Here is a 42,327-nt window from a genome sequence, read left to right on the forward strand (position 1 = left end):
AAATTATCTATTTACAGCAATGCCTTAGCAGTGATAGCTTGTTAAAAAATTAACGAGTTGCTAAGAACGTTATCGAGCGACTAATGAATAAGCTGTTATAAGTCACGAAGGAATCGTTGTGAAATCTGAGATTGAAGCATGGATTAAGCAAATAAAAGAACGGCCTGATGTAATCGCCATAAATATCGGTTTATTCCAATCTGAAAATGGCTTTCAAGCTTACCTTATTGGCTCAAATGAATATGATCCTGAAGATGACGATTGGGCTTGTAATGAGGACTTCGTTCCAACTACAAAGTACATCGATTTACCATGCTCTCAGGGGGTTAACTGGGAAAGTTTACAATCCGATGTTGTGAATATAATAAAAGGTTTACTTTCGTCTAATTCGTCAACCATTTTAAATCATGTTCCTAATGTTACAGTTGGGTTTGATGATGCTGAACTGGTTAGTGTAAAGTGACTTATAACAAGGCATTAAAGCAGGAAAATTTACAGTTGGCTGTTTTCACTGCGTTCAACATTTTAGCCAACTATAAATTTCCTCTTAATGAGGCGTTAGCAATTTAATTTAGCATGTGGTAAGTCTTTTAACCCCTTTTGGTGTGGTTGAGCGTTATAGGAAGCAACAATTAAAATTTCAGGAAGAATATGAAGAATAAAGTTTTTAAATCCCTCATCGTTAGCTCACTCGTTCTATGCAATTATGTCAGCGCCGCAGATTGTCGTGATGTGTCACAAATTATTGCCAAACAACTTGAAGATAACTACGTCATTGAAAATACAGCAACAACGTTAGCTCAGTTAATACGTTCGCAAGCATTTTTATCTGGTTGTGAACGTCAAAAGTCATCTGAAGATATTGCTGAATTTATGACTTTGGAATTAAACAAGATTGCAAATGATAAACACCTCTCTGTGGTCTATGACCCACAATGGGTTAGTGAATTGAAAGTATATCGTTCTTCAGAACAATCGGTGGCGTTTGCAGATAGTCGTGTCATGGAGACTCCGACAGATAACTATGGTTTTAAAAAAGTTGAAATGCTCGATGGAAACATTGGTTACCTCGATATAAGAGTGTTCTCTGACAGTCATTTAGGTGGTGAAACTCTTGAAAATACTATGAAGTTTTTACAATACTCTGATGGAATTATTATTGATTTAAGGAAAAACTTTGGTGGTAGCCCTTTTATGGTAACTTCGTTGGCAAGTTACTTTTTTGACTTAGATACAGTCCATTTATTAACTTTTGAAAGCCGTGAGAATGGTGTGTTAACGCAAACACAAGAATGGACGTCACCTTATGTTCCGGGTCCTAGGTTTAAAGATACCCCTCTTTATATTCTTACCAGCAATAACTCTGCGTCAGCAGCAGAAAGCTTTAGCTATGCTATGCAAAGTTTAACTAGAGCAACTATTGTTGGTGAGGTTACTGCTGGTGCAGCTCACGCTAGAAGTGCAGAAATAGTAAATAACGATTATATTCTAACTTTACCAACTACACGACCTGTTGACCCTAGAACAAAAGATAATTGGGAAAGAAAAGGTGTAAAACCAAATATAGAAACGAGCAGCGATAATGCACTTAACGTGGCTTATGCTGAGGTGCTAAATACCCTAATCAAAAGTAAGAGTAGTAACTTACACTTGCACGAATGGGCCTATCCTTTGGTTAAAGCAAAATCTAACCAATACCAACCAAACCAGAGTGACATTAATCAAATTATAGGCACATACGGTGAGCGCAAAGTTTTTCAAAAAAATGGCAAACTTTTTTATCAATATTTAGATGACCCCGCTTTTGAAATAGAGCTACTTGATAAAGAAACTATTATTTTTAAAGCGTTTACTGAAGCACGGTTGCAAGTAATATATAAAGATAAACAAACTACAGCATTGAAAATGCTCTCTTTTGGCGAGGATGCAAGAGAGTTTCAGAGAACCATGTAAAAATTGCTAACAAGTTGCTTAAATGGATAAAAAACAGCTGGCTTTTGCTCGTTCCTCGCTAATTTTAGCCAGCTATTTTATTGCCGCTTAGCAAAGCGTTAGGTGCTCAATGAATCCAGTCGTCACGTTAGGTAGAAAAACTGTAGATTTAAAATTCAAAGCACTTGGCTTGAAAATCATTCAGGATATTCCAACAGACGACTTCAATCGTATATTGGAGTTCCATCTTCATAATGGCTGGGTGAAAACATACGAATATGATGGTTTTGACGCTTGGATAGATTACAGTAAAGTTAAGCTGTCGAAAGAAGGCCTAAAATTAAAGTTTGAATGGGACAATTGGAGCGAAGGTGAAATAACTGGTAAAGCTCAAGTTATTGATTTTCTAGCAGGCAAATTTGGCCTTACAGCAAGAGAAACGCCTAATTGGTGGCCTAAAAGCACCTAACAAGGCGCTCAAGAACGGACAAAAAACAGTTGGCTTTTGTTCACTTCGTTCACTATTTTAGCCAACAATTTTTTGCCGCTTAGCGTGGCGTTACAAAAAGGATTTTGGTAGTGTTTGAAAGTATAGCGATCTATTCAGGGTTAATTGCAACAATCTGGATCTTCATTGGTGTTTATGTAGCAAGTAGATTTTATGCTGGTTACAGCCATTCTAAACAGTTTTGTAGTGAGTTAGGTGCAACAGGTAGCCCAACAGAAAAATTGTCACCCTTAATTAATAATTACCCTTTAGGCTTTCTCTTTTGCTTTTTCGGTTGGTATTTGGCGCAGCTTTCAAGCGTTTCAATCTTAGTGAATATTGCGGGTTGGTTGGTCATAGCTCATGGCATTGGTACATGGGTAGCTGGGTACTTCCCTATGGACGCTGATCCATTTACTAAGAACCCAACTTTTAATTGTAAGGTACATTCTTGGGCTGGTTTTATCATGTTACTTTCGCTAGTTGTAGCACCAATATTAGTAGCTATCAGTCCAACAACAGAAATTATCCCTCTATATTTCCGTATTTTTTCAGTTGTTTCTGTTATCGCTGCTGTTTATTATCTATTCGCTATGGCTAAAGCCGTAAAAACTCAAAGTAATCCGGGTATTCATCAACGTATCTCATATGGCTTTCAGCTAATTTGGCTAAGTGTCTTTTCATTAGTGTTGGTGTAATTGTAAACTAACAAGGCAATCAAACGGAAAATTTACAGTTGGCTGTTTTTCGTTCCTCAAACATTTTAGCCAACTATAATTTCCCGCTTATTTGGGCGTTACCGCATACACGTTTGCCATATTTCCCCTAATGAAACTCATCTCTCTAAGAGCTTTAACTCTAACAAGTTTTTGTCCAAAAACGAGTTAAGGACTACATGCTAGCGATTCATCTGCGTTGAGCTGTGCAAGCTTCTAAATCATGGATGATTTAGTAGAGCCTATAGGGATATATTTACGGCGGCTTGCAAAAGCTCAAGACAGGTGAATGGCATATGACTGCAATACGTTCTCTTGACTGACCTTTAAACTCTTGGTGGTGACTCGTTCATGTCGGTTAAGGAGTCGGACTCTTGGAACCAGCTGCTATTCATCTAAATTGGGCCGTGCAAGCTTCTAAATCGTGGATGATTTAGCAGAGCCTATAGGGATATATTCACGGCGGCTTGCAAAGCTCAATGCAGGTGAGTTGCACCCCATTTTCATATATTCCCTTAACCTTTGCTAGCTTTTAAATTCTTGGTGTGAATTCCATCCCTTTGCAAAACATACTAATTGCAAGTGGATACATCACTATTGGTCTACGAATAAATAAACGGCTTATTGCTATCGCTGAGCGATGACATACTTGGAATGATAAATACTCTAGGGCTGAGAATGGTTTTGCTTATAGAAAGGAAAAACCCACTCCGAAGAGTGGGCTTTAAAGCTTGCTTTAACTTTTGCAGGGAAAAAGCGAACACTTTAATTATATCGCAATTGCAGTAATTTGTATCCAGTATTACTACCAGAAACAGCCTGTTTATGGGCTTTAGACTGATATTTTTGAAGGTTTATCACACAAATGTATCAATTTGTTCATGCTCTAAAGCGCTTCGGAGTAAATATCTCGGTAAAGCTGCCGCTATTCAAGCCTTATAATGGCGCCAAATAGCCCTTTGCAATGAAAGATAGCAAGCAACATCAAGGGAGCGATGATACGCTTGCTATCCGTTCACCTTTTACTAAACAGGTCTTGTTAGTGTCTGATTACAAAGCGTTAGTAAAGATTTGGCAGATCTCTTCATGAGTTGCTTGCTTAGGGTTAGTAAATCCACAAGCATCTTTAAGTGCATTATCTGCAAGTGTTGGAATATCTTCCGCTTTAACACCCAGTTTAGTGAGGTTCTCTGGGATCTTCACTGCAACAGAAAGCGCCTTAATCGCTTCTAGTGCTGAACTTGCACCTTCAGCATCAGTCATAGCGCTCACATCCACACCCATTGCTTTAGCAACGTCTTTTAAGCGCTCAGGCACAACTTGTGCGTTGTAAGCTTGTACATGTGGTAGTAGCAATGCATTACATACACCGTGTGGAAGGTCGTAGAATCCACCTAGCTGATGCGCCATAGCATGTACATAACCTAAGCTCGCATTGTTAAATGCCATACCTGCTAGGAACTGTGCATAAGCCATTTGGTCACGTGCTTCGATGCTTTGGCCGTTTTCTACAGCCTCAACTAGGTTACCCTTGATAAGCTCAATCGCTTTGATTGCACAGGCATCGGTAATTGGGTTTGCTGCGATTGAAACATAAGCTTCAATGGCGTGAGTCAGTGCATCCATACCGGTTGCAGCAGTTAGACCAGCTGGCTTAAGTAGCATTAGCTCTGGGTCATTCACTGAGAGTAGCGGGGTAGTGTTTTTGTCAACGATGGCCATTTTTATGTGGCGTGCTTCATCGGTGATAATACAAAAACGAGTCATTTCACTTGCAGTACCCGCTGTGGTGTTGATAGCAACAAGTGGTAGTTGTGGCTTAGTAGACACATCTAGACCTTCGTAATCTTTAATGCTGCCGCCATTGGTTGCAACTAATGCAATACCTTTAGCACAGTCATGAGGAGAGCCACCACCAAGAGAGATAACAAAGTCACAGTTGTTTGCTTTAAGCAATTCAAGACCTGCAACAACGTTACCAGTAGTTGGGTTTGGTTGAACACCGTCGAACACAACTGAAGCAATATCGTTGCTGGCAAGCTTGTCAGTCACTTGAGCAACTAACCCAATTTCAACTAACGGCTTGTCTGTAACAATTAAGGCATTTTTAAAGCCCAGAGTTTTGATATCACCAATCGCTTCAGTAACCGCATCTTTACCTAAGACATTGACAGAAGGGATGAAAAATTTAGCAGCCATAAAATCCACCTATAAGCTTAATGTTAAAGTTTGTTATCTTTTCTGGTAATTAAAGTACCAATACTTGTAGGTTAAAGGTGTGATCTGGCTCTAAATTAGCCTCAAATGTAGTGTGAATGACTTCAAAACTAGATCCAGGTAGCTAATTCTGTAATTTTACGACATCTGCGGCCGTCGTTAACGGATACAAGCACTATTTGGGCTAAGTTTATGTGCTTTATTGAAGCAAGCTTTGCGCGTTTATTGTGCAGCGCCATCATTACTGAAGGCTATTTTTCAGCTCCTGACCGTAACAGGGGGCTCAGTATTTTTATTTAAGCTGCTGATTTTCATCGAAAGCGAATTGTCACCCCAGTGAAATAAAACTGTCTTCAAGCTGTTACTTGTTATTGGCATGGTTACTGCTCCATCTAGAGAGTGTATTGCTAAGTTCAAGGATGAGAAGCATGGGGTTAAAAAAGTTACTGTATTTGCAAGGCGTTGGTGCTGAGTTTGTCAGTTGTAGTGGCGAAAACATCGTTACCCCAGAGCAAGATCGTATTGGTATTTTACGCTGCATGCTCACTGGTGCTGCACAAGATGGATGCGAGCCAGTGATGTCGGCGGAGCAGATAGCTGAAAAAATCTACCAACTCGATGCTTTGCCATGGACTCAACAGTTGCCTGCGTTTCAACATTGCGCCATCGATGCCCCAGAGCTTAGCCTGTTTCTTCCAAGCAATCGTCTTGAGCTGCTTAGTATTGAGCTGCAGTTAGAGAGCGGTGAACAGTTTAAGTGGTGTATCAATACTGCCAAGTTTGCTGCTAATCCTCATATTGCCAAGGTTACCGGTCATTACCATGTTGATGGCTGCGACTATTGGCATTATCGACTTTCGATGACTCAAGCAATGTTAGCTTCTGACATCTGCTGCAGTTCATTACAAATGCCTTGCATCGGTCTGGGCTATCACCAGGTGCGCATCTGTGATGAAGCTGAGTTTGGCTCAGCTAACTGTCACGTTGTTGAAGGTCAGTGGTTAGTCGCTCCCGCTTCGACTTACCAAAGCGGCAATACTAGCTCGGCAAGCGTTGAGCGGTTGTGGGGGATTAGTATTCAGCTGTTTAGCCTGCGCAGTGATACGCAATGGGGTATTGGTGATTTTGCCGATCTAGCAACACTTATTGAGCTGGTAGCTAAGGAGGGCGGCAGCTTTATTCAACTCAATCCGTTACATGCTCTGGATATTGCCAACCCGCAAGCGTGCAGTCCTTATAGCCCGTCAGATAGGCGCAGGCTTAACCCGTTATATATAAATTTTGAAATGGTGCCTGAGTATTCACAGCTATTTTGTGAAGCGGAGCTTAACGCTACAGATGGAACGGCATCTGAGGTGGACACTGAATTAAATGCAATCAAACAGCAGGTCAATAGTGCCGATTGGCTCGATTATCAGCTGGTAAGCCTACATAAATACCGCGTTTTCAAGCTGCTTTATCAGCAGTTTATAGTGACTCATGTTGAGTCCAATAGCGCAAGAGGGCAGCGATTTAACCAGTTTATAACTGATAATGGCGATAGCTTACGGCAGTTTTGTGAGCAGCAGCTCAGTGATACTGCCGGGCTGAGTGAGTTTTCTGGGTTAGATTGTCGCTTTTTTGCTTATCTGCAGTTTGTCGCTGAGCAGCAATTAAACCAATGCCAAACCCAAGCAAAGCAATTGGGAATGGTGATTGGGTTGGTACGCGATATGGCGGTTGGGGTAGCTGCCAATAGTGTTGAGGTTCAAGCAGATAACAGCCCTTTCTGCCAACATGCCAGTATTGGTGCACCGCCAGATCCCTTCGCTCCCCAAGGGCAAAATTGGGGCTTAACTCCCTTTGATCCTATAGCGCTAAAACAAAATGGTTATCAGCATTTTATCCAGTTATTGCGCAGCAATATGCAATCTTGTGGTGCACTACGAATCGACCATGTGATGTCGTTACTGCGTTTGTGGTGGTGGCCAAGATCAGAAGATTTAGGTAACGGCGCCTATGTTTATTATCCGCTTGATGCATTGTTGGCTATTTTGTGCATTGAAAGTCAGCGCGCTCAATGTTTAATCATTGGTGAAGACTTAGGTTTAATTCCGCCAGAAATCGTTAGCAAACTCTCGGCAGCAGGCGTGTTATCTAACGATCTGTTCTACTTTAGCAAAGTCGGTGATGGTTTCACTTTGCCTGCAAACTATCCAGCACACAGCTTAATGATGTTGGCTAACCACGATGTTCCACCGTTATTAGCCTGGTGGCAAGCAGACGACCTGCAGCTCCGGCGCAGTATTGGCCTCATCGATAATGATGAACAACTGCAGTCGCTGATGTCACAGCGTGAGTGCGATAAACAGCAGTTATTGAAATTACTGCAAGAGCAAGGTCAGTTTGACGGCCGCGATGTGCACTGCATCCATTACCCAGAGTTACTTAAGGCATGGTTAGCAGTCACTGCAGCGGGTAACGCGCATCTTTTTAGCGTGCAGCTTTGCGATTTAGTCTCCGAGAATCAAGCTGTGAATATTCCCGGCACTTGGCTGCAATATCCTAATTGGTGCCGCCGGTTAGCCGTGTCTTTAGCTGAATTGGCAGTCGATAAACAAGTTCTAGAATTGCTTCAGCAGTTACAGACCTCGCGCCAGCAAGCTGTGGTGACCGAGCGGAAAACTGACCCTGATGCAACAACACTAGCCAATAACATGGCTTCAACACCGGCTTCGGAAAACTCGCCACTTCAACCTAATGGATTAAACCGCTATGACTAACAACGCGCCCGAATTTCAACATGGTATCGATGTCGCCCTGCTTAACGGTAAATATGTCGATGTGTTTGCACTTCTTGGAATGCATGGTAGTGATGACGGTAAGTCGCTTATCGTGCGTTGCTTTTTACGTGGAGCCTTGGGCGTCGATGTTATTTGTATGAAAACATCGCGTAAAGTTGCCAGTTTAGACCGGTGTAATGACCATGGGCTTTTTAGCGGGAAAATGGGCCGCAGGGTCAAACCATTTCTCTACAAGTTGCGAGTTAGGTATCCGTTAGATATACAAGAGATCATCGATCCGTATCAATTTCCGAGCCTGCTTGATGCCGACGATCTTTATCTTTTTGGTGAAGGCCAACAACAGCAAAGTTATCAATTTCTAGGGGCTAACTGGCAGATCAATCAAGGTGTTGCTGGGGTGCAGTTTTGTGTCTGGGCGCCCAATGCTCAGCGAGTATCACTGATTGGTGACTTTAACCATTGGGACGGCGCTGTGAATGTGATGCGTCAACATCTTGCCAATGGATTGTGGGAGATCTTTATTCCCCAGGTGAGTGCTGGTGCGCTTTACAAGTTTGAGGTCATCGATGTGAATGGACAATGCATCGAGCGAGCCGACCCCTACGCCAAAGCGATGCAGTGTGCTCCTGGAAATGCTTCGGTAGTGCCCGAGCAAACTGAGTATGTTTGGCATGATAAGCTGTGGCTCAATCAGCGATGTGACACCGTGTGGCATCAGGCGGCGATGTCGACCTATGAAGTACACTTGGGCTCTTGGCGCCGTCAAGGTGAAAATGGCGCTGACTATTTAGATTATTCCGAGCTAATCAAGCAGCTTGTTCCCTACGTGCTAGAAATGGGCTTTACCCATATACAGCTTATGCCGTTAAGCGAATATCCATTTGATGGTTCTTGGGGTTATCAGCCTGTAGGGCTTTATGCTCCTACCTACCGTTTTGGTGATGCTAACGGATTGAAAGCCTTTATTGATGCCTGCCATCAAGCTGGAATTGCGGTATTACTTGATTGGGTGCCAGCACACTTTCCTAAAGACCCTCACGGTTTAAAGCAGTTCGACGGTACGAGTCTTTATGAACATGATGATCCTCGCCAGGGCGAGCACCCAGATTGGGACACTCTCATTTATAACTATGAACGCGGTGAGGTGCAAAGTTACCTGCTGAGTAACGCGTGTTATTGGTTAAAGGAGTTCCATTTTGATGGTTTAAGGCTTGATGCTGTGTCGTCGATGCTTTATTTAGATTACAGCCGTGAGTCCGGGCAGTGGTTACCCAATGCTTATGGTGGCCGCGAAAACTTAGCCGCGATTCGCTTCTTACAAAACCTTAACCAACGTTTGTATCAAAGCTTCCCAGGGATCTGCATGATTGCAGAGGAGTCAACGGCTTGGCCGGGGGTGACTCATATTATTGATAAGCCTTTACAGACACAAGAGAGCGGACAAACACAGCAAAACCTTGGTTTCGGTTTTAAGTGGAACATGGGCTGGATGAATGACAGTTTAGGCTACTTAAGCCGCGACCCAATTCATCGTCGCCATCATCACCATGAATTTAGCTTTAGCCTTGTTTATCAATACACCGAGCAGTTTATCTTGGCATTAAGTCATGACGAAGTGGTACATGGTAAAGGTTCTCTGTTGCATAAAATACCTGGCGACGACTGGCAAAAATTTGCGACTTTACGGGCATATTACGGCTTTATGTGGGGGCACCCTGGCAAGAAGTTACTCTTTATGGGCGGTGAGTTTGCCCAGCGTGATGAATGGGATCACGATGCAAGCTTAGACTGGCATCTATTGCAATACCCACCACATATCGGCATGCAAGCGTGGGTAAAAGATTTAAATAAGTTATATAAAGCATCCTCTGCGATGTGGTTAAAGGACAATGAGCCGAGCGGCTTTAGTTGGTTAGATTGTGATAATGCCGCCGCGAGTATTTTTAGTTTCATGCGCCACGGTGATGATCCGCTAGCAGAAAATAATGAGCCGTTGCTTTTCATCATTAACATGACTCCTGAGGTGCATAGCGGCTTTAGGATTGGCCTGCCTCACGCCGGTGAATACCGTGAAAAACTTAACAGTGATAGTGCATTCTATGGTGGTAGCGATGTGGGTAATCAAGGGGTTATCAACGCTGAGGCGAGTGCATATCAAGGTTTACCTTATAGCGCGCTGATCACTGTGCCGCCGCTAGCCTGTCTTGTTATAGGCAAGGGCTAATCGATGCGTAATACCGCTGGCAGACCTTATCCCCTTGGGGCGAGTGTCGATGAACTTGGGGTTAACTTTGCGCTGTTTTCCGCCCATGCCACCTCTGTCACTTTGTGCCTCTTTGATGCAAGTGGCGAGTATGAAATTGCTCGCTATCCTATGCAGCATAAGAGTCAGCAGGTTTGGCATCTGCATTTGGCAACCGCTGATAAAGCATTGGTGTATGGCTATCGGGTTGATGGGCCGTTTGCGCCCCATTCTGGGCATCGCTTTAATGCTAATAAGTTGCTACTCGACCCCTATGCTAAACGCTGGGTTGGTCAGTTTATTGAGCATCAAAGCCATTATGGTTATAGCGTCGATCACGCCCTAGAAGATCTCTCCTTTGATGACACTGATAACGCAGCCTATATGCCTAAATGTCAGGTGGTTGATACCTCTGTTCTAGCGCCTATAGCGCCAATTGTTAAGACGGTAGATTCTCAACCTATTGCAGCGAATGATCTTAATGGTCATGTCATCTATGAGATGCACGTTAAGGGGTTCACTCAGCAATGTGCTGATATTGATAGCGCCAAGCGTGGGACATACTTGGGCTTGGCAGAGCCAAAGGTACTGGATTATTTAGTCGCTCTTGGAGTGACTTGCGTCGAGCTCTTGCCAGTGCATGGCTTTATTAGCGAAGCATTTTTACAAGATAAAGCGCTGAGTAATTATTGGGGCTATAACAGCCTGAGTTTTTTTGTACCTCACGGGCAATATGCAAGTCATGCGCTATCGGCGGCAGATGAGATTACTCAGTTCAGAACCATGGTGAACTCCTTGCACCAAGCTGGTATCGAAGTGCTGTTAGATGTGGTCTATAACCATACCGCAGAGGGGAACCGTCTCGGGCCAACGCTTTGCTTTAAGGGCATCGATAACCTCAGTTATTACCGTTTACACCCAAGCGACAAGCGTTTTTATATCAATGATACCGGCTGTGGCAATACCCTTAATATCAATCATCCCAGAGTATTGCAGTTAGTGATGGATTCATTGCGCTACTGGGTTGAAGTGATGGGAGTGGATGGCTTTAGGTTCGACTTAGCCAGCTGCTTAGGGCGTGAAGCGAACGGCTTTGATAAGGGGGCTGGTTTCTTCGATGCGCTACAGCAAGATCCAGTGCTTAGTCAGGTCAAGTTGATTGCCGAACCTTGGGATATCGGCCCAGGAGGTTATCAGCTAGGAGGTTACCCCCAAGGTTGGAGCGAGTGGAACGATCGTTTTCGCGATACTGCACGGCGCTTTTGGCGCGGTGACTTTGGCATGTTACCTGAACTTGCCCGTCGGCTTCATGGCTCCAGCGACCTGTTTGAACATGCAGACCGAGATGCCGACTCTACGGTTAACTTTATCACCAGCCATGACGGATTTAGCTTGCATGACATCGTCAGATATAGCCAAAGACACAATGATTTAAATGGTGAGCAAAGCCGCGATGGTCATCAAGAAAACTACAGTCACAATTACGGTGAGGAGGGCGAAAGTGACAATGCCGCGCTTAACGCATTGCGGCAACGGCAAGTGCGTAACATGCTCACTACGTTACTGCTGTCGCAAGGTGTTCCTATGCTACTTGCTGGCGATGAGGTCGGGCATAGTTTAAAGGGCAATAATAACGCCTATTGCCAAGATAATTCCATTAACTGGCGAGACTGGAACGATACCGCAGAGCAGCAAAGCCTGCTGCAGTTTGTACAGCGACTTATTGCCATCCGTAAGCGATTCGCCGCGCTGTACACTCGGCAATATATTCATCAACAAGCCTCAAGTCATGGAGCAGGTCTCAGTTGGTTTTGCCGAGATGGCGAACCCATGAGTAAAGTGCTTTGGAGTGATGCTCATACCCGTAGCTTAAGTTTAGTACTTACTGGCGGCAATCAATCAGATCCTACGCAGCAACAAGCGCTGCTGTTGATGCTTAATGCGGATGAACAAACGCTTGTTTTTACCGCTCCAGTTCTCGAAGGTTTTGAGTCTTGGCAATGTCTGCTGCATACCCAATCCATGGACGTTGAAGGCTTTCAACCGACGGACGCTAAAAGCTGGCAGGTTGAGCCCATAGTACAAAGTGAGTTGCCACTAGCTATCGCGGTTTCAGCTCCTGCGCCTGCAGCAAAAGAGTCTTCCAGCCAAAGCTACCAGTTAAAAGATCGCAGTTTAATGTTGTTTTCCGCCCAGCTAAAAGGATCAACCCCATGACGACACCGGTAAAGCCGACTCAGCCTAAAGTTAAACCTAAGCAAGCGACATCGGCCAAAAAAGTGCCGAAGAAGGATGCCGTGAGCAATAACGGATCTGCAGCTAAGCACCAGTGTGAGCCTTGTGATGCGTTCCATCTGGTGATGGCGCGGCATGTAAGCAATGGCTTGACTCGAGATGAACGAGATAAACAAGATCTGTTTCAAGCGTTGGCCACTACAGTCAAGGAGCAGATGCTCACGGATTGGCGTCAAACACGTGTTGATGATGTCTCGCAAGGGCGAAAGCAGGTTGCTTACTTATCACTTGAGTTCTTAATGGGACGCTCGCTCGGCAATGCGTTACTCAATCTTGATATTGAGCAAACCACCCGCGATGCATTGCAAGAATATGCGGTCACCATAGAGGATATTGAACAGCAAGAGCACGATGCTGGGCTGGGCAATGGTGGCTTAGGGCGTTTAGCCGCTTGTTTCTTAGATAGCTGCGCCAGTATGGATTTGGCGGTGACTGGTTACGGTATTCGTTATGAGTACGGCATGTTTGCTCAAAAGCTGGTGGATGGTTTTCAAGTCGAGCGCCCTGACCGTTGGCTCAGAGAGGGCAATCCATGGGAAGTGAGAGCCGCCAACCACAACGTTAAAGTGCCATTCTTTGGTCGTACTAGCAGTTATATCGACCGCGACGGACGTAATAATGTCACTTGGACTGATACCCAGGATGTACTGGCCGTGGCTTACGACATGCCAGTGCCGGGCTATAAAAATGGTCGTATCAACACCTTAAGGCTATGGAAGGCGGAAGCAACCGATGATTTTGATTTAACAGAGTTTAATCAAGGGGATTATAGCGAAGCCGTTGCACGTAAAAATATGGCTGAGCAGATCACTATGGTGCTCTACCCCAATGATGCTAGCGAGAACGGCAAAGAGCTGCGGCTACGGCAGCAGTATTTCCTCTCTTCTGCCAGCCTACAAGACTTGCTCAATACTTGGGTTGATCAGCATGGCAACGACTTTAGTGATTTTGCCAAGTTAAATGTGATGCAGCTAAATGATACCCACCCAGCTATCGCCATTCCTGAGCTGATGCGCTTGCTGGTGGATCAGTACTTTCTTGAGTGGGATGAGGCGTGGCAGATAGTGAATCAAACCATGGCTTACACCAATCATACCTTGCTGCCTGAGGCATTAGAGCGCTGGCCGGTAAGAATGATGCAACATATGCTGCCGCGGATCATGGAGATAATCTTTGAGATTAATGCCCGTTATCTTGAACATGTTGCGCATCAGTGGCCGGGAGACGCTAGCAAACTTGCCGATATGTCGATTATTGAAGAGGGCGCTGAGCCTCATGTGCGTATGGCATATCTGGCGATTGTTGCCAGCTTCTCAATTAACGGCGTGGCAGGGTTACATACCCAACTGTTGACTTCAGGACTGTTTAGTCATTTCTATCAACTGTGGCCACATAAGTTTAATAACCGCACCAATGGTGTGACGCCTAGGCGCTGGCTGGCTCAATGTAACCCAAGGTTAAGTACATTGCTGAGTAAGCGCTTAGGTGATGAGTGGATAACGGATCTTAGCCATCTAAATGCGCTAAATGCCTTTACTGATGATATTGGGTTCATCAAAGAGTGGGCCGCAGTCAAGCAGGCTAACAAAGCCGAGTTACAGCAGTTGATAAGCCACGAGTGTGGCGTCGAGTTCGATGCTGAAATGATGTTTGATGTGCAGGTTAAGCGCATTCATGAGTATAAGCGGCAGCTACTCAATATCTTACATGTTATCCATCTATATCAGCAGATCCGCCTTGGCAAGACCGATGATTTAGTACCTCGTTGTGTGTTAATCGGCGGCAAAGCAGCCCCCGGTTATGCCATGGCAAAGCTACTGATAAAACTGGCGAATAATGTTGCTCACATGGTCAACTCTGACGCCGTGGTCAGTCAATATCTCCGGTTTGCTTTCTTGCCTAATTATAACGTCAGTGCGATGGAGAAAATCTGTCCTGCAACAGACCTGTCTGAGCAGATCTCGACCGCAGGCAAAGAGGCATCTGGCACAGGTAACATGAAGTTCATGATGAATGGCGCGCTGACAATAGGCACCTTAGATGGCGCCAACGTTGAGATGTTAGCTGAGGTCGGCCAAGAAAACTTTTTCCTGTTTGGCCTTAATGCCAATGAGGTGGCAGCCCTTAGATTGAACTATCAACCTGACTCGTTTATGCCGCCGTCAAGCGCGCTCGCAGAGGTGATGGCGCTATTAGAGAGCGGTCATTTTAATTTGCAAGAACCTGATATTTTCGACTCAATTATCGCCAGCATAAAAAGTCCTAATGATCCCTGGATGACTGCTGCCGATTTTGAATCCTATCGTCAAGCCCAAGTCGATGCTGCAAATGCTTATAAAGATCAAATGAGTTGGACACAAATGAGCATCAGAAATACCGCCGCTAGTGGTCGTTTTTCAAGTGATATGACGATTGCCGGTTACCGTGACGAAATTTGGAGAGCATGATGCGCATTCAATTGAAAAAGCATGTTGTTAACGCACGTTCAAGGAGAGAGCTTATATGAGCAATAACCCACGCTATATTAGTAATTTAACTCGCGATACCTACGCGATCATTTTGGCTGGCGGACGCGGCTCTAGGTTGCATGAACTCACGGATTGGCGTGCAAAGCCTTCACTCTACTTTGGCGGCAAATTTAGGATTATCGACTTCCCTCTGTCGAACTGCATTAACTCTGGGATCCGTCGTATTGGGGTCGTGACACAATATAAATCTCACTCGCTTATACGTCATGTTATGCGCGGATGGGGCCACTTTAAAAAGGAGCTTGGTGAGTCGGTCGAGATCTTACCTGCTTCGCAACGTTATTCAGAGAACTGGTATCAAGGTACTGCCGATGCAGTGTTTCAGAATATCGATATCATACGCCACGAGTTGCCTAAATATGTGATGATCTTATCGGGCGATCATGTCTATCGCATGGACTATGCTGGTCTGCTCGCCACCCATGCGGAATCTGGCGCTGATATGACAGTCTCTTGCTTAGAGGTGCCAACGCCTGAAGCTGCGGGGGCATTTGGGGTGGTTGAAGTTGATGATACAGGCAAGATTTTAGGCTTTGAAGAGAAACCTGAATTGCCTAAACATCTGCCAGAAGACCCAGAAAAGTGCCTCGCCTCAATGGGGAATTATGTGTTTAACACTGAGTTTTTGTTTGAGCAACTTAAGCGTGATGCGCAAAATGAAGACTCAGACAGAGATTTTGGCAAAGATATCATTCCCTCGATAATCGAAGATCATAATGTCTACGCGCACCGCTTTAGAAGTGTCTTTCCTAACGAGGAGGCATACTGGCGTGATGTGGGCACTTTAGACTCTTTTTGGCAATCTAATATGGAGCTGTTGTCGCCGACACCCGCACTCAATCTCTATGATGCAAAATGGCCTATATGGACTTATCAAGAGCAACTTCCGCCCGCAAAATTCGTGTTCGATGATGAGGATAGGCGCGGCATGGCTCTTGATTCTATTATCTCTGGAGGCTGCATCATTTCAGGTGCGACAGTGCGCCGTAGCGTGCTATTTAACGAGGTGAGAGTTTGCTCTTACTCATCGGTTGAAGATTCGGTGATTTTGCCCGATGTGGTGGTGCTACGAAATTGTAAGATTAAAAATGCCATTATCGACCGCGGCTGCATTATCCCCGAGGGCAGTGTCATTGGCTATAACCATGATCACGACCGCGCTAAGGGATTTAGAGTGTCAGATAAAGGGGTGGTATTGGTGACTCGTGACATGTTAGGTCTGCCTGTGGGGTATGAATAGACCATGGCGAACCAATACCATACGCCGATGAGCGTCAAGCAAAATAGGCCACGAGTATTAATGTTAGCGGCAGAAAATGGTGCCATTGCTGGTGCAAAAGTCGGCGGTATGGCTGATGTTGTGCGCGACTTACCTTTAGCATTGGCAAAGCACAATGTGGCGGTGGATGTAGCCATGCCCAGCTATGGGTTTTTGCAACAGGCTGTCGATGCAAAGCTGATCGGTAAGCTTAGGGTTAACTTTGCAGGACGAGCGGAGCAAGTCAGCGTGTATAAGGCAGCTCATCCAAGTCTTGATGATTGCTATTGCTACCTATTTTCACACCCTCTGTTTAATGCTGGCGGTGAGATCTACTCTCAAGGCGACGCCTGTCGTCCTTTTGCTACCGATGCGAGCAAGTTTGCTTTGTTTAGTCTGGCGGTTGCGACAGCCTTAACTGATGAGTCACAGGCGATTGAAGCGAGTGAATGCAGCAGTGTAATAATGCCACCGCCAGATATCATCCATCTACATGATTGGCATTGTGGTTTTTTCGCCATATTGCGGGCGTTTGAACCCTGCTTTGAGCCGTTACGTGCAATACCTTGCGTGTTTAGTATTCATAACTTAGCACTGCAAGGGATAAGACCGCTAACAGATGAGGCGTCATCGTTAGCGGCATGGTTTCCTCAATTGACCGCCAAGCTTGATGAGCAGCAATTAGCCGCGATAGTTGACCCACGCTACCGCCATTGCGTTAACCCGCTAAGAGCGGCCATCGTGCTATCTGACCGAGTGCATTTAGTCTCACCAAGTTATGCCACAGAAGTGTTAAAACCCTCTATGCCAGAGCAAGGTTTTTTTGGGGGAGAAGGGCTAGAGGCCGATCTGCAGGCCAAGCTTGAGCAGGGCAGGGTTATCGGGATCTTAAATGGCTGTATGTATGACGCTGATATTGATGAGCAGCAAGCTTGCCAGCCTTCAGCACGAGTTAATTTCTCTGTAAGCGATTGGCAAGCATTGCTTGTGCAAGCTGAGTCAGCGCTGTTACGCTGGCAAGTGGGTAAAGATCAGGTTAGCAGTCAACACTTTGTGGCGCAGTCTCGATTACAACAGTGGCAAAACAGCGCACAGGTGGCGAAGCAGCAATCAGCTTTAGCGGATCAAACGCCATTTTTAATGACCTCTGTTGGTAGGCTGACCGATCAAAAAGTGATGATTTTACGTTATCGCTTTTCAGGTTCAGCGGCGAATGAAAGCTTTTGCGCTAAGACGGTACTGCAAGTGATGCTTGAACGGTTAGCGTTGTTAAAACCAAATGGGCAATTTATTTTACTCGGCAGTGGCGATAAGCAAATCGCGCGGGAATTTTCAGATCTAGCCGCTCAGCATAATAACTTTGTGTTTCTTGATGGCTATGATGAGCAACTGTCCTCCTCCCTTTATCAATCTGGTTCGTTGTTTCTGATGCCAAGCTCATTTGAACCATGCGGTATTAGTCAAATGTTAGCGATGCGAGAGGGCCAGCTGTGCTTGGTCAATCATGTCGGTGGGCTTAAAGATACGGTACAGCATATGGAAACGGGCTTTGTGTTTGAGGGCAGCGATATACATGAGCAGGGCGTTGCGCTAATTTCAAGCTTTGAAGCAGCGTTAGCGCTTCACGGCAGCGAAAAATGGCGTGTAATGGAGCAATTAGCACAGCAGCAACGCTTTGATTGGCATAGCCAAGCGTTGCAATATGTAGATAAATTGTACTGCTTTTAGTGTATGACTTTATTGCACTAATACCAGTATGCTGCTGTTAAGTTATAGCGATTAGAGCAGTAAACTGTCATCAATTTCATGGTATTGACTGGCTGAATCAATTAAAGATTTAGCCGTTAATCCCGGCACACCATAGACCTGGGTTTCAACACCATACTTCTGATAGATTTTTAGCATTAACAGATCAAAGTCACCGTCACCTGAGAGCAAAATGATACTGTCGACTTCGCCGGCGGCTTCCATGATGTCGATGGTGATCCCCACATCCCAGTCGCCTTTTGCTGAGCCATCGCTACGCTGGATAAAGGGCTTAAGTTTGACGTCAAATCCGATGTGTTTTAGCGCATCTTGGAATTTGAGTTGGCCATCATCACCACGATGAATCGCATAGGCTGTTGCGTTTGTTATTTCGCCTTCATAGCCAAGATGTTGCCACAGTTTTCGGTAGTTAAATTGGCGACCATAGGCTTGGCGGCAGGTGTAGTAAATGTTTTGAACATCAACAAACAGAGCGATTTTTTTCACAGAGTGTCCATAATTGGCAAGTAGCCTCAAGACAATACATGAGCTAGCGAGTGGAGTGAAGCGTTATACAGCCATTTGGTAGTTGGAAGGCGCTGAGCGTTAATTTAAGTTGGCTGGTGTTAAACCCAAATGTCGATACTTGTTTCTAGATTAGCGAGATTTTCTTGGCGACGCTCATATGCTTCAAGCTGCTGTTTTTCTAAGGTATCTTCTGGCTCGGCTCTGCGTCTGTCAGCTAAAAACTGGCCATTGACATTGATTGTCTCGATCACTCTTGAGGGCATTGAGGGCTTAATCATTTGCATATCCTTTGCGGGTAAGGTGAAAGACAACTTAGTTTCAACCTGTTATCAATGCAGTTAATTATAGTCCGTAGTAAAGATTCTGCCTAGATTGGTGGTTTTTGTAGCTTTGTGGAGGGTGCTTTTTAGCCTTAAATGCTGAGTAGCTGGGATTTAATTGTTTATGTTGTTTGCACGTCGAAATTTTTAATCGGTGTTAATAAAAGATAAAAAGGACGCTAAATAGCGTCCTTTGTTATTGGGTGCGGGGCCTAACTACAGCGATAGGTTAGTTTTTACTGTTTGCCACCATAGTGCTGTTTGTCCCAAGGATAGCCTGATGGACAGCGGTCTTTTCAGCTAAGGTCAAAATGGATCCGTTTGTGTCTGTGAAGTCTGGCACTATCGGTGAGTCTTTAGCTGCCGTTTGTATGTTTATTGATTCAGCCATCATATAGCTAAGTGCTTGTGGTAGGTTATCTGACTTTGTTAGACCAACTTCTACACGGTTGTTCTCACTCGGATCCATGATGGCCACACTGCTGTTCATTAACACTTGCTGAGCACTCGGCACGGCATAGATAGATTGGTAGAAATTACGGCCGCCAACGGTTGCAGTCGACCGCACTTGGGTACGCTGCAGATCAAAGTCAATGGTGCTGAAGCTAGATGTATCTATGCATAAGTCAGCAGATGTCTCTGAACTGCAGCTGCTGGTAATTCCCATGTCACTAAAGTCGTACATTGCTGGCAACGCATTAACAACCACACTGTTGGCGCCGTCCAGTGCAATATAAGAGTGATATTGCCATTCATAGTCTGCATCGACACCAGTAAAGTAGGCTGACCAATGTTGCATATCGCTGTTGCCGTTCACTAAGGCGAACTCATGGTTTGAGTTGAAAATTGACTGCCAAAGGTAACTGTTATCGCCATAAACCATATAGATCGCGCTGTCTCTATCAACGCTGAGATTATCTTGTGAACTCCAAGGTTGGTAGATTAGATTTTCATTAGTGAGTGGTCTGGCAATAATAGAGCCTGGGTTATTGCTGTCGTATATGTAGCCAGGCTGGATAAGGCCATAATGGCTCATGATACTTGCTTTACTATCGGTATCATCTTGGTAAGCGGTTACCAGTACCTGTTTCTGAGCTGGCAACTCTGATTTTACGGGAATGTGTGCAGAGATACTGTGACCATCGACATCCATGCCGTAACTTGACTGGTAGTGGCTGATACTTTTCTCTTGTAGTACAGAAACCGCCGCACTTTTTACTATTTCGACGGGTAGCGCTTGGCTACCTTTAAAGCAGCTGGCGCCAATTTGAGGTTGGCGAACATTGAGTACTAGATCTGACAATAACTCTTTTTGTACTGTGAACATATAGACGTCGGCGTTACCACCTATACCACCATCAACCTCTTCCAGTGACACGTAGCCGCCGTCAGGCACATTTGCACTATCAATGCTAACAATGCCAGTACTTGGCACATCAGTCGCTTTAATTGTATGTTTGGCGATTACACTACCATCGCGGTTATGAAATAGAATGTTATAGCCATAAAGTGCAATTGATGCAGTAATGACTTTCTGCGGTTCAGCAACCGCATTGTCGTAAATGACACAACCTTTAGCGACATCGCTTTGGTTTGCTGCATAGAGGTTAATGATTTGCCAATCATATTTTGGCGCCGGTTCTGGTGAAGATGAGCTATCACTGCTACCACATGCTGCTAAACCTAATGCAATTACTACCGCTAAAGAGAGTTGTTTTTTCACCAGTTACACCTTAATAATATTACGTATGTTTTATATTGTGCAGTTACTAGCAAATACTTGGCCAATATTACTAAGTTAGTTGCTAAACACATTAAAAGCATTTCATTGTTAACTTGTTGTTTGCTATAGGTTGGATTGGTTGACGTTAAGGTTGGTTGAATGTTTTGTTATTGAGTTCAGGCTATTCTGGTTATTTACTGATTCATGTTTGTTGTAGCGGGTGTATCACTTTGTATAACTGTTTATTTTGACGGGCTCGTCGTTAATAAGGGGAGAAGGCAAAAAAATGACGCCTATAATGCATTGTGATAGTGGATTTACCTATAGGGCTAGGCCTTTATTTAGGTCGCAGCTCGTTAGCTGAACCCTTGCACTGATTGATGTGGATTGGCTCTCAAGCTGACAGAATAAAGGGCTGACTCATGGTCAACCCTTATACGGAATTTGTACGCGAGTAGCCGCTAATTCTAGCGGCTTTAAATGCTAGCGCTTATGCCACTTACTCGTAATCAGATGCGTAAGTTTCAGCATAAGTGTGCGAGTACAGTTCAAATAGATTGCCAAATGGGTCTTCTAAGTAAACCATTTTAGCTTGCTTGCTATCATCTTCTGGGTGGTAGCGCATAATGTCCATGCGTACCTTGCCGCCTAGTTGCTGAGTACGCTCGATAACACCCTGGAAGTCGTCTGTTTGCAGGCAGAAGTGGAAAATGCCAATGCGAGAAAAATCAACTTCATGGCGCTGTTGGCGCTCCTTCATTTCAAACAGTTCAACGCCAATACCGTCGGTCGTCAGTAAGTGGGCAATGTTAAAGCCTTTAAAGCCTTCGCCAAATACAGCAACACACATTCTACCGATTGCGGTTTCGCGCTCTTCTTTAACTTGGGTGTTTCCCATGACGACTTTAAGACCCAGCGCTTTAGTGTAAAACTCAACGGCTTGGTCCATGTCACCAACCATAATACCTATGTGATTCATTTTCATAACTTACCCCTAATTCTGCTGTGTAATTGCTTGTTTGTTTCGATGGAAGAATTATAGGTGGGAGTTACTGTTTATAAAAATTATCAAATTTTATAAAAACAATAATTTTATGTTATTAATTGCGTTCGATGGAATTGAGATATAAAAAGGGCTTATCAGTAATGATAAGCCCTTTATGGTTAAAGCTGCTGTTAGTGTACTGGCTATTGCTGTTGTTTTAGTGCTTGCTCGGCAATTGCTTTATCAAGCTGGGCTTCGACGTACCCCGGTGATTTGGTAGCGCCAGAGATTAATCGGTACATAGCAGGGATGATCAGTAGGGTGACAAATGTCGCAAATGCCATACCGAAGAACACCACGGTACCCACTGCGATACGGCTCTCAGAGCCCGCGCCAGTTGACATAATGAGCGGTATCGCACCAATTAGGGTAGTGAATGCAGTCATAAGAATAGGACGTAGACGTCTTGCTGAAGCGTCAATAATCGCCTGCTCTATCGCTAAACCTTTATCCCTTAGTTGGTTAGCAAACTCGACGATTAGAATACCGTTTTTGGTCACCATACCAATCAGCATTATCATGCCAATTTGGCTATAGATGTTTAGTCCTTGCCCAGTTAAGTAGAGTCCTAAGAAGCCACCAAAGACACCCATTGGTACCGTAAACATCACCACTAATGGGTTGATGAAACTTTCAAATTGCGCGGCTAACACTAGATAAGCAACCAGTAGGGCTAAACCAAATACCATGAAAATACTGCTTTGATTTTCTTTAAAGTCTTTAGACTCGCCGGTGTAAGCAACGGAGATATCACTTGGCAGCATCTCAATGGCTTTTTGATCTAAAAAGTCTAACGCTTCACCTAAGGTATAGCCTTCACCTAAGTTTGCTTTTAGGGTTATCGACTTTTGTTTGTTGTTGTGGCTAAGTTTTTGCGCTGAGGCAACCTCTTCGATATGGGTGATGGTATCTAGGGTGATAAGCTCTCCCTTAGCTGAGCGCATATAGATCTGGCTTAGATCCGCTACGCTATTAAAGCTATTTTCATCACCACGAAGATACACGTCATACTCTTCACCACGCTCGACAAACGTGGTTTCACTGCGGCCACCTAACATCACCTCAAGTGTTTCAGACACCTCGGCAACGCTAACGCCCAGCTCCGCTGCACGTTCACGGTCAACGGTGACCACTAACTCTGGTGTAGTCTCTTTATAATCGATTTCAGGGCCTTCTAGGATTGGGCTATAGAGTGCCTCTTCCTCTAATGCCGTTGCCCATTTGAATAGCTCTTGATAGTCAGAACCACCTAAAACAAACTGCACTGGTTCACTGGAGCCGCCCCTAAAGCCTGGCAGCATAGGCCGCACCATCACGTCGGGGATCCCTTTTAACGCTTGGGCGATAACGCCCAGTGCTTGTTGGGCATTAACGGTTCGTTCATTCCAATCTTCTAGCTGAATAATAACAAAGCCGGTTTGGTCGCCAGCACGGCCACCAAATGCCGGTGCTTGAATGCTAAAAGACTTGACTACCCCTTGGCCTAAAAGTGGCATGAGCTTTTTCTCTGCTATCTCCATATTAGCGGCCATACGGTTGTAACTGGTGCCTTCTGCGCCTTTGATAAAGGCAAATATTACGCCTCTATCTTCTTGCGGTGCTAGCTGAGCCGGTACTTGTTTCATCAACAAGCCACTACCGACAATACAGGCGATGATGACTAAAGGCGCTGCCAGTCTGAATGACACGGCTTTGCTGACCACTCGTCGATAGAGTTGCTCTAGTCGGGCGAATTTAGCTTCAACCCACAGGTTAAAACGACTTGGCTTTACATTGGCTTTGAGTAATTTACTGCCCAGTACCGGAGTCAGGGTGAGTGCCACAATCGAAGAGAAGATGACAGAAACCGCTAGCATAACCGAGAATTCAGTAAACAGTAGGCCAACCATCCCCTCCATAAAGGAGATAGGTAGGAATACCATTACCAATACCGCAGTGGTTGCCACAACCGCAAAGCCAACTTCACGGGTACCTTTGTAAGCCGCGAGGATCGGCGGCTCACCCTTTTCTATATGGTGGAAGATGTTTTCGACCACCACAATGGCATCATCGACCACTAGCCCAATCGATAGGATAAGTGCCATTAAGGTCAGCAAGTTGATTGAGAAGCCAAAACTATTGGCGGCAATGAAAGCTGAGATTAATGACACTGGCACAGTGACAGCCGGAATAAGCGTTGCCCGTGCCTGCCCAATGAAAATGTACAACACTAATATCACTAACAGTGCGGTGACGGCTAAGGTGTTAAATACTTCATCAATTGAGCGGTCGATAAATACGGTAGAGTCATAATCAACAATCAGCTTGGTGCCTTCTGGCAGGAATTGTTGAATGCGGTCGACCTCTTTATGCACATCTTGGGCAACTTCTAACGGGTTAGCGTCTGATTGCGGCACCACACCTAAACTGATGTTAACCACGCCGTCGCTTTTAAAAGTAGAGTTTTCATTTTCTGCGCCAATAAATACATCGGCGACATCCTTTAAATAGACTGGTGTACCGTCGCTTGCGCGGCGTAGTACTAGATAGTCAAAGTCTTCAGGACTTTGATATAACCTAGCGGTTCTTACAGCCATTACCGTGGTGTCGTTTCTGACTTCACCGCCGGGTGTTTCGACGTTCTCTTGGTTGAGTACGTTAATAATGTCGCTAGCGGTAACTTGTCGGCCTGCCATTAGCTCAGGTTTGAGCTGGACGTACATCACCTTATATAGACCACCTGAAATATCGACGCTGCTCACGCCGCTAATTAAGCTAAAGCGATCTTCGAGTACGCGCTGGGCATAATCGGTAAGTTGGGTTCTATCCATGATGGATGAGCTGAGGTTTACGTACACCGATGGTTCACCAGTGCCGTTATCTTTCGACACGATTGGATCGTTAGCTTCATCGGGGAGTCTACGCTGCGCACGGGCAACGGCATCACGCACGTCACTGACGCCTTCGGTGAGATCCCAGCCCAAAAAGAAGGTGACTGTAATGCGGCTCATGCCATTACGGGTGACAGATTCGATTTGATCTACGCCACTAATGCCGGTGAGCTCATCTTCCAATGCGGTGGTTATTTGGCTTTCCATGATGGTCGCCGAAGCACCGTCATAGGTTGTCATTACTGTTACAACAGGGCTTTCAACATCTGGCATTTCACGAACAGCGAGTTTACTGAACGACACTGCGCCAAAGACACACAGCAGTAAGCTTAAAACAATGGCGACAACAGGGCGTTTGACGGATACATCAGATAACCACATTTAGATGCTACCTCGCGCTTGCTCTGTCTGTTGTTTAGCGTCTTGGGCAATTGCTGAGTTACTGAGGTCTTCAACCATTAAACCATCACGCATATTAACCAGTCCTTGTACCACCACTTTATCGCCAATGGTTAGGCCATCGGTGATTAACACTTCGTTGTCGATACGCGCCCCTAAGATGACTTTGGTGCGTTTGGCGATTCCGTCCTCACCAACAACATATACAAAGCGATTGGTACCAGAGTACTCAAGTGCTTGTACTGGAATGACTGGCTCCGAGACACTCGGAAATGCCAAGATTGCAGACATCATCATGCCAGGCTTTAGATGATGTTGCGGATTGTCAAACTGCACTCTTACTCGAAGGTTTAGGGTGTCTTGGTTTACACGAGAGTCAATAGCAGTCACTTTGCCTACGAAGTGGGTATTGGGCCAGGCTCTGCTGGTCGCTTTTACACTCATACCTTGACTCAGCATCGCAAGGTAATGCTCTGGGACTTGTAGATCTAAGCGCATGCTTGAAAGATCGTCGAGTGTAAGCAGTTCGGTGCCAGCGGTGACCATTTTCCCTTGGCTGAAATCGATTAAGCCAGCAGTGCCTGAAAAGGGCGCACTTAGGTAGTGATAATCAAGGTCGGCTTGGGCTGCAGCAAGCCTAGCAGTGGCCATATCAACACTGGCTTTCTGAGCATCTATTTCTGTTTGAGTGATAGCGTTGCGACTAATAAGCTTCGAAAACTCTGTCAGCTTGCGCTTCTCATCCGCCAGATAACTTGCAGCCTCAGCAAGCGCAGCTTGAGCTTTAGCATCATCAAGTTGGACTAACAGTTGACCCGCAGTGATATTTTGATCTGAGCTGACGTTAATTGAACGGATTTTGCCTGCAATCTGCGGCGCAATGAACACCGACTCTTCAGCATCTAGCTTACCGACAAGAGAGAGAGTTTGAGCGAGTTCATGCTGGTCGACAATACCAGTGATAACCGGAACAGTGCGTACAGCACGATCTTTTGCAGCAGGCCTTTTCGCTTCAGATAAACTGCTATAAGTTAGCGTGCCCGCGACTATAAGAAAGATAGGAATAACAAAAGATGATACTTTCATGAGTGATTACTTAACGCTGCTAAAGTTGAGCCTATTTTAGAAAAAAAATAGCTCGAGTAGGGTAAAGCAATGTAAAGTATAGAAAATTAGCATTTAGTTATTTACAAATGGCTAACTTAAGCATTCATCTTTTAACATTTATAGTGGTGGAATGATCTTTCTGTTTTCATCTGTTGGATTTATTTAAAGTGCAAAGCGCTTTAATTCGCTGTTAACGATAAGATTTGTATTTTTTGAGGTTATGCTTAGTTGAATTTTACACCAGCGGGTTGCTCAGTTGTAATTTGGCCACTGGTGTTGTGTCGTTAGCGGTATTGGTTATAGAACCTCACGGCTGCCGTTATACAAGCCGCGCGTAAGCTGCTTGTTTTCTATAAGAAGCAGTTCACCTGATTGGCCTTTCTTGATGCTGGTATCAACAGCAAGCACCTTATTATTAAACAGCCCTAATACTCTATCTTGAGATGTGTGACCAACTACAATTCGCTTTACATCAAAGTGGTTGAGGATGGTGTCGAGTTCTGCTTCGGTAAACTCTTCTGAAAAGTAACCTCTGTACCATGTAGGACCATTGCCAAAGAATAGAAAGTTGAGTTCATCATCGTCTTTACGTGATTGCTTTGAAGCATCCACATATTGTCTATAAAGCTTGTTCGCTCTCGCTAATGTAAGGTTTCGGCTTATCCATTCGCTGCTGATCCCACCGTGCATATAGAGCACATCATTTATCTTGATGATGGTGTTCTTACTTCTGAGCCATTGACCTATTTCTGTATCGGCACCGTAAAGTTTGTCGTAGGGACGTTTAAGCAGTTCAGCGGCAACATCATAGCGTTGGTGTACATAACGTAAGTCACCGCCGAGCACCATCTGCTCATGGTTGCCCATTAACAGGTGCACCATGCCGCCGGCATCTCTTGCTTGTTGGTCGAGTTGATACATAAACCACAATACTTCATTGACCTGGTGGCCACGATCAAAGATATCGCCTGTCATTACCATATGACCATCACCAAAAGCCCAATTCCCTTCAACATCGATAATTTTTTGGTTGGTCAACAATGTAATAAGTACATCAAATTGACCATGTACATCGCTTAGGGCGACGACTTTTTTAATGCCTGAGTATGTATCAGGCATTACCTGTTTTATCTTGGGGGAGATGGTAGTTTGGGGCAACTGACCACAGGATTCGGGACGCTTCACCTGTTGCTGTATAACAGAGGTGCTCTTAAGTTTGCTGTTACACACCCAGTAAGCGGTACTTTGGCTTGATGATGCAGGTGTTATTACATAAGGACCGTCAAACTCCCCCTTGTCACTTGAAATCACTACAGTGCTAATTAATGCAAGCCCAAGTATTACAGCGCGAAAAATGTTATTCATCATTTCTATATTACTTCTTTTATTATTGTCGGAATTTAGAGAGGACAATTACCAACCAATTAGGTAACGGCTGCGCTTACTCATCAATTTTTTAATTAATAATGCAATCATATAGGAGATAGCAACGACTAAGAGGGTGACGATTAACGTGGTAAATATATTGCCCTTACCTGCAAGTCCAAACAGATCTGGGCTGTCATATATCATCCACCATGGCGTGGTGAGCCAGGGATGGATGAAGTAAATGGCAAAACTGACTTCAGCCAGTTTTTGTAACGGCGCAATCGAGATATGTTCAAACTTATTGAGTAGTGCCAATATGACTAGAGTCAGTAGCAACTTTTGTGGCAACATTAAATCGGGAACTGTCATTTCGAATGGGGCTTTGTTGAGCACCCCAGCGCCAAAAAATTGTGCCTGAACCAGTGCGAGTGCAATCGCTGCAACCAGCATTAACAACCAATATTTATCGATGAATGGAAACAGTTTATCGCGATGAGCTGACCCCCAAACCCCTAATAAGTAACAGGGTAAGAAATAGACGAGTGATTGAATAGCGTTGAGGTTTGAAATCGGTCGATGAACGAGAATAGCGATGACTAATAGTGCCAAAGCCCAGTACATTACCTGCTGTTTTTTGATCAAATACATGACCCAAGGAGATAGCGCAAATAGCATCATTCCCATAGGAATATACCAGTATGCGGTTAAAGTGCGTCCGGTGATGACATACCAGCTAGCAGCTTGAGCAGGTGCTGTGATATCAGCATAAAGCACATGAAATGCCGGTTCAGTGCCAACGGTTAAGTGCCAAACAATCCATGGTAGTGATAGTAATAAATAGGGCAGAAAAACAAACTTTGTTTTGCTTTTCATATACTTTTTGTAGTCCCAGCGATGATAAAACACATGATGAAACAGAAACCCTGAAATGAAAACAAAAAAGACAGTGCCGTTCATCATCAAGTTAAACCAAGCTTTATCGGCAAAGGTTTCTATTTGCCATCCCGCAGGCCTATAGCAGTGTGCCATCACAATGAAAATAATAGCGATGCCACGGAAGTGGTTAATGCTATTTAAGAACTTTTTGGGCTTCTTTTCAGTAACAACAGGATCAGTAGTTGGGGAGGAGGGACTGTCTTGAGCTTGAGTGAGTTTTTCATCCATGGCATTGGCTCTTATTATTGTTAATTCACTGGTTTAATGCTTAGCATCTCATAATTAGAGTTATTTTGTTGTGAAAATGCAGCGGTGAAGTGAATAGCGTTTAATCTAACTGACTTTATGTCTAGGATCCGTTTACCTTTTTAGCTTGTTTTTTGTTCGATTGTTTACCGTAAGGAATAATGCTTTTAGTACAAGCATCTCGCTAAGCGAAAAGCTAATAACACTGTAATAAAAGCATTGAAACGACCCCTAAAGGCCGTGATTCTTGGCTATTTTTACTGCGTTGAAGCCAATTGGGGTGAATGACTAAACCGCATAGTCTTCGCCTTGCCAAAGTAGCGATTAATCGGCGGCAAAAACATCCATCAAAGATCAACAGACCCTAGTAAGCTAGGCTATTGCACGAAGTTATTTATTAGTCGGCTCATTAGTAAATTCGATATTCTGTTGCTTTGATGACGGTGCAACCCCCATAAAATACTCATAGCCTTTTTCAGGCTCAGTGTCTGCCTGTTTTTGTTTTTCAGGTGTTGGGATTGTGGTGTTATCGGCGAGCAGAGTGAATTTGGCTTTTTTCTTAGGTTTAATACTGCCTTTTGCGACTTCAACGCTAGGTAAGCGTTCAACACTATTACTTACTTTGAGTATTTTTTTCTGCTTGTTATCTTTGAAGTTATAGCTAAACACACCGTTGCCTTCAATCTTCTCAACGCTGGATTTATCGTTATTTTGATATGACGCCAAGATGCCATGTTTTCCTAGTGGTATTTCATGGAATAACTCTTTTCCTGAGCCGATTTTTTTACCATTGATAAACCAATCTGCCGGCACGTTACTGACAAGTGTCACCATTGCCGATCGTAATCCTAGCTTTTCATTTAAAACGGTATCTATTTTGCTGTTATAAGAGGGCTTGAAATCCATTGCAACGTTATAGCGCAGATCGCCTGCCATATTCATATTCGCATCAACAACTTGATAAGAAAGTAAAACGCTTTTGTCGTTCAGAAATGGTGACTTATTGCGGGTACTCGACAGAATTTGGCTCTTAGATTCTTTCAAACAATCAGAGATAGATTGAAACTTAGAACATTTTGTTGAGCCATTAATATTAATAGGCATGTTACTCGTCGATTTTGATAGGTCGCTGATTAGCCTATTAATTATGTCTGTTTTTAGCTCAAACAGTTGCTGACTCTTTTGTAATCTACGCTTATTAACCGTCTCGAACTCTTCTTGAATAGTGAGGCTATGGCGTTCTAATGCAGCAGTATCTATTTCTGTTTTTAGGGTTAAGTTAGCCGTTGAATTGATATTGTCTTCTATTTGAGCGTAGAAATTACTCATATTACTTTTAGCTAAAATTTTGTTGGGTAGCTGAGCAATAAGCTTTTGGTATTGTGCTTGATTAAGCGCAATCTTCTCTTTTAACTCTTGAATATCGTAGGAGCGCTTATTTAATTGTGAAAATTTATCATTAACAGAGATCAGTTCAGAGTCTATATCATATTGGCTTTCAATTTGCTCAAACAGACCCTCTTCGGCAGGGGTAATCACTTTTAATTTTGCAAATGAGTTGCTTGAGAATAAACAAATAACCGCAAGGGGAATTAAACCGTATCTCACTGAAAACTCCGTTTAAAATTATTCACTGAATGACCAACGTAGGTGGTCTCGATGTACTAAAAACTCATCGAAAATCACTGGCGCAGGTATAATGTATAAAGTATATTACTGCAGTTAAATTAACTATACAATTAGATTGTGCATTGTTGTGCTAATAATTTGACGGCTGGCGGAAAACTGGCGTGGCAAATAGGCTGGCAGAAACAAAAACAGAGACCGAAGCCTCTGTTTTATATGAACTGAGCTTATGACTATTTAGTCATTCGCTTGTACTTTAAACGGTGTGGCTCAACAACATCAGTGCCTAAGGTATCTTTTAACCACGTCGAGTATTCGGTGTAGTTACCTTCGTAGAAGTTAACCTTTCCTTCGTCGCGGTAATCAAGAATGTGCGTCGCAATTCTATCTAAGAACCAACGGTCATGGGAAATAACCATGGCACAACCTGGGAACTCTAATAACGCTTCCTCAAGTGCACGCAAGGTTTCAACATCTAAATCGTTGGTTGGTTCATCGAGTAGTAATACGTTGCCACCAGCTTGTAATAACTTAGCCAAATGCACTCGATTGCGTTCACCGCCCGATAGAGTACCGATAATTTTTTGCTGATCGCCACCACGGAAATTAAAACGGCCAACATAGGCACGACTTGGAATCTCAGTGTTGTTGATCCGCATGATATCTTGGCCGTCGGAGATCTCTTGCCATACCGTATTTTTATCGTTCATTGAGTCGCGGAACTGCTCAACTGAAGCTATTTGCACTGACTCGCCGAGCTCTACACTGCCGCTATCAGGTTGCTCAGTACCTGAAATCATCTTGAATAAAGTGGACTTACCCGCACCGTTGGCACCGATAATACCGACAATTGCACCTTTAGGGACTGAAAAGCTTAAATCATCAATCAGTACTCGGTCGCCGTATGATTTAGTCAGGTTATTGATCTCAATAACTTTGTCACCTAAACGTGGCCCTGGTGGAATAAATAGCTCGTTGGTTTCGTTACGCTTTTGGTAATCGTTGGTATTAAGCTCTTCAAAGCGAGCCATACGTGCCTTACCTTTAGATTGACGCCCTTTCGACCCTTGGCGTACCCACTCTAGCTCTTTGGCAATGGTTTTTTGACGAGCGCTTTGGGTAGCAGACTCTTGTTGCAAACGAGCATCTTTTTGCTCTAACCAAGACGAGTAGTTACCTTCCCACGGGATCCCTTCGCCGCGGTCGAGTTCTAAAATCCAACCTGCGGCATTATCGAGGAAATATCTATCGTGGGTAATTGCCACAACGGTGCCAGTATACTCTTGTAAAAAGCGTTCTAACCAAGCGACAGATTCTGCATCTAAGTGGTTGGTCGGTTCATCGAGTAGTAACATGTCTGGCTTTTCAAGTAATAAGCGACAAATTGCGACTCGACGTCTTTCACCACCAGATAGAACTTCAATTTTTTCATCCCAATCAGGGAGTCGAAGTGCATTGGCTGCACGTTCTAATACCACATCAAGGTTATGTGCATCTTGCGACTGGATAATCGCTTCAAGTTGGCCTTGCTCTTTAGCTAGGGCATCGAAATCAGCATCTGGTTCAGCGTAAAGTGCATAAACCTCATCTAAGCGTACCAGTGCGTTTTTAGCATCAGAAACCGCTTCTTCAATCGCTTCGCGTACTGTTTGGGTCGGATCGAGTTTAGGTTCTTGTGGTAAGTAACCAATTTTAAGATCTTGCATCGGTCTAGCTTCACCTTCGATTTCAGTATCGAGGCCGGCCATAATGCGAAGCAGAGTTGATTTACCTGAACCGTTTAAGCCCAAGACACCAATTTTGGCACCTGGGAAAAAGCTTAAGGAGATATCTTTTAGAATTTGCTTTTTAGGCGGAACAATCTTGCCCACTCTAAGCATGCTGTATACAAACTGAGCCATTTCATTTCTCTTTGACTGGGAATGGCGGTAATTCTACTCGAATAGTCACCGAACTTACAGCCGTTATCTACCAAGAAAAATGAAATAAACGAGAGTCTAATCGCTGTTGATTGAGAGTGTAGAGTGGATTAAACACGGGCTCGCGAATAGAGGCTAAATCAAGGCATTTAGATTTAGGCTGGCGACTTTAATTACAATGCTATATCAGTTTTGTAATGCACAGCACTGTTGAATACCTCTTTGAGTGGAATAAGAGCAATAGTGATAAAGCTAGGAAGCTGGCAGGAAGAGCGTTAACTGTTAGCTAGTTTAATGGTTGATGAATTAAATGAGGTTTGAATTAAGCGCAAGAGCTGTTATTTAGTTAAAGCCAATGTAACATAATAGTTACATTCGCCGTGGTGTGATGAGACCTACTATACCGTAGTGATTTTAAAATTAGAAAGTTTGCGCTACATATCGCATGTGAACGATATGAGTTGGTTATTTAAGGGATTAAATTGAACATAGATAAATCCGTAGTATTGTGTATTGCAGTATTTGTTTTCAATGCGCCGCTATATGCGGCTGCGTCAGATAGCTCATTTGAGCATGCTTTGCCTAGTGTATTATTGCCACTAGAAGCCAGCAGCGTGGTATTTTCCTCGGCTACATCTCCTAGCTTGCCGGCTGACAGTTTGGCTAGTTCAGATACTCCACCTGCCGACGCCGCATCAACACCTCCTCAGTTAGTTGAAAAGGATTGGTGGGGCGCACTTGCGGAAATAACCACGGTATTGGTTATTGGGGAGGTGCTCTATCAATCTGGTGAAGAGAGCATGAAGGAAGATTTTGACTATGAGATTGAGGGAAATACTGGACGGTATTTTGTTGACCGTATCATCACTACCGAAACTTGGAAGTTAGATGATAACGAAATTGGTATGAATTGGGGCCATGCTTATGCTGGCGCGCTATACCACCAAGCTTTTCGTAACTATAACTTCAACTATTACGAGTCTATGCTTGGTAATTTTATAGCATCTGGAATATGGGAAGTATTTGCTGAGTACAAAGAGGTTGTCAGCATTAATGACCAGATTGTGACTACATTTGGCGGTTCAGTATTGGGAGAAAGTTTTTTTCAATTGGGCGAGATGCTTGATACCAAAGAAGGCTGGATGCCAGCAACCTTTGCTGCAGTGTTTAACCCTTCGCGTGCAATACGCGGTTGGTTTGGTTATAACAGCCCCAATCGTTTTGATAGGCAAAAAGCGCAAGATAGATTCGATATATACACTGGCGTGCTTCATTCAACAAAAGAGGCTGAAGAGATTTCAACGACGACGGTGTTACTCGGAGTCGATGCCAGTATTGATAGCATACAGGGGCAATATGATGCGCTTTCAGGAACCCCAAGTCAGGTTGAACTCAATATGGAGATGGGGATCTCTCAAGAAGGGATAGAAGATTGGCAGTTGTCCTCCTCACTTTTTCTAGGCGGTTATACGCAAGAGGTTGCCCCCGTCGCTGGTTCGCGTGAGTCATGGGGACATAGCTGGTTTGTTGGCCCTTCGATGGGGATAGAGTATTCAAGTTTAGGCCAGGAAGATGAAGAGGACTTTTTTGCCGCGATAAATGTGATTGGTTTGTCGATTGGAAGCGAGTGGGAAAATGCTGATTTTGCTATCAGTATCCGCGGCGATATATTTGGTGATTTTAGTATGGTTAAGCCGTTTGCGGATGCTAGCTATCGTGCCGCAGGGGGACAGTTTTGGGGGACGAAGTCAGTACTATGGGAAGGGGGATATGCTTATGGCTTGGGGCATACCGCAAAAGTCAAATTTGAAGCCAGTTACAGAGAGTTACTCTTAGGGTTAAAAGTGACCTCGCAACGTTGGGACTCGATTGATGATAAAGAGTTTAACCGTAGCAGTGATTGGAACCCAAATAAGAGCGATTTAGATTTCAAGGATGCACGGGATCGTTATGAGGTTTACTTAGATGTTCCTATTACGAAAAACTTTGATCTCAGTGTGCATTACGAACGGATTGACCGCACTGGTAAGCTGGTCGGTATTGATAATTCGTCTATTTCGTTTCGAAATGATGATAGTGAAAATCGCACGAGTTTGAAGCTTGCTTATAAATACTAAATATAGCCGTGCTACTTGGATATTAACTGGAGAGTAACGGGTTCTTTGCAAGCATACTGAAATGACTTAACAGGTATTAATCGGCTAATTTTTAGAACAGAGTTTTCTGTGATTACACTGCAAGGTAATGAATAGATAGGGTAAAGGTATTTTTGCTATGTAATACAGTTGCTGACGCTGTTCATGTTTACTATTTTAGCCCCCTTAAACGCCTCTCAGCTTTAAATGCAAGTAATTTCATGTTTCTAATGCTGGGATTGTGATCAATTGCGCTGTATCATACCGCGCAACCCTACTATAAGAATTTACAGCTGGAGTGAATAATGCTGAAAAAAGACATGAATATCGCGGATTACGATCCACAACTGTTTGCAGCGATTGAAGATGAAACTCGTCGTCAAGAAGAGCACATCGAACTCATTGCTTCAGAAAACTATACAAGTCCTCGCGTTATTGAAGCACAAGGCACTCAGCTTACTAACAAGTACGCCGAAGGCTACCCAGGCAAGCGTTATTATGGCGGTTGTGAGCATGTTGATATCGTTGAAGAGTTAGCGATTTCACGCGCAAAAGAGTTGTTTGGTGCAACGTACGCAAACGTACAACCACACTCAGGCTCACAAGCTAACGCAGCTGTATTCATGGCACTTCTACAAGGTGGTGATACGGTTCTAGGTATGAGCCTCGCTCATGGTGGCCATTTGACTCATGGTTCTCACGTTAGCTTTTCTGGCAAGTTATATAACGCTGTTCAGTACGGTATTGACGAATCAACCGGCAAAATAGATTACGCTGAAGTTGAGCGCTTAGCTGTTGAACATAAGCCTAAAATGATTATTGCAGGTTTCAGTGCATACTCAGGTATCGTTGATTGGGGCAAGTTCCGTGAAATCGCAGATAAAGTAGGTGCTTACTTATTTGTCGATATGGCTCACGTTGCAGGTCTTGTTGCTGCAGGTATCTATCCAAACCCATTGCCGCATGCGCATGTTGTGACAACCACAACGCATAAGACATTGGCGGGCCCACGTGGCGGTTTGATCTTATCAGCCATTAATGACGAAGCGATATACAAGAAGCTTAACTCTGCAGTATTCCCTGGTGGCCAAGGTGGTCCTTTAATGCATGTTATCGCTGCTAAAGCGGTTGCATTTAAAGAAGCACTTGACCCTGAATTCACCACTTATCAAGAGCAAGTTGTTGTTAATGCTAAAGCAATGGCACGCACTTTCATTGAGCGTGGCTATGATGTAGTTTCTGGCGGTACAGACAACCATTTGTTCTTGCTCGATTTAATCAGCAAAGATATTACTGGTAAAGATGCTGACGCTGCACTGGGTAACGCAAATATCACCGTTAACAAAAACTCAGTACCGAATGACCCACGCTCACCGTTTGTAACATCTGGTTTGCGTATTGGTTCTCCAGCAATTACTCGTCGTGGTTTTGGTGAGCAAGAATCAGTATTACTGACTAATTGGATGTGTGATGTCCTCGATGACATTACCGATCTTGCAGTTAGCGAACGAGTGAAAGCGCAGGTTCTTGAATTATGCGCTAAGTTCCCTGTTTACGGTTAACCTTAAGCGTTAAATCAGGTAAACTTTAATGGCCGCATTTATGCGGCCATTTTTGTTGGTATTTCAGCCAAATTTGATACAGGTATTTTGTTCCACTTATTAACTGACCGGAGGCCAGATGCATTGTCCATTTTGCAGCGCAACAGACACTAAAGTGATTGACTCGCGACTTGTCGCTGATGGTCATCAAGTACGTCGTCGTAGAGAGTGTGTACAGTGCCATGAGCGTTATACCACGTTTGAAGGCGCAGAACTTGTTATGCCGCGAGTGGTGAAGCAAGACGGAAGTCGACAGCCTTTCGATGAAGAAAAACTCCGTGGTGGCATGCTTAGAGCGGTAGAGAAAAGACCAGTGTCGATGGATCAGATTGAGCAGTCTTTAACTAAGATTAAATCGACGCTACGAGCGACTGGCGAACGTGAAGTCAAATCAGAGATGATTGGTAACCTAATGATGGACCAATTGGTTAATCTCGATAAAGTAGCTTATATCCGTTTTGCATCGGTTTATCGTGCGTTTGAAGATGTGTCGGAGTTTGGTGAAGCAATCGCCAACTTACAGAAATAATCATATCTATTTATTCCCTAATTGATTAATCGGAACTCGCTACATTATGTGGTCAACTGAAGACAATCAAATGATGAGCCTAGCTATTGAATTAGCTCAAAAAGGACTCTATACCACCAGACCCAACCCATGTGTTGGCAGCGTCATTGTTAAAGATAGTGTGATTATCGGCGAGGGGTATCATATTCGCGCTGGTGGGCCACATGCTGAAGTATACGCGCTTAATATGGCGGGTGATGACGCCAAAGGTGCTACCGCCTACGTGACTCTTGAACCTTGCAGTCATTACGGACGAACCCCACCCTGTGCTAAAGCATTAATTGATGCTGGAGTGAGCCGAGTTGTCGTAGCGGTTACAGATCCTAATCCGCAAGTTTCAGGTCGTGGTATCACCATGTTGCAAGAGGCTGGAATTGAGGTTGATGTTGGTTTACTAACCGATGCTGCCAAGCAGGTTAATCTTGGTTTTTTAAAGCGTATGGAGCAAGGCTTACCTTGGGTAACCGTTAAGTTAGCCGCTAGCCTTGATGGTAAAACGGCGTTATCTAACGGCGAATCAAAATGGATTACAGGTGCTGAAGCGAGAAGGGATGTGCAGCGAATTCGTGCCAGACATTGCGCTTTGATCACTGGCGTAGAAACTGTCCTCGCAGATAACCCTAGTTTAAATGTCCGCCACAGTGAGTTGGGTTCTTTAGCAAATGAGATCGCACCAGCAGAAGTGCATCAGCCTTTACGTGTAATATTAGATAGCCAGGCTAGACTGGGTGCTACGTTGAATATGTTTAGTATTACTAGCCCAATATTGCTTGTTAGTACCTGTGACTATCCCGAATCGGTGAAGTCTGCATGGCCTGCTCATGTGAGCCACCAAGTGTTGCCTGCTACAGATAATCGAGTGGATCTTAAAGCTCTACTCTCTCTGTTAGGTAAAAGCTGTAATTCAGTGCTCGTAGAGGCTGGAGCGACGCTTGCTGGTGCGTTTGTAGCGAACCATGCTGCCGATGAGATAATTTTGTATCAAGCGATGAAAATACTCGGCGCTGGCGGTAGAGATCTACTCACGCTCCCCGATTTCGAGAAAATGTCCGAAATCCCAACTATTGATGTAATAGATGAACGAAAAGTGGGTAAAGATACCCGCTTAACATTAAGAATGAGTAACTAACTTTATGTTTACTGGAATTATTGAATCAGTAGGCCATCTGCGCAAAGTAGAACGCCGTGGTGATGACATTAGATTAACCGTCGCAAGTGGCAAGCTTGATCTGTTAGATGTAAAGCTAGGCGATAGTATTGCCACCAATGGTGTGTGTTTAACCGTTGTTGAGCGTCTAGCTGATGGTTATGTTGCCGATATTTCTGCCGAAACGGTTAGCTTAACAGGCTTTGCTCATTACGCCGTTGGTACTGCTGTAAACCTAGAGAAAGCGGTTACTCCGACAACCCGCCTTGGTGGGCATATGGTTAGCGGCCATGTTGATGGCATCGCTCATGTTGATGATAGACAAGTACGAGGCCAAGCCATAGAGTTTTGGCTGACGCCTCCTGCTGAACTCGGGCGCTATATAGCCCATAAAGGTTCGATTACAATCGATGGTGTCAGCTTGACAGTTAATGAAGTGCAAGGGCATCGTTTTAGATTGACCATAGTGCCTCATACCGCAGGCGAAACAACGTTAATAAATTTGAAAGCGGGGGATAGCGTCAATATTGAAGTTGATCTTATTGCCCGCCACTTAGAAAGGTTGATGAGCTATTCATCAGAGCAGCAAGCAGAGCAACCGAAGTCAGAAGTTACTATGGATCTGTTAGCTCGCTCAGGGTTTTTAAGATAAAAACTGGCTTAAGACTATTTTAACGATAGAATTTGTCATTAGAAAATCCTACAAAATAAACATTACATTTATTTACTGCTGTGCCGCAAGCGGCTTATTGATTAGCGACCTCAGCTAACGCAGTAATACAAAAAATAAAGGTATAAACATGGCGTTACATAGTATAGAAGAGATCATTGAAGATATTCGTCTGGGCAAGATGGTTATCTTAATGGATGATGAAGACAGAGAAAATGAAGGCGACCTTATTATGGCTGCTGACATGGTGACGCCTGAGGCCGTTAATTTTATGGCCACCTTTGGTCGAGGTCTTATTTGCCAGACGTTAACCAAAGAACGCTGCCAGCAGTTAAATCTTCCGTTGATGGTGACAAACAATAATGCACAGTTTTCAACTAACTTTACCGTGTCAATTGAAGCGGCAGAGGGCGTAACAACCGGTATATCAGCGCAAGATCGAGCTGTGACGGTTAAAGCTGCTGTCGGTAAAGATGCCAAACCAGCTGATATTGTTCAGCCAGGTCATATTTTTCCATTGATGGCGCAAGAGGGCGGCGTGCTTATTCGCGCTGGTCACACTGAAGCTGGCTGTGATTTGGCAAGGCTTGCAGGTTTTGAAGCATCATCAGTGATTGTTGAAATTCTAAACGACGACGGCACAATGGCGCGTCGCCCCGATCTTGAAATCTTTGCTGAAAAGCACGGTTTAAAGATGGGCACCATTGCTGACTTAATTGAGTACCGCAATACTAAAGAGACCAGTGTTGTGCGTGAAGCACAGTGTAAACTTCCTACTCGTTTTGGCGAATTTGATATGCTCACTTTTCGTGACACTATCGATAACCAATTACATTACGTGTTAGTTAAAGGTCCTGTTACCGAGAATGCTCTGGTTCGTGTTCACCTTCAAAATACCTTTAACGACTTATTGCACTCTGAGCGTGATCAGCAACGTAGCTGGCCGTTAGAGAAGGCAATGCAGCGTATTGGTGATGAAGGTGGTGTACTTGTGTTGCTTGGTCACCAAGAGCATAGCAGTGATATTTTGGCTAAAGTTAAAGCATTCGAAGCTGAAGATAACGGCAGTGCTCCTGTTGCCGCTAAGTGGCAAGGGACATCTCGCCAAGTCGGTGTTGGTTCACAAATTCTTGCTAACGTTGGTGTAACGTCTATGCGTCTGCTTAGTTCACCAAAGCGTTATCATTCACTCTCAGGCTTTGGTTTGGAAGTTACTGAATATATAGCAGAATAAATTTTACTGGTGGCGATTATTATCGTCCTAGGTGTAATTTCACTCTTTTCTTATAAATTGCATAGGGATCAGCGTAAGTGGCTGTGGTATCATACCGCCTCTTCCGCCCCCATGCTGGGTCATTAAGCTAATTTAGGTAAGACAAATGAACGTAGTTCAAGGTAATATCGAATCGAAAAACGCAAAAATTGCGATTGTAGTTTCACGTTTCAACAGCTTTGTTGTTGAGAGTTTGCTTGATGGTGCGGTAGACACTCTAAAGCGTTTTGGTCAGGTTGCAGATGACAATATCACTGTAATTAAAGTCCCAGGCGCTGTTGAACTGCCACTTGCTGCCCGTCGTGTTGCGGCAAGCGGAAAATTTGACGGCATAATCTCACTTGGTGCGGTTATCCGTGGTGGTACACCTCATTTTGATCTGGTTGCAGGCGAATGTAATAAAGGGTTAGCTCAAGTTGCACTTGAGTATGATATTCCTGTTTCATTCGGCGTTTTAACTACAGATACCATTGAACAAGCTATTGAGCGTTCAGGTACTAAAGCAGGTAACAAAGGCGGCGAAGCTGCTTTGGGTCTGCTAGAGATGGTTAACGTTTTGCAAGCACTTGAAGAACAGCTGTAATTTAGGACAATTTAATGAAGCCTTCAGAGCGCCGAAAGGCACGTCGTTTAGCGGTTCAGGCCATATACTCTTGGCAGCTAAGTGGCAACAATATTGCTGATGTTGAGCATGAGTTTCTAACTGAACAGAATGTTGATGGTGTCGATATAGCTTACTTTCGTGAGTTATTAGGTGGCGTCGCAACAAAGAAAAGCCAATTGGATGAGCTTATCACTCCATTTTTGGTTCGTCCTATGGATGAAGTTGATCCTGTCGAGAAAGCGATTGTACGCCTAGCGACGTATGAATTAACTTTCCGTAAAGACGTTCCATATAAGGTAGCGATTAACGAAGCTATCGAGCTTGCCAAAGCATTCGGCGCTGAAGATGGACATAAGTTCGTTAACGGTATTCTGGATAAGCTAGTAGCAAGAACTAAATAGTCAAAACGGCATCTTCGGATGCCGTTTTTGTATGGCTAAAAGAGAGTCTTTGCTGCATGCCCACAGCTATGCAGGGTAAGCACAGCGGAATAGCCTTGGTAACCACAGGCTATTTGGCTCCCTTTTTTCTTCAGTCCACTTTTAAATTGTGATTGGTATTGTGAAAGAATTTCAGTTAATCGAAAGCTATTTTACTGGGCGCGCCCAGTCTCGAAAAGACGTGGCCGTTGGTATAGGCGATGATTGTGCCATTGTTGAGCCTGCTGTTAACAAGTCTGTAGCGATATCTTGTGACACGCTAGTGGAAAACGTACACTTTTTCCCTGATATGCCTGCTAATGCATTGGGGTATAAATCGTTAGCGGTTAACTTGTCAGATCTTGCCTCTATGGGGGCTGAACCTGCTTGGATGACGCTGGCGCTAACGCTACCTGAAGTCGATGAGAACTGGCTTGCTGATTTTAGTACCGGTATGTTTGAAATTGCTGAGTATTACGGTGTTGCATTAGTGGGTGGTGATACGACTCGCGGGCCTCGCTCAATCACCATTACGATCAATGGCCAAGTACCTAAGCACACAGGTCTGACACGCAGTGGTGCAAAAAACGGTGACTGGATCTATGTTACGGGTACCTTAGGCGATTCAGCATTAGGCTTGGATCTGCTGCGGGGCAAAGCACAATGCAATGAGGCTGATAGAGAGTATCTTATTAATCGCCATTATCGACCGACTCCAAGGGTGCTTGCTGGACAAGCGTTACGGACTTTAGCATCCAGTGCTATCGATATTTCTGATGGCTTAGTCTCTGATATACAGCATGTACTAAAAGCTTCTAATATTGGTGCTATGGTCAACGTCGATAAACTGCCTTTATCTAAAGAATTGAAAGCCAATGTCACTGAAGAGATGGCATTGAGTTACGCTTTAACTGGCGGAGAAGATTATGAGTTACTCTTTACTGTTTCTGAGGCGCAAAAAGGCGCATTAGAAATTGCATTGGCTGAAACCGGTGTCAAGTTTACTCAAATTGGTCAAGTGTGCACTGGCGGTAAGCTAAACTTGTTATTAGATAACCAGCCATTTGAACCGATTAACCTTGGATTTGAGCATTTTAATTGATGGATTTACTCTCAAAAGATAAAGCGGTGGCTAAGCTTTCCCTTAAGAACCCAATTCATTTTTTGGCATTGGGTTTTGGCTCAGGTTTAGCAGCAAAAGCACCTGGAACGTTCGGCACTATCGCCGCGATCCCTGTATTTTTGTTTATGGCGCCATTAAGCTTGCCTTGGTACATAGGGCTGACATTATTTAGTGTGTTAATTGGGTTTTATATCTGCGACAAAGCGGCCAAAGATATGGGCGTTCATGACCATGGCGCGATTGTATGGGATGAAATAGCAGGTTTACTCATTACCATGATTGCAGCCCCAGCTGGTTGGCAATGGTTGTTAGCTGGCTTTGTGTTGTTCCGCTTTTTCGATATTTTGAAACCTTGGCCTATCCGCTGGCTTGATGCCAAAGTACATGGCGGATTCGGTATCATGATTGATGATGTGCTAGCGGGTATATTCTCGCTGATCTGTTTGCAAGTTGCCGCTTACTACTTGATTTAATCAAGGGTAAGACAATAAAAAAG

At 44.2% G+C, this 42,327-nt stretch carries 31 protein-coding genes; 20 read left to right on the top strand and 11 right to left on the bottom strand.

Features of this window, described 5'->3' with window-relative positions; all coding sequences use genetic code 11:
* The first annotated feature begins 118 nt into the window (after window positions 1-118).
* The 4 genes from AB4135_RS00680 (at window position 119) to AB4135_RS00695 (ending at window position 3,117) form a co-directional block, all read left to right on the top strand.
* Entirely contained in the window at window positions 119-463 is a 345-nt protein-coding gene (locus AB4135_RS00680; protein WP_371989434.1) for a hypothetical protein, read from the top strand.
* Between the two features lie 188 nt (window positions 464-651).
* Window positions 652-1,953: a S41 family peptidase gene (locus tag AB4135_RS00685; protein ID WP_371989436.1), complete on the top strand. Its 1,302-nt coding sequence runs from the start codon at window positions 652-654 to the stop codon at window positions 1,951-1,953.
* A 109-nt stretch (window positions 1,954-2,062) separates the two neighbouring features.
* The gene (locus AB4135_RS00690; protein ID WP_371989438.1) at window positions 2,063-2,401 is read left to right on the top strand and encodes a hypothetical protein; all 339 of its coding nucleotides are present in this window, start codon (window positions 2,063-2,065) and stop codon (window positions 2,399-2,401) included.
* 110 nt (window positions 2,402-2,511) lie between these two features.
* The gene (locus AB4135_RS00695) at window positions 2,512-3,117 is read left to right on the top strand and encodes a DUF998 domain-containing protein (protein ID WP_371989439.1); all 606 of its coding nucleotides are present in this window, start codon (window positions 2,512-2,514) and stop codon (window positions 3,115-3,117) included.
* A gap of 1,068 nt (window positions 3,118-4,185) precedes the next feature.
* Here AB4135_RS00695 and yiaY read toward each other — a convergent pair.
* The gene (gene yiaY / locus AB4135_RS00700) at window positions 4,186-5,334 is read right to left on the bottom strand and encodes an L-threonine dehydrogenase (RefSeq protein ID WP_371989441.1); all 1,149 of its coding nucleotides are present in this window, start codon (window positions 5,332-5,334) and stop codon (window positions 4,186-4,188) included.
* 446 nt (window positions 5,335-5,780) lie between these two features.
* On the opposite strand from yiaY, the gene malQ reads away from it, so the two are divergent.
* The 6 genes from malQ to AB4135_RS00730 are packed head-to-tail and all read left to right on the top strand — an operon-like array spanning window position 5,781 to window position 18,186.
* On the top strand, window positions 5,781-8,114 hold the full coding sequence (malQ, locus tag AB4135_RS00705) for a 4-alpha-glucanotransferase (protein ID WP_371989443.1): 2,334 nt from the start codon (window positions 5,781-5,783) through the stop codon (window positions 8,112-8,114).
* A complete protein-coding gene (gene glgB, locus AB4135_RS00710) occupies window positions 8,107-10,359 on the top strand; it encodes a 1,4-alpha-glucan branching protein GlgB (protein WP_371989445.1) in 2,253 nt (750 codons plus the stop codon). Before malQ ends, glgB begins: the two co-directional genes overlap by 8 nt.
* A gap of 3 nt (window positions 10,360-10,362) precedes the next feature.
* A complete protein-coding gene (glgX, locus tag AB4135_RS00715; RefSeq protein ID WP_371989447.1) occupies window positions 10,363-12,594 on the top strand; it encodes a glycogen debranching protein GlgX in 2,232 nt (743 codons plus the stop codon).
* Entirely contained in the window at window positions 12,591-15,119 is a 2,529-nt protein-coding gene (locus tag AB4135_RS00720) for a glycogen/starch/alpha-glucan phosphorylase (RefSeq protein ID WP_371989449.1), read from the top strand. Before glgX ends, AB4135_RS00720 begins: the two co-directional genes overlap by 4 nt.
* Before the next feature lie 55 nt (window positions 15,120-15,174).
* Window positions 15,175-16,440, top strand: coding sequence for a glucose-1-phosphate adenylyltransferase (glgC, locus tag AB4135_RS00725; protein ID WP_371989451.1), 1,266 nt, complete (start codon window positions 15,175-15,177; stop codon window positions 16,438-16,440).
* A gap of 3 nt (window positions 16,441-16,443) precedes the next feature.
* The gene (locus tag AB4135_RS00730) at window positions 16,444-18,186 is read left to right on the top strand and encodes a glycogen synthase (protein WP_371989453.1); all 1,743 of its coding nucleotides are present in this window, start codon (window positions 16,444-16,446) and stop codon (window positions 18,184-18,186) included.
* A gap of 51 nt (window positions 18,187-18,237) precedes the next feature.
* Here the strand turns inward: AB4135_RS00730 and AB4135_RS00735 are convergent, their stop codons facing one another.
* The 10 genes from AB4135_RS00735 to ettA form a co-directional block, all read right to left on the bottom strand.
* A complete protein-coding gene (locus AB4135_RS00735) occupies window positions 18,238-18,711 on the bottom strand; it encodes an NYN domain-containing protein (RefSeq protein WP_371989455.1) in 474 nt (157 codons plus the stop codon).
* A 119-nt stretch (window positions 18,712-18,830) separates the two neighbouring features.
* On the bottom strand, window positions 18,831-19,010 hold the full coding sequence (locus AB4135_RS00740; RefSeq protein WP_371989457.1) for a hypothetical protein: 180 nt from the start codon (window positions 19,008-19,010) through the stop codon (window positions 18,831-18,833).
* 271 nt (window positions 19,011-19,281) lie between these two features.
* On the bottom strand, window positions 19,282-20,775 hold the full coding sequence (locus AB4135_RS00745) for a hypothetical protein (protein WP_371989458.1): 1,494 nt from the start codon (window positions 20,773-20,775) through the stop codon (window positions 19,282-19,284).
* Window positions 20,776-21,274: 499 nt separating this feature from the next.
* Window positions 21,275-21,760, bottom strand: coding sequence for a VOC family protein (locus tag AB4135_RS00750; protein WP_371989460.1), 486 nt, complete (start codon window positions 21,758-21,760; stop codon window positions 21,275-21,277).
* A gap of 203 nt (window positions 21,761-21,963) precedes the next feature.
* A complete protein-coding gene (locus AB4135_RS00755) occupies window positions 21,964-25,071 on the bottom strand; it encodes a multidrug efflux RND transporter permease subunit (protein WP_371989462.1) in 3,108 nt (1,035 codons plus the stop codon).
* Window positions 25,072-26,175 carry an efflux RND transporter periplasmic adaptor subunit gene (locus AB4135_RS00760; RefSeq protein WP_371989463.1) on the bottom strand — a complete coding sequence of 368 codons (1,104 nt, stop codon included), beginning with the start codon at window positions 26,173-26,175 and terminating at the stop codon, window positions 25,072-25,074.
* Window positions 26,176-26,493: 318 nt separating this feature from the next.
* Entirely contained in the window at window positions 26,494-27,561 is a 1,068-nt protein-coding gene (locus tag AB4135_RS00765) for a shewanella-like protein phosphatase (RefSeq protein ID WP_371989529.1), read from the bottom strand.
* Window positions 27,562-27,609: 48 nt separating this feature from the next.
* Complete coding sequence (locus AB4135_RS00770) at window positions 27,610-28,728, bottom strand: acyltransferase (RefSeq protein WP_371989465.1); 1,119 nt, start codon at window positions 28,726-28,728, stop codon at window positions 27,610-27,612.
* Between the two features lie 408 nt (window positions 28,729-29,136).
* The gene (locus AB4135_RS00775) at window positions 29,137-30,354 is read right to left on the bottom strand and encodes a hypothetical protein (RefSeq protein ID WP_371989467.1); all 1,218 of its coding nucleotides are present in this window, start codon (window positions 30,352-30,354) and stop codon (window positions 29,137-29,139) included.
* 251 nt (window positions 30,355-30,605) lie between these two features.
* On the bottom strand, window positions 30,606-32,273 hold the full coding sequence (ettA, locus tag AB4135_RS00780) for an energy-dependent translational throttle protein EttA (protein ID WP_371989469.1): 1,668 nt from the start codon (window positions 32,271-32,273) through the stop codon (window positions 30,606-30,608).
* 500 nt (window positions 32,274-32,773) lie between these two features.
* Between ettA and AB4135_RS00785 the strand changes: the two genes are divergently transcribed.
* From AB4135_RS00785 to AB4135_RS00830, 10 genes are all read left to right on the top strand, one after another.
* Window positions 32,774-34,408 carry a DUF3943 domain-containing protein gene (locus tag AB4135_RS00785; RefSeq protein ID WP_371989471.1) on the top strand — a complete coding sequence of 545 codons (1,635 nt, stop codon included), beginning with the start codon at window positions 32,774-32,776 and terminating at the stop codon, window positions 34,406-34,408.
* A gap of 323 nt (window positions 34,409-34,731) precedes the next feature.
* Window positions 34,732-35,988, top strand: coding sequence for a serine hydroxymethyltransferase (glyA, locus tag AB4135_RS00790; RefSeq protein ID WP_371989473.1), 1,257 nt, complete (start codon window positions 34,732-34,734; stop codon window positions 35,986-35,988).
* A gap of 118 nt (window positions 35,989-36,106) precedes the next feature.
* Window positions 36,107-36,556, top strand: coding sequence for a transcriptional regulator NrdR (gene nrdR, locus AB4135_RS00795; RefSeq protein WP_020911503.1), 450 nt, complete (start codon window positions 36,107-36,109; stop codon window positions 36,554-36,556).
* A gap of 46 nt (window positions 36,557-36,602) precedes the next feature.
* Entirely contained in the window at window positions 36,603-37,724 is a 1,122-nt protein-coding gene (gene ribD, locus AB4135_RS00800) for a bifunctional diaminohydroxyphosphoribosylaminopyrimidine deaminase/5-amino-6-(5-phosphoribosylamino)uracil reductase RibD (protein WP_371989475.1), read from the top strand.
* Window positions 37,725-37,728: 4 nt separating this feature from the next.
* Window positions 37,729-38,394, top strand: a complete 666-nt coding sequence (locus AB4135_RS00805) for a riboflavin synthase (protein ID WP_371989477.1) — start codon at window positions 37,729-37,731, stop codon at window positions 38,392-38,394.
* Window positions 38,395-38,542: 148 nt separating this feature from the next.
* The gene (ribBA, locus tag AB4135_RS00810) at window positions 38,543-39,646 is read left to right on the top strand and encodes a bifunctional 3,4-dihydroxy-2-butanone-4-phosphate synthase/GTP cyclohydrolase II (RefSeq protein ID WP_371989479.1); all 1,104 of its coding nucleotides are present in this window, start codon (window positions 38,543-38,545) and stop codon (window positions 39,644-39,646) included.
* Window positions 39,647-39,791: 145 nt separating this feature from the next.
* Entirely contained in the window at window positions 39,792-40,268 is a 477-nt protein-coding gene (gene ribE / locus AB4135_RS00815) for a 6,7-dimethyl-8-ribityllumazine synthase (RefSeq protein WP_020911507.1), read from the top strand.
* Window positions 40,269-40,282: 14 nt separating this feature from the next.
* Window positions 40,283-40,690: a transcription antitermination factor NusB gene (gene nusB, locus AB4135_RS00820; RefSeq protein ID WP_371989481.1), complete on the top strand. Its 408-nt coding sequence runs from the start codon at window positions 40,283-40,285 to the stop codon at window positions 40,688-40,690.
* Between the two features lie 160 nt (window positions 40,691-40,850).
* Window positions 40,851-41,810, top strand: a complete 960-nt coding sequence (thiL, locus tag AB4135_RS00825) for a thiamine-phosphate kinase (protein WP_371989483.1) — start codon at window positions 40,851-40,853, stop codon at window positions 41,808-41,810.
* Window positions 41,810-42,304 carry a phosphatidylglycerophosphatase A gene (locus AB4135_RS00830; RefSeq protein WP_371989484.1) on the top strand — a complete coding sequence of 165 codons (495 nt, stop codon included), beginning with the start codon at window positions 41,810-41,812 and terminating at the stop codon, window positions 42,302-42,304. Before thiL ends, AB4135_RS00830 begins: the two co-directional genes overlap by 1 nt.
* The last annotated feature ends 23 nt before the right edge of the window (window positions 42,305-42,327 follow it).

Source organism: Shewanella sp. 10N.286.54.B9, assembly GCF_041468565.1.
Lineage (GTDB): Bacteria > Pseudomonadota > Gammaproteobacteria > Enterobacterales > Shewanellaceae > Shewanella.

Coding starts and splice junctions, on each gene's coding strand:
- nrdR (WP_020911503.1), top strand. CDS start 36,107: ATGCATTGTCCATTTTGCAGCGCAACAGACACTAAAGTGATTGACTCG.
- AB4135_RS00755 (WP_371989462.1), bottom strand. CDS start 25,071: ATGTGGTTATCTGATGTATCCGTCAAACGCCCTGTTGTCGCCATTGTT.
- glgB (WP_371989445.1), top strand. CDS start 8,107: ATGACTAACAACGCGCCCGAATTTCAACATGGTATCGATGTCGCCCTG.
- ribD (WP_371989475.1), top strand. CDS start 36,603: ATGTGGTCAACTGAAGACAATCAAATGATGAGCCTAGCTATTGAATTA.
- ribE (WP_020911507.1), top strand. CDS start 39,792: ATGAACGTAGTTCAAGGTAATATCGAATCGAAAAACGCAAAAATTGCG.
- AB4135_RS00690 (WP_371989438.1), top strand. CDS start 2,063: ATGAATCCAGTCGTCACGTTAGGTAGAAAAACTGTAGATTTAAAATTC.
- AB4135_RS00720 (WP_371989449.1), top strand. CDS start 12,591: ATGACGACACCGGTAAAGCCGACTCAGCCTAAAGTTAAACCTAAGCAA.
- AB4135_RS00830 (WP_371989484.1), top strand. CDS start 41,810: ATGGATTTACTCTCAAAAGATAAAGCGGTGGCTAAGCTTTCCCTTAAG.
- AB4135_RS00685 (WP_371989436.1), top strand. CDS start 652: ATGAAGAATAAAGTTTTTAAATCCCTCATCGTTAGCTCACTCGTTCTA.
- glyA (WP_371989473.1), top strand. CDS start 34,732: ATGCTGAAAAAAGACATGAATATCGCGGATTACGATCCACAACTGTTT.
- nusB (WP_371989481.1), top strand. CDS start 40,283: ATGAAGCCTTCAGAGCGCCGAAAGGCACGTCGTTTAGCGGTTCAGGCC.
- AB4135_RS00750 (WP_371989460.1), bottom strand. CDS start 21,760: ATGAAAATGAATCACATAGGTATTATGGTTGGTGACATGGACCAAGCC.
- glgX (WP_371989447.1), top strand. CDS start 10,363: ATGCGTAATACCGCTGGCAGACCTTATCCCCTTGGGGCGAGTGTCGAT.
- AB4135_RS00740 (WP_371989457.1), bottom strand. CDS start 19,010: ATGATTAAGCCCTCAATGCCCTCAAGAGTGATCGAGACAATCAATGTC.
- ettA (WP_371989469.1), bottom strand. CDS start 32,273: ATGGCTCAGTTTGTATACAGCATGCTTAGAGTGGGCAAGATTGTTCCG.
- AB4135_RS00805 (WP_371989477.1), top strand. CDS start 37,729: ATGTTTACTGGAATTATTGAATCAGTAGGCCATCTGCGCAAAGTAGAA.
- malQ (WP_371989443.1), top strand. CDS start 5,781: ATGGGGTTAAAAAAGTTACTGTATTTGCAAGGCGTTGGTGCTGAGTTT.
- yiaY (WP_371989441.1), bottom strand. CDS start 5,334: ATGGCTGCTAAATTTTTCATCCCTTCTGTCAATGTCTTAGGTAAAGAT.
- AB4135_RS00770 (WP_371989465.1), bottom strand. CDS start 28,728: ATGGATGAAAAACTCACTCAAGCTCAAGACAGTCCCTCCTCCCCAACT.
- ribBA (WP_371989479.1), top strand. CDS start 38,543: ATGGCGTTACATAGTATAGAAGAGATCATTGAAGATATTCGTCTGGGC.
- AB4135_RS00730 (WP_371989453.1), top strand. CDS start 16,444: ATGGCGAACCAATACCATACGCCGATGAGCGTCAAGCAAAATAGGCCA.
- AB4135_RS00765 (WP_371989529.1), bottom strand. CDS start 27,561: ATGAATAACATTTTTCGCGCTGTAATACTTGGGCTTGCATTAATTAGC.
- AB4135_RS00760 (WP_371989463.1), bottom strand. CDS start 26,175: ATGAAAGTATCATCTTTTGTTATTCCTATCTTTCTTATAGTCGCGGGC.
- glgC (WP_371989451.1), top strand. CDS start 15,175: ATGAGCAATAACCCACGCTATATTAGTAATTTAACTCGCGATACCTAC.